The sequence below is a fragment of the Embleya sp. NPDC020630 genome, from assembly GCF_044334985.1.
In the GTDB taxonomy this organism is placed as follows: domain Bacteria; phylum Actinomycetota; class Actinomycetes; order Streptomycetales; family Streptomycetaceae; genus Embleya.
This window is the reverse complement of the sequence record NZ_JBIRUB010000003.1, coordinates 1-57478: the sequence shown is the minus strand read 5'-3', so window position 1 is coordinate 57478 and position 57478 is coordinate 1. Positions and strand designations below refer to the sequence as shown.

At 72.2% G+C, this 57478-nt stretch carries 49 protein-coding genes and 2 pseudogenes; 31 read left to right on the top strand and 20 right to left on the bottom strand.

The window, feature by feature from the left end:
• Nucleotides 1–72 precede the first annotated feature (72 nt).
• Nucleotides 73–1293: a hypothetical protein gene (locus ACH4XV_RS11705; protein ID WP_395788782.1), complete on the bottom strand. Its 1221-nt coding sequence runs from the start codon at nucleotides 1291–1293 to the stop codon at nucleotides 73–75.
• 135 nt (nucleotides 1294–1428) lie between these two features.
• Between ACH4XV_RS11705 and ACH4XV_RS11700 the strand changes: the two genes are divergently transcribed.
• The gene (locus ACH4XV_RS11700; RefSeq protein ID WP_395788780.1) at nucleotides 1429–1644 is read left to right on the top strand and encodes a hypothetical protein; all 216 of its coding nucleotides are present in this window, start codon (nucleotides 1429–1431) and stop codon (nucleotides 1642–1644) included.
• A 53-nt stretch (nucleotides 1645–1697) separates the two neighbouring features.
• Nucleotides 1698–2708, top strand: coding sequence for an exonuclease domain-containing protein (locus ACH4XV_RS11695; RefSeq protein ID WP_395788778.1), 1011 nt, complete (start codon nucleotides 1698–1700; stop codon nucleotides 2706–2708).
• Nucleotides 2709–2741: 33 nt separating this feature from the next.
• On the opposite strand, the gene ACH4XV_RS11690 is transcribed toward ACH4XV_RS11695, so the two are convergent.
• Both ACH4XV_RS11690 and ACH4XV_RS11685 read right to left on the bottom strand, forming a co-directional pair.
• A complete protein-coding gene (locus ACH4XV_RS11690) occupies nucleotides 2742–3434 on the bottom strand; it encodes an ABC transporter ATP-binding protein (RefSeq protein WP_395789960.1) in 693 nt (230 codons plus the stop codon).
• 127 nt (nucleotides 3435–3561) lie between these two features.
• Nucleotides 3562–4638 (bottom strand): ABC transporter permease, encoded by a 1077-nt coding sequence (locus ACH4XV_RS11685; protein WP_395788776.1) that lies wholly within the window; start codon nucleotides 4636–4638, stop codon nucleotides 3562–3564.
• Between the two features lie 165 nt (nucleotides 4639–4803).
• Here ACH4XV_RS11685 and ACH4XV_RS11680 point away from each other — a divergent pair, with 165 nt between their 5' ends.
• On the top strand, nucleotides 4804–6153 hold the full coding sequence (locus ACH4XV_RS11680) for a sensor histidine kinase (RefSeq protein WP_395789958.1): 1350 nt from the start codon (nucleotides 4804–4806) through the stop codon (nucleotides 6151–6153).
• Entirely contained in the window at nucleotides 6150–6779 is a 630-nt protein-coding gene (locus tag ACH4XV_RS11675; protein WP_395788774.1) for a response regulator, read from the top strand. Before ACH4XV_RS11680 ends, ACH4XV_RS11675 begins: the two co-directional genes overlap by 4 nt.
• A 46-nt stretch (nucleotides 6780–6825) precedes the next feature.
• Here ACH4XV_RS11675 and ACH4XV_RS11670 read toward each other — a convergent pair whose 3' ends face one another.
• Nucleotides 6826–8106 (bottom strand): hypothetical protein, encoded by a 1281-nt coding sequence (locus ACH4XV_RS11670; RefSeq protein WP_395788772.1) that lies wholly within the window; start codon nucleotides 8104–8106, stop codon nucleotides 6826–6828.
• Between the two features lie 125 nt (nucleotides 8107–8231).
• Between ACH4XV_RS11670 and ACH4XV_RS11665 the strand changes: the two genes are divergently transcribed.
• Both ACH4XV_RS11665 and ACH4XV_RS11660 read left to right on the top strand, forming a co-directional pair.
• Nucleotides 8232–9317, top strand: a complete 1086-nt coding sequence (locus ACH4XV_RS11665; protein ID WP_395788770.1) for an amidohydrolase family protein — start codon at nucleotides 8232–8234, stop codon at nucleotides 9315–9317.
• A gap of 431 nt (nucleotides 9318–9748) precedes the next feature.
• Nucleotides 9749–9931, top strand: coding sequence for a hypothetical protein (locus ACH4XV_RS11660; protein ID WP_395788768.1), 183 nt, complete (start codon nucleotides 9749–9751; stop codon nucleotides 9929–9931).
• A gap of 13 nt (nucleotides 9932–9944) precedes the next feature.
• On the opposite strand, the gene ACH4XV_RS11655 is transcribed toward ACH4XV_RS11660, so the two are convergent.
• Together ACH4XV_RS11655 and ACH4XV_RS11650 are read right to left on the bottom strand one after the other, a co-directional pair.
• Nucleotides 9945–11330 carry an ABC transporter substrate-binding protein gene (locus tag ACH4XV_RS11655; RefSeq protein ID WP_395788766.1) on the bottom strand — a complete coding sequence of 462 codons (1386 nt, stop codon included), beginning with the start codon at nucleotides 11328–11330 and terminating at the stop codon, nucleotides 9945–9947.
• 56 nt (nucleotides 11331–11386) lie between these two features.
• Nucleotides 11387–12043 (bottom strand): hypothetical protein, encoded by a 657-nt coding sequence (locus ACH4XV_RS11650; protein ID WP_395788764.1) that lies wholly within the window; start codon nucleotides 12041–12043, stop codon nucleotides 11387–11389.
• Nucleotides 12044–12345: 302 nt separating this feature from the next.
• Here ACH4XV_RS11650 and ACH4XV_RS11645 point away from each other — a divergent pair, with 302 nt between their 5' ends.
• Genes ACH4XV_RS11645 through ACH4XV_RS11630 form a run of 4 tightly spaced genes read left to right on the top strand, consistent with a single transcriptional unit; the run spans nucleotide 12346 to nucleotide 16296 of the window.
• Nucleotides 12346–12951, top strand: a complete 606-nt coding sequence (locus tag ACH4XV_RS11645) for a hypothetical protein (RefSeq protein WP_395788762.1) — start codon at nucleotides 12346–12348, stop codon at nucleotides 12949–12951.
• A gap of 5 nt (nucleotides 12952–12956) precedes the next feature.
• The gene (locus ACH4XV_RS11640; RefSeq protein WP_395788760.1) at nucleotides 12957–14879 is read left to right on the top strand and encodes an ABC transporter permease; all 1923 of its coding nucleotides are present in this window, start codon (nucleotides 12957–12959) and stop codon (nucleotides 14877–14879) included.
• Nucleotides 14876–15616, top strand: coding sequence for an ABC transporter ATP-binding protein (locus ACH4XV_RS11635; protein ID WP_395788758.1), 741 nt, complete (start codon nucleotides 14876–14878; stop codon nucleotides 15614–15616). Before ACH4XV_RS11640 ends, ACH4XV_RS11635 begins: the two co-directional genes overlap by 4 nt.
• Nucleotides 15616–16296: an ABC transporter ATP-binding protein gene (locus tag ACH4XV_RS11630; RefSeq protein WP_395788756.1), complete on the top strand. Its 681-nt coding sequence runs from the start codon at nucleotides 15616–15618 to the stop codon at nucleotides 16294–16296. Before ACH4XV_RS11635 ends, ACH4XV_RS11630 begins: the two co-directional genes overlap by 1 nt.
• A gap of 315 nt (nucleotides 16297–16611) precedes the next feature.
• Here ACH4XV_RS11630 and ACH4XV_RS11625 read toward each other — a convergent pair whose 3' ends face one another.
• On the bottom strand, nucleotides 16612–17583 hold the full coding sequence (locus ACH4XV_RS11625; RefSeq protein WP_395788754.1) for a D-alanyl-D-alanine carboxypeptidase family protein: 972 nt from the start codon (nucleotides 17581–17583) through the stop codon (nucleotides 16612–16614).
• A 206-nt stretch (nucleotides 17584–17789) separates the two neighbouring features.
• Here ACH4XV_RS11625 and moaA point away from each other — a divergent pair, with 206 nt between their 5' ends.
• Nucleotides 17790–18797, top strand: a complete 1008-nt coding sequence (gene moaA / locus ACH4XV_RS11620; protein ID WP_395788752.1) for a GTP 3',8-cyclase MoaA — start codon at nucleotides 17790–17792, stop codon at nucleotides 18795–18797.
• Between the two features lie 45 nt (nucleotides 18798–18842).
• Here moaA and ACH4XV_RS11615 read toward each other — a convergent pair whose 3' ends face one another.
• The 5 genes and pseudogenes from ACH4XV_RS11615 to ACH4XV_RS11595 form a co-directional block, all read right to left on the bottom strand.
• Nucleotides 18843–19100, bottom strand: coding sequence for a hypothetical protein (locus tag ACH4XV_RS11615; protein ID WP_395788750.1), 258 nt, complete (start codon nucleotides 19098–19100; stop codon nucleotides 18843–18845).
• Between the two features lie 519 nt (nucleotides 19101–19619).
• A pseudogene (locus ACH4XV_RS11610) lies at nucleotides 19620–19904 on the bottom strand (DUF3099 domain-containing protein); the annotation flags it as partial.
• Between the two features lie 156 nt (nucleotides 19905–20060).
• Nucleotides 20061–20600: an RNA 2'-phosphotransferase gene (locus ACH4XV_RS11605; protein ID WP_395788748.1), complete on the bottom strand. Its 540-nt coding sequence runs from the start codon at nucleotides 20598–20600 to the stop codon at nucleotides 20061–20063.
• Between the two features lie 221 nt (nucleotides 20601–20821).
• Nucleotides 20822–22231, bottom strand: a complete 1410-nt coding sequence (locus tag ACH4XV_RS11600) for a metallopeptidase TldD-related protein (RefSeq protein WP_395788746.1) — start codon at nucleotides 22229–22231, stop codon at nucleotides 20822–20824.
• Nucleotides 22228–23751: a TldD/PmbA family protein gene (locus tag ACH4XV_RS11595; RefSeq protein ID WP_395788744.1), complete on the bottom strand. Its 1524-nt coding sequence runs from the start codon at nucleotides 23749–23751 to the stop codon at nucleotides 22228–22230. The genes ACH4XV_RS11600 and ACH4XV_RS11595 overlap by 4 nt, the downstream gene beginning before the upstream one ends.
• 418 nt (nucleotides 23752–24169) lie before the next feature.
• On the opposite strand from ACH4XV_RS11595, the gene fabG reads away from it, so the two are divergent.
• Nucleotides 24170–24874 carry a 3-oxoacyl-[acyl-carrier-protein] reductase gene (gene fabG / locus ACH4XV_RS11590; protein ID WP_078977744.1) on the top strand — a complete coding sequence of 235 codons (705 nt, stop codon included), beginning with the start codon at nucleotides 24170–24172 and terminating at the stop codon, nucleotides 24872–24874.
• Nucleotides 24875–24878: 4 nt separating this feature from the next.
• Complete coding sequence (gene fabI, locus ACH4XV_RS11585) at nucleotides 24879–25658, top strand: enoyl-ACP reductase FabI (protein ID WP_380011066.1); 780 nt, start codon at nucleotides 24879–24881, stop codon at nucleotides 25656–25658.
• Nucleotides 25659–25793: 135 nt separating this feature from the next.
• Here fabI and ACH4XV_RS11580 read toward each other — a convergent pair whose 3' ends face one another.
• Entirely contained in the window at nucleotides 25794–26087 is a 294-nt protein-coding gene (locus ACH4XV_RS11580; protein WP_126641373.1) for a hypothetical protein, read from the bottom strand.
• Between the two features lie 442 nt (nucleotides 26088–26529).
• On the opposite strand from ACH4XV_RS11580, the gene ACH4XV_RS11575 reads away from it, so the two are divergent.
• Nucleotides 26530–28878: an MMPL family transporter gene (locus tag ACH4XV_RS11575; protein ID WP_395788742.1), complete on the top strand. Its 2349-nt coding sequence runs from the start codon at nucleotides 26530–26532 to the stop codon at nucleotides 28876–28878.
• A 175-nt stretch (nucleotides 28879–29053) separates the two neighbouring features.
• Nucleotides 29054–29569, top strand: a complete 516-nt coding sequence (locus tag ACH4XV_RS11570) for a histidine phosphatase family protein (protein WP_078977748.1) — start codon at nucleotides 29054–29056, stop codon at nucleotides 29567–29569.
• Nucleotides 29570–29799: 230 nt separating this feature from the next.
• Here ACH4XV_RS11570 and serB read toward each other — a convergent pair whose 3' ends face one another.
• Together serB and ACH4XV_RS11560 are read right to left on the bottom strand one after the other, a co-directional pair.
• A complete protein-coding gene (gene serB / locus ACH4XV_RS11565; RefSeq protein ID WP_395788740.1) occupies nucleotides 29800–30984 on the bottom strand; it encodes a phosphoserine phosphatase SerB in 1185 nt (394 codons plus the stop codon).
• 86 nt (nucleotides 30985–31070) lie between these two features.
• Nucleotides 31071–32594, bottom strand: a complete 1524-nt coding sequence (locus tag ACH4XV_RS11560) for a streptophobe family protein (RefSeq protein WP_395788738.1) — start codon at nucleotides 32592–32594, stop codon at nucleotides 31071–31073.
• Nucleotides 32595–32828: 234 nt separating this feature from the next.
• Here ACH4XV_RS11560 and ACH4XV_RS11555 point away from each other — a divergent pair, with 234 nt between their 5' ends.
• Complete coding sequence (locus tag ACH4XV_RS11555) at nucleotides 32829–35378, top strand: FHA domain-containing protein (RefSeq protein ID WP_395788736.1); 2550 nt, start codon at nucleotides 32829–32831, stop codon at nucleotides 35376–35378.
• A 147-nt stretch (nucleotides 35379–35525) separates the two neighbouring features.
• Here ACH4XV_RS11555 and ACH4XV_RS11550 read toward each other — a convergent pair whose 3' ends face one another.
• A complete protein-coding gene (locus tag ACH4XV_RS11550) occupies nucleotides 35526–35876 on the bottom strand; it encodes a TetR/AcrR family transcriptional regulator (RefSeq protein WP_395788734.1) in 351 nt (116 codons plus the stop codon).
• A 36-nt stretch (nucleotides 35877–35912) separates the two neighbouring features.
• Between ACH4XV_RS11550 and ACH4XV_RS11545 the strand changes: the two genes are divergently transcribed.
• Nucleotides 35913–36419 (top strand): hypothetical protein, encoded by a 507-nt coding sequence (locus ACH4XV_RS11545; RefSeq protein WP_395788732.1) that lies wholly within the window; start codon nucleotides 35913–35915, stop codon nucleotides 36417–36419.
• A 37-nt stretch (nucleotides 36420–36456) separates the two neighbouring features.
• Here the strand turns inward: ACH4XV_RS11545 and ACH4XV_RS11540 are convergent, their stop codons facing one another.
• A complete protein-coding gene (locus tag ACH4XV_RS11540) occupies nucleotides 36457–37233 on the bottom strand; it encodes a hypothetical protein (RefSeq protein WP_395788730.1) in 777 nt (258 codons plus the stop codon).
• 183 nt (nucleotides 37234–37416) lie between these two features.
• On the opposite strand from ACH4XV_RS11540, the gene ACH4XV_RS11535 reads away from it, so the two are divergent.
• From ACH4XV_RS11535 to ACH4XV_RS11485, 11 genes and pseudogenes are all read left to right on the top strand, one after another.
• Nucleotides 37417–38226 (top strand): ABC transporter ATP-binding protein, encoded by an 810-nt coding sequence (locus ACH4XV_RS11535; RefSeq protein ID WP_395788728.1) that lies wholly within the window; start codon nucleotides 37417–37419, stop codon nucleotides 38224–38226.
• 142 nt (nucleotides 38227–38368) lie between these two features.
• Nucleotides 38369–38776: an NfeD family protein gene (locus tag ACH4XV_RS11530; protein ID WP_395789956.1), complete on the top strand. Its 408-nt coding sequence runs from the start codon at nucleotides 38369–38371 to the stop codon at nucleotides 38774–38776.
• Between the two features lie 118 nt (nucleotides 38777–38894).
• Nucleotides 38895–39803, top strand: a pseudogene (locus tag ACH4XV_RS11525) (SPFH domain-containing protein); the annotation flags it as partial.
• A 366-nt stretch (nucleotides 39804–40169) separates the two neighbouring features.
• On the top strand, nucleotides 40170–40940 hold the full coding sequence (locus ACH4XV_RS11520) for a sulfite exporter TauE/SafE family protein (RefSeq protein ID WP_395788726.1): 771 nt from the start codon (nucleotides 40170–40172) through the stop codon (nucleotides 40938–40940).
• Nucleotides 40941–41060: 120 nt separating this feature from the next.
• Entirely contained in the window at nucleotides 41061–41444 is a 384-nt protein-coding gene (locus tag ACH4XV_RS11515) for a winged helix-turn-helix transcriptional regulator (RefSeq protein ID WP_395788724.1), read from the top strand.
• Nucleotides 41445–41514: 70 nt separating this feature from the next.
• On the top strand, nucleotides 41515–42507 hold the full coding sequence (locus ACH4XV_RS11510; protein ID WP_395788722.1) for a cobalamin biosynthesis protein: 993 nt from the start codon (nucleotides 41515–41517) through the stop codon (nucleotides 42505–42507).
• 64 nt (nucleotides 42508–42571) lie between these two features.
• Nucleotides 42572–44083 carry a cobyric acid synthase gene (locus ACH4XV_RS11505; RefSeq protein ID WP_395788720.1) on the top strand — a complete coding sequence of 504 codons (1512 nt, stop codon included), beginning with the start codon at nucleotides 42572–42574 and terminating at the stop codon, nucleotides 44081–44083.
• A 99-nt stretch (nucleotides 44084–44182) separates the two neighbouring features.
• Nucleotides 44183–45076: a metallophosphoesterase gene (locus ACH4XV_RS11500; RefSeq protein WP_395789954.1), complete on the top strand. Its 894-nt coding sequence runs from the start codon at nucleotides 44183–44185 to the stop codon at nucleotides 45074–45076.
• Nucleotides 45077–45232: 156 nt separating this feature from the next.
• Nucleotides 45233–46651, top strand: a complete 1419-nt coding sequence (locus tag ACH4XV_RS11495) for a hypothetical protein (protein WP_395788718.1) — start codon at nucleotides 45233–45235, stop codon at nucleotides 46649–46651.
• 448 nt (nucleotides 46652–47099) lie between these two features.
• On the top strand, nucleotides 47100–48905 hold the full coding sequence (locus ACH4XV_RS11490; RefSeq protein WP_395788716.1) for a hypothetical protein: 1806 nt from the start codon (nucleotides 47100–47102) through the stop codon (nucleotides 48903–48905).
• Nucleotide 48906: 1 nt separating this feature from the next.
• Complete coding sequence (locus tag ACH4XV_RS11485) at nucleotides 48907–50469, top strand: peptidase MA family metallohydrolase (protein WP_395788714.1); 1563 nt, start codon at nucleotides 48907–48909, stop codon at nucleotides 50467–50469.
• A 94-nt stretch (nucleotides 50470–50563) separates the two neighbouring features.
• Here ACH4XV_RS11485 and ACH4XV_RS11480 read toward each other — a convergent pair whose 3' ends face one another.
• Both ACH4XV_RS11480 and ACH4XV_RS11475 read right to left on the bottom strand, forming a co-directional pair.
• A complete protein-coding gene (locus ACH4XV_RS11480; protein ID WP_126641390.1) occupies nucleotides 50564–51091 on the bottom strand; it encodes an HNH endonuclease in 528 nt (175 codons plus the stop codon).
• A gap of 232 nt (nucleotides 51092–51323) precedes the next feature.
• Nucleotides 51324–51866, bottom strand: coding sequence for a YbhB/YbcL family Raf kinase inhibitor-like protein (locus ACH4XV_RS11475; RefSeq protein WP_395788711.1), 543 nt, complete (start codon nucleotides 51864–51866; stop codon nucleotides 51324–51326).
• Between the two features lie 293 nt (nucleotides 51867–52159).
• Here ACH4XV_RS11475 and ACH4XV_RS11470 point away from each other — a divergent pair, with 293 nt between their 5' ends.
• On the top strand, nucleotides 52160–53821 hold the full coding sequence (locus tag ACH4XV_RS11470; protein ID WP_395788709.1) for a hypothetical protein: 1662 nt from the start codon (nucleotides 52160–52162) through the stop codon (nucleotides 53819–53821).
• A 36-nt stretch (nucleotides 53822–53857) separates the two neighbouring features.
• On the opposite strand, the gene ACH4XV_RS11465 is transcribed toward ACH4XV_RS11470, so the two are convergent.
• Nucleotides 53858–54643 carry a sporulation protein gene (locus tag ACH4XV_RS11465; RefSeq protein WP_395788707.1) on the bottom strand — a complete coding sequence of 262 codons (786 nt, stop codon included), beginning with the start codon at nucleotides 54641–54643 and terminating at the stop codon, nucleotides 53858–53860.
• Nucleotides 54644–54736: 93 nt separating this feature from the next.
• Between ACH4XV_RS11465 and ACH4XV_RS11460 the strand changes: the two genes are divergently transcribed.
• Nucleotides 54737–55432: a DNA-3-methyladenine glycosylase gene (locus ACH4XV_RS11460; protein WP_395788705.1), complete on the top strand. Its 696-nt coding sequence runs from the start codon at nucleotides 54737–54739 to the stop codon at nucleotides 55430–55432.
• A 95-nt stretch (nucleotides 55433–55527) separates the two neighbouring features.
• Nucleotides 55528–56805: a tyrosine--tRNA ligase gene (gene tyrS / locus ACH4XV_RS11455; protein WP_395788703.1), complete on the top strand. Its 1278-nt coding sequence runs from the start codon at nucleotides 55528–55530 to the stop codon at nucleotides 56803–56805.
• Nucleotides 56806–57478 lie beyond the last annotated feature (673 nt).

Genomic DNA, 57478 nt, shown 5'->3' with positions numbered 1-57478 from the left:
GGGGTGGGGCTTCGGGGTGGCGCATCCGTTTGTAGTGCGCCGCCGACGTCCGGCGTTCCGCGTGGGTGAGGTTCAGCGTTCCGGGGTGGCTACCCGGGGTGGGGGTGGGCCGGCGAGGATTTGGCGCCAGGTGGTGGGGGTCAGCGTGGATTGGGATTCCTGGTGGGTGATGCGGGTGAGGGTGTGTGTGGGGAACGTGAGGGCGGTGGTGGCGGACCACAGGGCGCCGGGGATTCGGCGGGGTTCCTGGCGCAGGCTGAGGGATTCTTCCGTGGTGTTGCGGTAGGGCTCGAGGCGTAGGGCGATGCGGAGGATTTCCTGTGCGGCCCGGCGGCGGCCGGCTCGGGCGGCGGTCCATACGCCCGCGTGGGCCTGGCGGGTGCGGACGTCGGGGCGGCCCCACGGCATCGAGGGTGGCGTCTCGCCCCGGGAGACCGCGATCAGGGCGGCGACCAGGTCCGTGCCGCTCGCGGCGGCGTTGCCGGGCTCGGCCAGATGGGGGCGGACGTTCAGCCAGGCCGGGCCCGACGTGGTGCGCACGGCGTCCAGGGACAGGGCGCCGTGCCAGCCGAGGTGGCCGCCGAGCATGGCCACGTGTTCGCGGATGTCGGGCGCGACCACGCTGCGCCGCACCGCCGGGCCGTGCAGATGCTCGTACGCGTGCACCGCGACCAGTCGGCCGTGCTCGAACACCGCCTGGGCGGACAGGACCGGGCCCGTCGCGTGCTCCTGCACCAGCACCCCGGCGCCGTCCACGAACGCGCCGGCGCGGTCCAACTCGTCGGCCAGGCGCAGCAGTTGTTCGCGGCGCTCGACCCGATGCGAGCCGAGCAGGGTCTTGACGTAGAGCGGCGGGTCGGCGACCTGGCGCAGTTCCTCGGCGGTGTGCACCACCACCGTCCCGGCCGGCTGCGGCATGCCGATCTCGGTCAGCGTGCTTGCCGCCGAGGCGCGGTCCGCGACGCGGCGCAGCGCGGCGAACGACGGTACGGCCAGGGCCACTCCGTGCGCGGTGATCCGCTCCGGGGCCCGGGCCAGCACTGCGACGTGCTCGTCGGTGGGCAGCAGCACGTCGTACGGCTCGGCCCCGAGCACCGCTTCCGCCCGGGCCAGCCAGACCCACGGATCCGTGCCGAAGGCGGGCACCTCGTACACCCTCGCCACCGACCGGGGGCGACCCGGGATCGGCCGACCGGGCGGCGCCAACACCGCCGGCTCGTGCCCCGATCGCCCGACCGCCACCGCGATCTGACGTGACGTCACCCCGAAGCCGTCCCCTAGCAGCACGCGCACGGGGGTCATCCTGGCACACCCGCCCGCCGTCGGAGCGGGCGGAATTCGTCGGCTCGGGGCCGCGTGTGGGGCGGTCGGGCGGAATACGATGATGTGCATGTATCGCCAGGGTCGGATCACCGCGTCGACGTCGCGATGACCGTCGTCCTCGCGCCGGCCGGGGCCGCCGCGGCGCCGAACACCCCCGCCCTGCTTCGGTGGATGCCCTTCGCCACGGTCCTGACCGCCGCGTTCGTCCCGCTCGCGGTCGGCCTGTATCTGCTCACGAGCACCGCGTGGACCACCGCCGAGCGGCCGTTGTTGCGCCGACTGGCGACGGCTCGTGCGGATCGCGTCGTACCCGGGCACTAGCGTTTCCGGCAGTGACGACGTGAATCTGATCCGCGATCGGAAAAGGGCACCCCATGGCAACGAACAAGTTCGGCGCGACCTGTGCCACGTGCACGACCTATGTCAAAGCCGGCGACGGGCTGTTGGTCCGCCGGGACGGCAAGTGGGTTACGTACTGCGCCGATTGCGGCGAGCCGAAGCCCGCCGCGCCGCCGCGCGGCAATCACGACGGCTGGCACCGGGGGCCGATGGCCGCGTTCGACGTGGAGACCTCCGGAGTCGATCCGCTCACCGATTTCATCGTCACCGCCGCCCTGGTGGACTCGACCGGCACCCGGCGGTCGTGGCTGATCGACCCGGGCGAGCGGGAGATTCCCGCCGAGGCGACCGCGATCCACGGGATCGACACCGCGCGCGCCCGGGCCGAGGGACGGCAACCCGCCCTGTGCCTGGCCGAGATCGGCGAGGCGATGGCCGAATACCTGGCCGCCGAAACCCCGATCGCGATCTACAACGCGCCGTTCGACCTGACCATCCTGCAGGCCGAGCTGCATCGCCACAATCTGCCCCAACTCCCGTACACCGCACCGATCATCGACCCCCTGGTGATCGACAAGCAGCTCGACCGCTACCGCAAGGGCAAGCGCACCCTCGCGGCCACCAGCGCGTTCTACGAGGTGGTGCTCACCGACGCGCACACCGCCGACGGCGACGCGCTGGCCTGCCTGTTGCTCGCACAGGATCTGGGCGCGCGTTTCCCGGAGTTGGCCGCCGACTCGCTGCGCACGCTGCACGAGAAGCAGGTGCAGTGGTACGCGGAGCAGGCGGCCTCGCTGCAGAGCTACTTCGACCGGCGCAACCCGGACGGCGGCGGCGCGGTCGTCGACCCGAACTGGCCGGTGATTCCCGGCGGTCCGGACGGGCCGGGCTCGCCGAGCCTGCCGGGCACCACCGGCGGATCGAGCGCGTGGCGGACGGCGGACGTGGAGCCGAGCCTGTCCGGGTCGAGCGCGTGGCGACCGGATGCCGGGTCGGGAGGGTCGGCGTCGGGATCGAGCGCATGGCGGCCGGAGGCGGGGGAGTAGCGGGCGGCGCGCGAAGCCGCCCGGCACCGGGCGCTACGCGGTCGCGAGCGCGCGCAGCCGGCCGTCGATCAGTTCCACCGCCCGATCCGCGTGCGGAAGGTGGCTGCGGTCGTGCGTGACCAGGACGGTGGCCGCGCCGCTCGTGCGGGTCAGGTCGGCGAGCAATGCCACGATCGCCGCGCCGCGCTCGTGGTCCAGCGCGCCGGTGGGTTCGTCGACCAGGAGCACGCTCGGCTCGTGCATCAGCGCGCGGGCGATGTTCACCCGCTGCCGCTGGCCGCCCGAGAGCCGGTGCGGGCGATGCTCCGCCCGGTCCGCGAGGCCGACCCGGTCGAGCAGTTCCAGCGCCCGGGCGCGCGCCTTGCGCGCACTGCCGCCGGCCAGGTGCGCCATCACCTGAAGCTGCTCGACACACGTCAACGAGGCGAGCAGGTTCGGCTGTTGGAACACGATCCCGATGGTGCTCCGGCGCAACCGGGCCCGCTCGGCCGGCCGCAGGGCCACCGCGTCCAGGCCGGCGATCGACACGCGGCCCGCGTCCGGCGTGGTCAGCGTCGCGGCGACGGCGAGCAGGCTCGACTTGCCGGATCCCGACGGTCCGACCACGGCGGTCAGTGTTCCGGGCGGCACCGCCAGCGAGACCCGGTCCAGCGCGGTCAGCCGACTGTCGCCGTCGGGATAGGTGAGCGTCACGTCGGCGAGTTCCAGGCCGGGGGACGGGTGCATGGCGGGCCTCTCGGGCGTGGGGGTATCGGGCTGCGGGGCCATGGCCGTGCGGTTCGTCGCCGTGCGGTTCATCCGCGGGTGGTTCATCGCCGTACGGTTCATCGACGTGCGGTTCATCGGCTACACCTCACCGGGTCCCGCCGAGCGCCGTGTGCGGGTCGACCGAGGTCACCCGCCGCACCGCGAGCCCCGCGCCGACCATGCCGAGCAGGATCAACACCGCCCCCGGCAGGACCGTGGTCGAGGCGTCCACCACGTACGGCACCCCCGCCGGTGCGACCGCGCCGAACAGCGCGGCGACGCCGATGCCGACGGTGGTGCCCGCGAGCAGCACCAGGAATGCCTGGCCGAGCGCGTCGCGCAGCAGGTAGCCGGTGGGTGCGCCGAGCGCCTTGAGTACCGCCACGTCGCCCGCCCGCTGGATGGTCCAGACGGTGAAGAACGCGCCCACCACGAGTGCCGAGATGGCGAACAGGAACCCGCGCATCAGTTGCAGCGAGCCGTTCTCGGCGGTGTACGACCCGATCGCCTTCCGGGCGTCGCCGATCGAGGTGCTGCGCGTGCCGATCGCCCGGTCCGCCGCCCCGGTGTGCCCGCCGGCCAGGTCGAGCACGATCACCGTCGCGTGCGGGCCGCCGAGCCGCGGTCCCGGGCGCAGCGGTTGCCAGTCGGCGAGGGTGGTCCACGCGACCGGCGCGTGGCTGTACGAGGATCCCGACACCACGGCGGCGACGGTCAGCGGGGTGTCCGCGCCGACGGTCAGCCGGTCGCCGACGCGTACGCGCAGCTCGTCGGCCAGGTCCCGGGACAACACCACCGTCCCGGGGGCCAGCCCGGCGGGGGCCATCGGCCCGCCCGGCTCCACGCCGAACGCCGCCGCGGCGGTGGTCCGCGTACCGACCCCGAGCCGGGTCATCGCGATGCCGAGAGGCGCGGCCGAGCGCACCCCGGGCTGCTCGGCCCAGCGCTGCCACTGCGCCTGCTCCACGGTCGAGTCGGCGAACGAGACACCCTGTCCCGGGGCGGGCGCGGCGAACGCGAGCCGATCGGCCGGCAGCGCGTCGATCGCCGAGGTATTGGCCCGCCCCAGCCCCACGGTCAGCCCGGACACCAGCCCGACCAGCGCGGTGACCAGCACCACGGTGACGATCATCAGGGCGAACCGCCCCCGGGCGAAGACGAGGTCCCGCAACGCTACGAACACAATGCCAAGCCTGGTCGCCGGCGGCGTCCGCGTCATCGATCGGGTTGACCGGCCCCGGTCAACCTTTTGATCGATGGCTGCTCCACCCGCCCCGGTTAGCCTTGACCCGATATGTACGCCGGTATCCCGACCCCCGACTCCGTGCCCCGCACGCTCCGCGCCTGTATGCACGCGCTGGTCGCGCTGCTGCTCGCGATGGCCGCGCTGCGCGCCCTCGTCGGCACCGACGCCTCCGCCGTACGGACCGCGCTGATCCCGGTCGCCGCCGCGGTCACGGCCGCGGTGTACGCGGTGGGCAACCTGATCCCCTCGGTGGGGCCGTCGCGGCGGGCCTCGGCGTGGTGGCTGGGCGCGCTGACGCTGTCCTGGTGCGGGTTGTACGTGCTCACGGCGGAGGGGATCTGGTTCGCCTTCCCGCTGTTCTTCCTGGTTCCGCACCTGCTCCCGGTACGGGTCGCGCTGCCCGTGGTGGGCGGGCTCGCGGTGATCGCCGTCGGGGGCTACGCGGCCCATCGCGGCGCGGTGTCGTTGGGCATGGTGCTCGGTCCGCTGCTGGGCGCGGCGGTCGCGGTGGCCACCGTGCTCGGCTACCAGGCGCTGCACCGGGAGAGCGAGGCGCGGCGCCGCCTCGTGGAGGACGTGGTCGCGGCCCGGGCCTCACTCGCGGCGGCGGAGCGGCACGCGGGGGTATTGGCGGAGCGGGAGCGGCTGGCCCGGGAGATCCACGACACGCTCGCGCAGGGCTTCAGCAGCATCCAGTTGTTGCTGCGCGCGGCCGAGCGGGCGCTGCCGGCGGATCCGACGGCGGCCGATCGGCACGTCCGGCTGGCGCGGGTCACCGCGACCGACAGCCTGGCGGAGGCGCGGCGGTTCGTCCGGGCGCTGGCGCCGCCGGAGTTGGACGACTCCTCGCTGCCGGCGGCGCTGGAGCGGCTGTGCGCGCGGACGGCCGCCGAGGCGGACCTGGACGTGCGCTTCCACCGGACGGGGGAGGCGGCCGGGCTGCCGAGGGCCGTCGAGGTGGCGCTGCTGCGGATCGCCCAGTCGGCGCTCGGGAACACGGTGCGGCACGCGGGCGCGTCCCGGGCCGAGGTGACGCTCAGCCACATGGAGGCGTCGGTGACGCTCGACGTGGTGGACGACGGGCGCGGGTTCGATCCGGCGGCGCGCCCGGCCGGGGCGGATCGGGGCGGGACGGCCGGCACCGGGTTCGGGCTGGCGGCGATGCGGACTCGGGCGGCCGAACTGGGCGGAGTGCTGACGGTGGAGTCGGGTCCGGGCCAGGGGGCGGCGATCGCGGTGACGTTTCCGGTGCCGGCGGGCGAGCGGACGGGGGCTGTGCCGGCGCGTGCGGGGGAGGCCGGGGCCCTTGCGGTGCCTGAGACCGAGGGGTCCGGCACCGACGGGCCCGGGACCGTCCCGGCGCCGGCCAGGGATCGGCCGAGGACCTTGCCGGCGCCCGACCGGGAGCGGCCGGAGACTTTGCCGGCCCCCGCGGACGGGGCCGCGCGATGATCCGGTTGTTGCTGGCCGACGACCATCCCGTCGTGCGCGCCGGGCTGCGCGCCGTGCTGGCGGCGGAGCCGGACTTCGAGGTGGTGGGCGAGGCGGACACCGCCGAGCGCGCGGTCGAGTTGGCCGGCTCCCTCGTACCCGACGTGGTGCTGATGGACCTGCGCTTCGGCCCGGGCGCCATGCACGGCAACGCGGCCACGGCGGCCATCGCGGCGCTGCCCCGCGCCCCGCACGTCCTGGTGCTGACCACCTACGACACCGACGCGGACATCCTGGCCGCGGTCGAATCGGGCGCGCTGGGCTACCTGCTCAAGGACGCCCCGCCGGAGGAGCTGGCGGCGGCGGTACGAACGGCCGCCGCCGGCGAGTCGGCGCTCGCGCCCCGGATCGCGGGCCGCCTGCTGAGCCGACTGCGCCGGCCGCAACCGGTGTTGAGCCCGAGGGAGATCGAGGTGCTGGGGCTGGTCGCGGAGGGGTTGTCGAACCTGGCGATCAGCAAGGCACTGTTCCTGAGCCAGGCGACGGTCAAATCCCACCTGGTGCACATCTACGCGAAGCTGGAGGTCGACTCCCGAACGGCCGCCGTGGCCGCGGGAGTCCGGCGGGGACTGGTGAAGCGAGGGTGAAGCCCGCCCCCGGCACTCGCCGCCGACGCCCCCGGCCGGACAGGGCCTAAGCGAATCGCGAACTGCGCACCGGACCCGGCGAGTCGACCCGGTCCCGGGTGCCCGTCAGCCAGGTGTCGGCGACTGTTCGGGTGAATGCGCCGAGCGCCTCGTCGGGGTCGGCCGGTGTCTCGCCGTCGCCCTCGTCGTCGGATGGCCCGGCGCGTAGCACCTCGGCCGCGTGGTCCGCTTCGGGGCGGGTGTCGACCCCGTCCCTCCCGCCGTCGTCCGGCTGTACGAACAGCTGTTCCTCCCAGGGTGCGTTGCCGTACTGGCGCAGCAGTCCCGAGACGTCCGCGGAGACCGCGGGCGGCTGTGTCCAGCAGGTGGCGTGCTCGTACAGGACCTGACCGGGCGCACGTTCGCGGAGCGCCGCGCCCGTCTCGGGGGCGAGATCCTCCAGGCGATACGCGACGACGAGGGTGTCTGGGCGGGTGGGTGTGTAGGGCACGGTGGGCACGCCCAGCAGGTCCGCGGCGGCGAGGCCCATGATGCGGCTGCCCCGGTCGTCGAGGAGGGACACCGTGGTGGGCGCCACGCCGGCCGCTTCGAGGATGAGCACGAGGCGGCTCAGGCCGTGCAGGCAGGACGTGTAGTCGTCCTGGTGCATCGCGTAGCGGCCGGTCATGCCGGCGGCGAAACCGTACGGGGAGAGCGTGGCCAGTACGCCGCCGGTCAGCGCGAACTGCCAACCACGCAGGTCGAGATGGTCGAGGGAGCCGGCACGCGAGGCGGCGTCGGCGCGGGTCAGCATGCGGGTGACGCGGCCGTACGCCCAGGTCCACCTGTCCTCGTCGGGCGCGGGCAGGGTGGCCGCGTGTCGGCGGGCGCGGGCGAGGTCGCCGCTCAGGATCGTGTTGTAGACGAGCAGGTAGCGGTCGGGCCAGGGGCGCAGCGCGGCCTTGTCGGCTTCGAGCAGGGCGACGGCCTCGCCGTGGCGTGCCTCCGCCTCGTACGCCGCCACCAACTCGTTGCGTACGCCCGTCGAGTCGGGCACCCGGCGGACCGCCTCGACGAGCGGGGGGATGGCGGCGAACGCGATGCCGCGCTCGATGCACGCGTATCCGAGGTCGTAGAGGCGCCGAGGGTTCGACGGCTGTGCGGCGGCCTGCCCGGCCGCCTCGGCCAGGTCCTCGAAACCGGCCAGTCGCGCCGCCTTCTCCAGCGCCCGTGCCAGTTCGCCGAGGGGGACGCCGGCCGCGACACCGCGCAAACCGCGGATCGCGCCCGGGACGTCACCCGCCTCCAGGCACCGCCACACCCGGTCGAGATCGTTGTCGGTGCTCATGGGAGAGGAGCCTTCAACACGGGGCGGGACCCGCACAACCGGATTAGCTGTGCCTGGAGGTGGGGTATCGGCCTCGGGGCGTTCGCGGCGGCGGGTCGGGGGTCGGCAGGTCGTAGGGTCTCGGCATGACCGTGCTGCACGTGAAGGGCCGCGTTCTGGTCGGCCCCGAGGACGTCCGTGACGAGATGTGGGTGATCGGCGGGCGGATCACCTTCGAGCGGCCGACGTCGCTCGCCGTCGACGCCACGTTGGAAGGGTGGGTACTGCCCGGCCTGGTCGACGCGCACTGCCATGTCGGGATAGACGCGCACGGCGCGGTCGACGCGCCGACCGCCGAGCGCCAGGCGATCACCGACCGGGACGCGGGCGCGCTGTTGCTGCGCGACGCGGGCTCGGCCGCCGACACCCGCTGGATCGACGGCCGCGAGGACCTGCCCCGGCTGATCCGCGCGGGGCGGCATCTGGCCCGGCCCAAGCGCTACATCCGCAACTACGCGCACGAGATCGAGCCGGGTGACCTGACCGCGTTCGTGATCCAGGAGGCCCGGCGCGGCGACGGCTGGGTCAAACTGGTCGGCGACTGGATCGACCGGGACACCGGGGACCTGGCGCCGCTGTGGCCCAAGGACGCGCTTCAGGAGGCGATCGCCGCCGCGCACGCCGAGGGTGCCCGGGTCACCGCGCACTGCTTTGCCGAGAACTCGCTCCCGGACCTGGTGGAGGCGGGCATCGACTGCATCGAACACGCCACCGGATTGACCGAGGATCTGATCCCGCTGTTCGCCGAGCGGGGCGTGGCGATCGTGCCGACTCTGGTCAACATCGCCACCTTCCCCGGGATCGCCGACCAGGCGGGCGCCAAGTTCCCGACCTACGCCGCGCACATGCGCGCGCTGCACGCCAACCGCTACGCCACGGTGCGGGCCGCCTACGACGCGGGCATCCCGATCTTCGTGGGCACCGACGCGGGCGGCTCGCTGCCGCACGGCCTGGTCGCCGACGAGGTCGCGGAGTTGGTCGCGGCCGGCATCCCGGCCCGCGACGCGCTGTCGGCCGCGTGCTGGTCCGCCCGCCGCTGGCTCGGCCGGGACACGATCGCCGAGGGCGCGTCGGCCGACGTGGTGGTGTATTCGGCCGATCCACGAGCCGACGTCGGCGTGCTGGCCGACCCACGCGCGGTGGTGCTGCGGGGCACGGTGATGCCACGCTGACTCGCTTCGCGGCGGGATCGGTCCGCGAGGGGCCGTAAGACGCCGTCGGGCTCGGAGCGGGCGTGTTCGGCGTACTCCCGGAACGACAGGTTCGCGATAGGTTGCGACGACTCCGCGACCGTGGCGGCCCACGCCGCGTCGTCGGTGTAGTCCGTCCTGATCACCACGGCCGTGAACTCGCCGTGTTCCTCGATCGGGGGCAACACGCCGATCTCCTCTCGGTTGTCCACGCCCGACCGTGGCACTTGACGCCGACACCCCGCGGGCCCGCCGGCCGTGGCCGAAATCCGCCCCCGTGCGGGGCCGCCGGAGTGACCCGGCGACACTCCACCCCCGCCCGGTCGTTGAACGCCGTGTCCGTCGACGTGGTTCGACGGGCGCGGCGTCGGGGCATGGGACCTCGGGGCCGGCGCAGCGAAAGGCAGCCCCCCGTGCGAGGTTCGGCCCTGATCGCCCCCAACCCCGATCCGCACCACCGCCGCCCGTTCGGCATGGTGCCCCTGCCCTACCCGGTGACCGGTGTCCCCGGCCCCACCCCCGCCGCACCTCTCGGCCTCCCGCCGGTGACCAGGCTCGACAAGCCGGAGCCGTGGTATCGCGCCGAAGGGCGTTGACGGCGATCCGGGCTCACGGTTTGTACGGCAGGGACGGTACGTCGAAGCAGTTCGTGGTCATGTCCGGCACCTGGGCGATCCAGCCGCCCGGGGCGCCGTCCTGCCAGCGGGCCACGTCGAAGCAGGTGCGGGTGGGCGCGGCGACGCGGTCGACCGGTTCGGCCTTGAAGTCGACCGGGATCAGCAGGCCGTGCGCGTCGTAGCCCTCGGGGCGGTTGACGAAGCCCTCGACGCAGGTCCGGGTGACCTTCGCGCCGCACGAGGCGATCGCGTCGGTGAGCCACATCGCCGAGGCCCAGCCCTCCAGTTCCCACTGGGAGAGCTTGTCCTCCCGGTCGGGGAAGTACTTCTTCATCGCGGCCCGGAACTCGGCCACCGCGGGCTGCCCGGTGTCCGTGTAGCCGCGGCTGTTGCCGGTCGCGTAGATGCTGTTGCGGCAGGTCGGGGACGCCTTGAAGTCCTCGCCGACGCGCGCGTTCCAGTTCTGTACGTTGGTCACCTTGGCGGTCACCCGCAGGTCGCTGCCGTCCATCGCCTTGCACAGTTCGACGTTGCCGCGCGTGTCCACCGCGTCGAAGACGATGTCGACGCCCTTGCTGCGCATGTCCACCACCGCGGCGGCGAAGTTCGGCAGCGCGAAGTCGACCTGCTTTTCGACGACCGTGTAGCCCTCGGCGCGCAGCCCGTCGGCGACGGTCTGCGCGTAGCGCGCGGAGTCGGCCTGGTTGTACGACACCACGGCGGCGGTGCGGGCGCCGAGCTTCTCCTTGAAGTAGCGGTAGACCTCGGTGCTCGCGTACAGCCGGCCGTCCCAGCCCACCTTGCCGTCGCGCGGCGCGCGCGATCCGTAGATCGAGTACAGGTGCGGGTACGTCTCGTACGCGGTCCCGATCGGCTGCCCGCCGACGTCGGGCACGCCCTTGTCGCTGACGTACTGGGCGGCGTTGTAGCTGTAGACGCTGTTGCCCGCGAAGGCGAACACCTTGTCGTCCTCGACCAGTCGGCGGGCGCAGCGCTGGTTGGCCACGCCGTAGCCGTTGTCGTCGCAGGCGGACACCTTCACCCGGCGCCCGTTCACCCCACCGCGGTCGTTGAGCGCCTTGAAATAGGCCTGGGCGCCGTACATCGGCCCGGAGAAGGTCTCGTTGCCGAGCACCCCCTGGACGGTGTCGATCATGCCCACGGTGACCTCGGTGGGCGTGACGCCCACGTCGGACGCGGTGTTGGTGTTCGGCACCGCGCCGGCGGACGCGGGTGCCGGGCCACGCTCCTCGCGGAAGTCGCGCTCCGGCAGCCGCGAACCGCATCCGGTCAGTGCGGCGACCGCGCACAACACGCCGGACAGCACCAGGGCCACCGAGGCGCACGGCATGCGCCGTCCGTGGATACGACGATGCATGCGTGCTCCTCGGTGACCCGGGGCCGGCGGGGAACCCGCCCGTGCGGAGTGGGGCGTCAGGCCGTCGGGCAACCCGGGGCGACGGTGCCCGGCTTGAGCGCGCCGACCAGCGTGCAGACGGTACCCAGGCTGACCTTCCAGGTGCCGTCCTGCTTGACCGCCTTGCCGTTTTGGCCGGGCAGCGCCGGGGTGCCGGCGAGCAGGATGTCGAACGTGACCTCGGCGGTGTCCCCGTTGATCTTCACCGCGGTGGTCTTGGAGGTGACCGACTTGGCCAGCGGGTCGTTGGCGAGCGTCTCGACGAGCGCGCCCATCTTGTCCGCGTTTTCCAGGACCGCCTTGCGCGCGTCGAGCGGCTGGGTGTTGTCGAACAGCTTGTCCCAGTTGTCGGCGACCTTCTTCTCCTCGCCGGTCAACGTGGTCGAGCCGCCGCCGCCGGTCGCGGGGGCGCCGGTGCTGCCGCCCGAGGCGGCGGGCGAGGAGGGCGCAGTGGTTCCCGGCGCGGCGGGCGTGCTCGGCTGGCCGGCCGCCGGCGCGCTCGCCGACTGCGACGACTTGCTGTCCTTCTTGTCGTCCTTGTCGTCGCTGCTACACCCGGACATCACCAGCACCGCCACCAGCGGCAGGGCCAGCAGCGCACGGCGCGCGCCCTTGCGCCGACCCACACCGGTGCCGTTCTGCTTGGCCCGCTCGTTGATCAAGTCCACGCTCACGTGCGTTCACCACCCGTTCCGCCGGTCGCCCGGCGTCCTGTTGCTGTTGATGTAGCCAGGTAGTACCTGGGTTACCGGCAAGTCATGTTGCCATGCGCGACTCGGTATCCAATCGTGTTCCGGGCCGTATGACCAGATCCCGGCGAACTACGCTGAGGCACCGATACGCAATCGGGCGGATTCGACGGGTGGACCATATGGCAGGTTCGACGAACTCGGCAGGTTCCACGGGAAAGGCGAACCCCCTTGCCGAAAGACAGCGTACGGCCGCCGCGACCCCGGCCATCGAGGGTTTGCGGCGGTTGGCGCGCACGCACGGCGGCCGGCTCGTCGCGTTGTGCGGGGCGCTGCTGTGCGCGGTGGGGTGGTACGGCGTGTCGGGTGAACGGTACGAGGCGCGCCAACTTCCCTACCTGGCGTCGGCCACCATTCCGGGCGCGGCGCTGATCGTCGCCGGCGCGGTACTCATGGTGGGACCCCGGCGCGGGGCGGCGCAGGCCCCCGCCGAGACGAGCGTCGAGAACGCGGAGTTGCGGCGGATGATGGGCCGGCTGTACGAGCTGCTGGTCGAGCCGGAGCCGACCGAGGCGGCGGTGGAGCTGGATGTCGGGGCGGCGTGGGTGACGGTCCCGGGTGGGGCGCGCTATCACCGGAGCGGGTGCTCGCTGGTGCGGGGCAAGGACGGGGTGAGGCCGGTGGACGCGGCGGCGGTGCGGGACCGGGATCTGCGGCCGTGCCGGGTGTGCGATCCCGATGTGGCCGATGCGGCGGCGGGTTCGGGCCCTCGCGGTGCGGTCGGTGAGCGGCCGGGTGTGCGGGAGTCCGGTGCGGTCGGTGAGCGGTCGGGCGGGGCCTCCGGAGGCGATGTCGGGACCGACGGGCCGAGCGCGCACGGCGCCGACGGCTGAGCGCCGTGCTCACCGTCGAACTGGCGCTCGCCGGCCTGGGCGTGGGCGCGATCGCGGCGCTCGCGGCGGTCGGGATGATCACCTCCTACCGGGCCACCGGCGTGTTCAACCTGTCCTTCGGCGCGCTCGCGATGATCGTGGCCTACCTCGTCTGGCAGCAGGTGCGCGTGTGGGGCTGGCCGCTGTGGGCGGCGGTGCTGCTCGACGTGGGCGTGGTGGCGCCGGCGCTCGGCCTGGTCCTGGAGCGCTTCGTCTTTCGCGGGCTGCACCGCGAGGGGGCCGGTCCGGCCCGGATGCTGGTCGCCTCGCTGGGCGTGTTCGTGCTCCTGGTCGGCGTGGCCACGCTGGCCTGGGGTACGCAGGCCCGGCTCGACCCGCCCTCGATCGTGCCGACGGGCACGGTCGCCCTGCCCGGCGACACGTCGGTCGCGAAGGGGACGCTGGTCGAACTGGGCGTGGTGGCCGCGGTCGCCGTCCTGGTCGCCGTCGTCACCCGGTTCACCCGCTTCGGGGTGCGGCTGCGCGCGGTGGTGGATCGGCGGGCCCTGGCCGAGTTGTCCGGGGTGCCGGCCGACCGCGTCGCCGCGGCCGGGTGGGCCTTCGGGTCGATGCTGGCGGGGCTGACCGGCGTGTTGCTCGCGCCGCACCTGCGGCTGGATCCATACGGACTGACCCTGCTCGTCCTGGAGACGATCGGGGTCGCGGTGGTGGCCCGGCTGGCCAGTCTGCCGGTGGCGATCCTGGCGGCGCTGGCGATCGGGGTGGGGCAGAGCGAGTTGTCCCGGCTCGAACTCGACTCGTGGGGGCTGATCCAGGCGCTCCAGGCGAACCTGTTCGTGGTGGTGATGCTGGTCGCGCTCCTGGTACTGCCCCGCATGGTCGAGGTCGGCGGCCCCGACCCGCAACGCGCGGCCGGCGCCCGGATAGGGACCGGGCACGGGGAGAGCGCGCCGGTGGGCTGGTGGGTGCCGTTCGTCGCGGTCGCCGCGGCGCCGCTCGCGCTGGGCGCGGAACACCTGCGGGTCGCGCAGCAGGTGCCGGCGATGGCGATCGTGTTCGTGTCGCTGGTGATGCTCACCGGATACGCCGGCCAGATCTCTCTCGGCCAGGCCGGCTTCGCCGGACTCGGCGCGTTGTTCGCGGCGCAGCTGGCCGGCCGAGGTGTCCCGGCCCTGCTCGCGCTGTTCCTGGCCGCGCTGCTGGTGGTGCCGGTGGGCCTGCTGACCGGGTGGCCGGCGATCCGGCGGCGCGGGCTGACCCTGGCGCTGACCACGTTCGCGGTGGCCGCGGTGGTCAGCCGGTTCGTCTTCGCCCAGCCGCGCTTCACCACCGACCTCGCGCTCGACCACCCGTGGCCGTTCGACGGCGAACGTTCCTTCTACGCGCTGGAGTTGGCCTGCCTCGTACTGGTGCTCCTGGTGGTCCGCCGGCTGCACGTGAGCCGGCTCGGCCGGATGCTGGTCGCGGTGCGCGACCACGAGCGCGGCGCGGCGGCGGCCGGCGTGGACGTCTCCTCGGCCAAGGTCTTCGTCTTCGCGGTCAGCGCCGGCGTGGCCGGGCTCGGCGGCGCGCTGCTCGGGATGGGTGGGCGGGCCTTCGACGCGGCGGCCTTCGATCCGGTGCTCGGTCTGATCTGGTTCGCCGCGGTGGTGGTGTTCGGCGTGGACAGCGCGGCCGGCGCGGTGTTGGCCGCCGGCCTGGTGGTCGCCCTGGACGCGGCCACCACGGCGGGCATGTCCACGATCGTGATCGGCGGCCTGGCGGTGCTGCTGTCGCGGATGCCCGGCGGCGTCTCGGCGACGCTCCTGCGCCTGGCCGCGGGGCCGGCGCCGGTGCCCGCCGCGCCGCCCGCGCCGGTCCGGCTCAGCCCGCTGGGCCGCACCCTGCGCGAGCGGGTGCGGTCGGGCCGGGCGGAGGTGGGCGGGTGAGCGCGCTGCGAGCCGAGGGTGTGGTCCGCCGATTCGGGGGGCTGCGGGCCGTGGACGGGGTCGACCTGACCGTGCCGCCGGGTGTGGTGACGGCGGTGATCGGGCCGAACGGGGCGGGCAAGAGCACCCTGTTCGACTGCCTGGCGGGTGGGCGGGTCGACGCCGGACGGGTGTACATGGGCGCGCGCGACGTGACCCGGCTGCCCGCGCACCGCAGGGCCCGGCTCGGGCTGTCCCGGACGTTCCAGACGGTGTCGGTCTTCCCCAGTCTGACGGTGGTGGACAACCTGCGGGTGGCCGCGGAGAACCGGTCCGGATCCTCCGCCCCGGCCCGCCTGCTCGGCCTGCCGGATCCCGCCCGAGGACGGACCCGGGACGCGGTGGAGGCGGCGCTGGACCGGCTCGCGCTCACCGAACACGCGTACACCCCGGCCGGCGAACTCCCGGCCGGGTCACTGCGGATGGTCGAACTGGCCCGCGCGCTGGCGGCGTCCCCGTCGGTGCTGCTCCTGGACGAGCCGGCCAGCGGACTCGACGACGCGCAGGCCGAGCGGCTGTGCGTCGAACTGCGCGCGTTGGCCGCCGACGGCCTGGCGATCCTGCTGGTCGAACACGACATGGACCTGGTGTTCGGGGTGGCCGACACGGTGCACGTGATGGCCGCGGGTCGGATCGTCGCGGCCGGCACCCCGGACGAGATCCGCCGCGACGCGCGGGCCCGGGAGGTGTACCTCTGATGCCGATCACCCTGTCGGTCGCCGGACTTCGGGTCCGGCACGGCCCGATCGAGGCGCTGCACGGCGTCGACCTGGACGTCCCCGCCGGCGCCCTCACCGCCCTGGTCGGCCGCAACGGCTCGGGCCGCAGCACCCTCCTCGACACGCTGGCCGGACTGGTCCGGCCCACCGCCGGCACGATCACCTGGGACGGGGCGGACATCACCGCCTGGCCCGCCGACCGTCGCGCCCGCGCCGGCCTGACCCTGATCCCGGAGCGGGGCGGGGTGTTCGCCGGCCTGAGCGTGGCCGACAACCTGCGTCTATTCGCCGACGGCCGCGACGTGACGCCGGCCCTGACCGCGTTCCCGGTGCTGGCCGATCGGCTGAGGCAGCGGGCCGGCACGCTCTCCGGCGGCGAGCAGCAGATGCTCGCGGTGAGCCGGGCCCTGCTCACCCCCGCCAGGCTCCTGCTCCTGGACGAACTCAGCCAGGGCCTGGCCCCCCGGGTGGCGGCCCACCTGTACGACGTGGTGGCCGGCCTCGCCACGGCCGAGCGCACGGTGATCCTGGTCGAACAACACACGGGCGAGGCCCTGCGCCGCGCCGAGGTCGTCTACGCCCTCAGCCGAGGCACCATCACCTTCAGGGGCGACCCGACCGAATACGAGTCCCACCCGGACAGCGCCCACCGCGTGTAGGTCAACGCGCGTCGGCGCGATACCAGCGTTCCGGCGCGACAAGCGTGTTCACGGGCCGGTACAGATTCACCGCAACTCGGGTTCACGAGCGCACCACAGACACGTACAGCGCGGCCAAGACTGCCTCGTTCGTGCCGCCGGTGTGGCGGTGGTGCTGGTGTGTCGTACCGCCCTTGCCGCCGATCGCCGGGTCGTCGAGGTCAACGACATGGTGATGGACGCCGGATCGTACGTCCTGGAGTACGACTTCGACGCCTGAAACGCCACGCGCGCGGAAGCCGATCGGCTTCCGCGCGCGTGGGGTCGGGCGTGGGGTCAGTCGGCGTCCAGGGCGCTGGGGAGGCGGGGTGGGCAGCCGTTGGTGTATGAGGCGTTGTACTCGAAGTGCCATTCCTCGTTGTCGTACATCCGGCACCACCCGTACTTGCTGCCCTTGGCCTGGAGCCAGGCCTGGGCGTTGGCCGGGTAGATGTCCACCGCGACGCCCTGGACGTGCATCGACTTCTCCGGCGGCAGCACCCAGTGCAGTGCCGCCTCGCGCGAGCCGACCTCGGCGATCTTCTCGTCCAGGAGCCGCTGCTGGTGTGCCCAGCCGCGTTTGCCGGAGTTCAGGTTCAGCTTGATGCCCTCGGCCGCCATCGCCTGGTCGATCTTCTTCCACGCGGCGTACGCGGCCGGGGTGAGCGCCTTCGGGTCCTTCGGCGCGTCCTTGTCGTTGGCCGGCGCCTTGGCGGTGCTCGACGTGGTCGCTTTCGGCGGCTTGGTCGTCGCCGACGTGCTCGACGGGGGGCCGGAGGAGGGTGCGTTCGTGGGGGCTGCCTGGGTGTTCGGGGCCTGTTCGGGGTTGGACGTCACCTGCACGCCCACCGAGTCGGCCCGGTCCTTCTTGTCGTCGCCACCGCCGAGGAACAACGCCGCGCCGACCCCGGCCCCGCCGAGGATCAGCGCACCCGCCAGGCTCCAGGCCACCAGCTTGCCGCGTCGGCCCCGTGCCGGCTCCGGTTCGGCCGCGGGGGCCGGTCGGGGCGGCTCGGCGACGGGCGCGGCCGAGCCGACGGGCGGCTGCTCACGCGTGTACCAGTCGGCCGGGACCGGCGTGGTCTCCGCGTCGAACCTGCCGGGCGTACCGGGTATGCCGGGTGCGCCGGGCGGCTGCGATCCGGGTGGACCGGCCGCGTGCCCCGAGCCCGAGCTGTGCTGTTCCCACGAGGTGTCCAGAAAGTGCGCTCCGTCGGGTGTGCCCCCTTCGTCGGGCTGTGGTTCTCCGCTGCCCGCTGCGTGTCTCACTGGTGAAGCCTCCTCGTAGTGAGCCTGGATCCTCTCGCGATTCACGCGCGCCGAGCGAGCCACGGTTGTCCCGACGTGTGTGGGATACACCACTGCAACCGATCCGGCGTCCGGCTCGTAGCCTGGTGAGCACCGGTCGGAGCGACCCGCGTAACCTGGGAAGCTTGCCGCAAGGAGACTGGCCGCATGGAGAAGAGGAGTCGAAGGTGAGCACGCACCACCGCACCGGAGGACTCGTCGACGGTTTCGGTCGCGTGGCGACCGATCTGCGGGTGTCGCTGACCGACCGCTGCAACCTGCGGTGCACATACTGCATGCCCGAAGAGGGGCTGGACTGGCTGGCCAAACCCGAGCTGCTGACCGGCGAGGAGATCTCCCGCCTGGTACGGATCGCGGTGACCATCCTCGGTGTGCGCGAGGTCCGCTTCACCGGCGGCGAGCCGCTGCTGCGCCGCGAGCTGGTCGACATCGTCCGCGAGGCCGCCGCCTTGGAGCCGCGCCCGAAGTTGTCCGTCACCACCAACGGAATCGGCCTGGCCCGCCTGGCGCCCACGCTGCGCGAGGTCGGCCTGGACCGGGTCAACGTCTCGCTCGACACCCTCGACCCGGCCCGATTCAAGGCGATGACGCGCCGCGACCGGCACGCCGACGTGGTGGCCGGGCTGGCCGCCGCGGTGGACGCCGGGCTCGGTCCGGTCAAGGTCAACACCGTGCTGATGCGCGGAGTGAACGACGACGAGGCCGCCGCGCTGCTCGCGTGGTGCCTGGAGCGCGGCTACGAGCTGCGCTTCATCGAGCAGATGCCGCTGGACGCGCAGCACGGCTGGCAGCGCTCGGAGATGATCACCGCCGGGGAGATCCTGACCGCGCTGCGCGCGGTGTTCCGGCTCGACCCCGAGTCCGGGCGTGGCAGCGACCCCGCCGAGCGCTGGCTCGTGGATGGTGGCCCGGGCACGGTGGGCGTGATCGGCTCGGTCACCCGCCCGTTCTGCGAGGCGTGCGACCGGACCCGGCTGACCGCCGACGGGCAGATCCGCAATTGCCTGTTCGCGCGCGAGGAGTCCGATTTGCGCGCGGCATTGCGCGGCGGTGCGGACGACGCGGAGATCGCCGACCGCTGGCGCGCCGCGATGTGGACGAAGAAGGCCGGCGCCGGTATCGACGACCCGGAGTTCCTCCAGCCCGACCGACCGATGTCGGCGATCGGCGGCTGACCCACCGGCGTCGTCGGACGCCGACGCGCTCTCGCGCGGTGCCCCTCAGGACGGCTCGTGCGCCGATCCGCCCGGGGGCTCCGGCTCGTGCCAATCAGCGAACGCCACCGTGTCCTTGAGGAATCCGCGAATCCCCAGAAACTCGGCCAAATGCTCACGGTGCTCGTCGCACGCGAGCCACGTCTTGCGCCGTTCCGGGGTGTGCAGCTTGGGGTTGTTCCAAGCCAGAACCCACCGGGCGTCGGCGCGGCAACCCTTCGCCGAACAGATCGGTCGACCGGGATCGGCGGGGGTGGGAAACATGCCCACCAGTGTCGCAGACGAGGCCGTTCACCCCACCGCAGTGCCTGTCACCAGGAACTGACCCTGTGTCAGGCACCAACCGGAGCGCTGCTCTCAGTAAGCAACGGGCTGGTGCGGTATCGCCGTGCGGACCCACCTGCGGACCGGCGAAAGACCCCGGACACGGGCGATGCCGGGCAGCCACGGGGGGAGCCGCCCGGCATCGCGTCGGTCGCTCCGACGGGGGATACGGAGCACGTTTCGAAGTATGGCACGTCCGGCCGGCGGTTGAAGCACCAACCCGCGTAGCGCTTGCCGCTAATTTTTGACGCTGTGCGAAGGGGCACCCTTCGGGTCACCGATGTGGCCCCGATCGGCAGCCTCGGGGTCACCGTGTGTATCCGAATTCGTGTGCGACAAAAGGTCGGTCGGTTCCGCACCGGCCGCCGGCGGGGTCCCGACGGTCGTCGTCCACGAGTCCTCGGAGTGTGTGTGCAACGTCTCCCGCTCGGCGCTCGTGAGCACCGCGCCGGGCGGCGGCTCCAGCGCCTTGGGCGGCAGCGGGGGTACGAACTGCGCCTGCACCGGCGCGTTCGACGTGGGCTCGCGACCCGCGTTGGCCAGCACCACCGCGATGTAGGGCAGGAACAACGCGCCGGCGACCAATATCCACCGCCACGGCGACGGGGTGAACACCGCCGCCACGAAGCACACGGTGCGGATCGACATCGAGATCACGTACCGGCGTTGGCGCCCGGCCACGTCCTCGGTCAGCCCCTTGCGCGCGCCACTGATCTGGAACACCGCGCCCTTGGTGTTTTTCACGGTCCCACCGTCTCCGCTTATGTGACCACACACTCGTCCGCGTCTTCACGGTACGCCCGCGTGTGCCCCACACCGAGAGCGGGGGCGGGAGCTTTGCCGTCAGCTGACCCGAGTGGGGGATGCGGAGCGACCCGAGTGGGGGATGCGCCGGGCCGGTCAGTCGCGCGGGTCCAGATACTGCGGCGGCACCGCCGGGACCAGCCAGACGCCGTTGTCCGAGCGGCGGAACACATGCCCGTCGGCGACCATGCGCTCGGCCCGCACCGCGAACACCACCGGCCGGCCGCGCCGCGCGCCCACCCGGCGGGCCGTCTCCACGTCGACGGACAGGTGCACGTCGTGCCGATCCATCGGCCGCAGCCCCTCGGCCAGGATCGCGGCCACACTCCGAGGGCTCGTCCCGTGGAAGAGCACGGCGGGCGGCACCGCCTCGGCCAGCCCCAGGTCCACCGCGACGGTGTGCCCCTGACTGGCCCGGATCCGGGTCCCGTCCGCCGAGAACGCGAACCGCCGCTTGTCGTTCTCCGCGACCACCCGTTCGAGCTGCGCGCGCGACAACCCCACCCCGCGCGCGGCACAGGCCGCGAGCAACACATCCACCTCGACCCACCCGGCCTCGTCCAAGACGATCCCGAGCCGCTCGGGCTGATGCCGCAGATGCCGGGAGAGATACTTCGAAATCTTGACGACGTTCATGATGAACCCCAACAAAACCACGAAGCCCCACCCGAGCACACCGATTTTCCTTGGACAGGAAAACCGCGGCTGCCCCTGCGGCCCGAGCCGAATATCCAGCCCGTCCGGCGCTTGAGGACACCGGGCCGGAGGCCACCGGCAAACGGCGGCCTCCGGCGCCGGCGGCGCCGAAACCCCTCAGCCGTCCGGCGCTTGAGGACAGGCAGGGTCGTCCCGTCCGGCTACTGCGCCCGACTCGGCGACGACATGTTGAAGTCCCGCACGCGCAGCGCCGGCATCGCCGCCCGCGTGAACCAGTCACCCCACTCACGCGGATACGTGCGCTCGGTCCGCCCCGCCTCGACGGCCCGCCCCAACACGTCCACCGGCGACTCGTTGAAGCGGAAGTTGTTCACCGCCCCGACCACCTCGCCACCCTCCACCAGGTACACCCCGTCCCGGGTCAACCCCGTGAGCAGCAGCGTCTGCGGATCCACCTCGCGGATATACCAGAGGCACGTCAGCAGCAGCCCACGCTCCGTCGACGCGACCATCTCCGCCAACGTGCGCCCACCGGCCGGCGCGTCCAGGATCAGGTTGTCGATCTCCGGCGCGACCGCGAGCCCCGTCAGCTCGGCGGTGTGCCGATTGGTCCCCAGCGCGGTGAGCACGCCGTCGGTGACCCAGTTCGTGCGCTCCAGCGGCAGCCCGTTGTCGAACACCGACGCCGTGTCGCTCGACGCGTGCGCGATGGTGAACGGCGCGCTCTCCAGGCCCGGGTGGTTCGGGTCGCTGAACAGGGTCAGCGGCAAGTCGGTGAGCCGGTCGCCGACCCGCGTGCCGCCGCCCGGCTTGCTGAAGACCGTACGGCCCTCGTGCGCGTCCCGGGCGCCGCTCTGCCAGTACATGTAGACCATCAGGTCCGCGACCGCCGACGGTGGCAGCAGGGTCTCGTAGCGGCCCGCCGGCAGGTCGATCGTGCGGGTCGCCCAGGACAGCCGCTCGGTGAGGTCCGCGTCCAGCGCCGCCAGGTCCACGTCCCGGAAGTCGCGGGTCGGCGTGCCGCCCCACGCGGACCGGGTCAGGTCGCCCGACTTGGCGTTCAACTCGACGTGCCCGGTGGGCTGGTCGTGCCTGCGGCGCAGCCCGGCGGAGGTGCCCACGTAGCTGGAGGTCAGCTGGTGCGAGGCGAACCCGTACAGCAGCCGGTCCGCCTCCCGGGCCCGCCCGAACGCGGCGCCCAGCTCCGGCGCGAAGTCCGCGAACACGCCGATGGACGTCTGTGCCGGCGCCTCGGTGAAGCCGCCGTCCGGGCCGCCCGAGGCCCCCAGGAGCGGTCGCGCGTCCTCGGCCGGACCGGCATCCCGAGCCGCCGCCTCCGCGGCCCGTACCAGGTCCTCCAGCCGATCCACCGTCACGCCGCTGCGCGAGACCGTCCCGGACGCGGTGCCCTCGGTGCCCGCGACCGTGGCCACCACGGTCACCCGCCGACCCCGCGTCTCGCCGTTGGTGGTCAGCGCGTTGCCCGCCCAGCGCAGGTTCGCCGCCGAGGTCTCCTCGGCGATCACCACGCAGCCGTCCGCCTTCGACAGCGCCAGCGCCCGCTCGACCGTCTCGTCCGGCCGCGTCACCACGGTCTGCCCGCCGCTCATCGACCCGCCTCCTGAACCGTGTTGAGGACCTTCACGCCGCGGAACAGCGCCGACGGACACCCGTGGCTGACCGCCGCGACCTGCCCGGGCTGCGCCTTGCCGCAGTTGAAGGCGCCGCCGAGGACGTAGGTACCGGGACCGCCGACCGCCTCCATCGAGCCCCAGAAGTCGGTTGTCGTGGCCTGGTAGGCGAAGTCCTTGACCTGCCCGACGATCCGGCCGTCCTCGATCAGGTAGGCCCGCTGGCCGGTGAACTGGAAGTTGTACCGCTGCATGTCGATCGACCACGACTTGTCGCCCACGATGTACAGGCCGCGGTGCACCCGGCCGATCAGCTCGGCGGTGGACAGGTCGTCCGCGCCCGGCTGGAGCGAGACGTTGGCCATGCGCTGCACCGGGACGTGCCCGGGGGAGTCGGCGAAGGCGCAGCCGTTGGACCGGCCGAGCCCCTGCATCAGCGCCATCCGCCGGTCCAGCTGATAGCCGGTCAGCACGCCGTCGGTGACCAGGTCCCAGCTCTGCGTCGCCACGCCCTCGTCGTCGAAGCCGATGGTGGCCAGGCCGTGTTGCACGGTGCGGTCGCCGGTGACGTGCATCACCGGCGAGCCGTACTTGAGCTTGTTCAGCTGGTCGAAGGTGGCGAACGAGGTGCCCGCGTAGGCGGCCTCGTAGCCGAGCGCGCGGTCCAGCTCGGTGGCGTGCCCGATCGACTCGTGGATGGTCAGCCACAGGTTGCTCGGGTCGATCACCAGGTCGTATTCGCCGGCCTCGACGCTCGGCGCCTTGACCCGCTCGGCGAGCAGGCCCGGCAGCGACGCCAGCTCCTCGTCCCAGTCCCAGCCCACGCCCTTGACGTACTCCCAGCCCCTGCCGACCGGCGGTGCGATAGTGCGCATCGTCTCGTAGGCGCCCGACTCGCGGTCCACCGCGATCACGGTCAGCTGGGGGTGTATCCGCACCCGCTGCTGCGTGGTCGTGGTGCCGGCCGAGTCGGCGTAGAACTTGTTCTCCTGGACCACCATGCAGGTGGCGTCCACGTGGTCCACGCCGTCGGCGGCGAGCAGTTCGCGGCTCCACCTCGCCAACAGGCCGATCCGCTCGGCCTCGGGCACGTCGAACGGGTTGATCCGGTACGCCGAGATCCAGGTCTCGTCGGCGTGTACCGGCTCCTCCGCGAGCGCCACCGTCTCGCCCGCGCCGGCCGCCTCGCTCACCGAGCGGGACACGCGCGCGACCGCGACCGCCTGTTCGGCGACGTACGCCGCCGCCTCGGGGGTCAGATCCACCCCCGCCGCGAAGCCCCACGCCCCGTCGTGCACGACCCGGACCGCGAAGCCCACATCGGTGGTGTCCACGGACGAGTCGGTGCGTCCGTCGCGGAGCCGGAAGGACGCGTCTCGTACGCGCTCGAAGCGGAAGTCCGCGTGTTCGGCGCCCAGTTCCCCGGCTCGGGACAGGGCCGCGGCGGCCAGTTCCCGAAGGGGATAGGCGAGGAACGTCGGATCGATCTCGTTGGGCACCCATTCCTCCATACGTTCGGCCTGTCGGCTCGCGTCGTTCAGTCAACCAGACACGCCGCCGCCGGCATTCCGGTCTCCCGGAAGGACCGGTCGTGTGCTCGGACGGGTCTTGCGCCGGGGCAACCGGAACGAAACATGCCGGAGACGGGCCGGCCGGATTCCGTCGGTGCCCAGGCGATGGAGGAGATCGTTCCGTTTTCCGTCCGTCTTGTCGGGTTCCCACAACGATCCGTCCGGGGACGCTGTCCCGGACCGGATTCCCCTTACCCCGGGGTAGCCCGATAGCGTCATCGTGACGCGAGTCGAGGTATGCCCGGGCGCCACCCGGGGCGTGCGCGAGCACGGCCGAGGACGGTCGAGGAACAGTCGGCGATATTCGGGGATACCCCGGAACATCCCAGAACAGAGGAGTGATCCGTTGAGCCGGTCCGTACTGGTCACGGGAGGAAACCGGGGCATCGGCCTGGCCATCGCCCGGGCCTTCGCCGCCGACGGCGACAAGGTCGCGATCACGTATCGCTCCGGCGAGCCCCCGGAGGGGCTGCTCGGCGTGCGGTGCGACATCACCGACGGCGAGCAGGTCGAGCAGGCGTTCAAGGAGGTCGAGGCCGCGCACGGCCCGGTCGAGGTGCTGATCGCCAACGCCGGCATCACCCGGGACACACTCCTGCTCCGGATGAGCGAGGAGGACTTCACCAGCGTCGTCGACACCAACCTCACCGGCACCTTCCGCGTGGTCAAGCGGGCGAGCAAGGGCATGTTGCGGGCCCGCAAGGGACGCATCGTGCTGATCTCGTCGGTGGTCGGGCTGTCCGGTTCGCCGGGGCAGGCCAACTACGCGGCGTCCAAGGCCGGCCTGGTCGGCTTCGCCCGTTCGATCGCCCGCGAGTTGGGCTCGCGCAACATCACCGCGAACGTGGTGGCGCCGGGCTTCGTGGACACCGCGATGACCGAGGTGCTGGGCGAGGAGCGCAAGGCGCAGATCCTCAAGGAGATCCCGCTGGCGCGCTACGCCGACGTGGACGAGGTGGCCGGCGTGGTCAGGTTCCTCACCTCCGACGCCGCGTCGTACATCACCGGAGCCGTCATCCCTGTGGACGGCGGACTTGGAATGGGGCACTGAACTCATGGGCGACCTGCTTGCGGGCAAGCGCATTCTCGTCACCGGCGTCATCACCGACGCCTCTCTCGGCTTCCACGTCGCCAAGCGGGCCCAGGAGGAGGGTGCCGAGGTCGTACTGACCGGATTCGGCCGGCTCTCGCTGGTCAACCGCATCGCGAACCGGCTGCCGAAGCCGGCCCCGGTGATCGAGCTGGACGTGACGAACGCCGAACACCTCGCGGCGCTCGCGGACAACGTACGCGCGCACGTGCCGGCCCTGGACGGCGTCGTGCACTCGATCGCGTTCGGCCCGAAGGACGCCCTCGGCGGCAACTTCCTCAACACCGAGTGGCCCGACGTGGCCACCGCGGTGGAGGTCTCGGCGTACTCGCTGAAGTCGCTGACGATGGCCTGCCTGCCGCTCATGGAGGCGAACGAGGGGCGCGGCGGCTCGGTCGTCGGCCTCGACTTCGACGCGCAGGTGGCGTGGCCGGGCTACGACTGGATGGGTGTGGCCAAGGCCGCGCTCGAGTCGACCTCGCGCTACCTGGCCAAGTACCTGGGCGAGAAGAACATCAGGGTCAACCTGATCTCCTCGGGCCCGGTCAAGACGATGGCCGCGAACAGCATCCCGGGCTTCGAGAAGTTCGAGGGCGTCTGGAACGAGAAGGCCCCGCTGGGCTGGGACCTGCGCGACTCGGACCCGGCCGCGCGCGGCGTGTGCGCGCTGCTGTCCGACTGGTTCCCCAAGACCACGGGCGAGGTCATCCACGTCGACGGCGGCCTGCACGCAATCGGCGCGTAGCGCGCGATACGTCCGACGCAGCCCGATCGCCCGGCCGAACAGGTCGGGGGGTCGGGCTGCGTCGTTGTGGGCCGCGGGCCGCGGCGTTGTTCGCGGACGTCACGGCCGAGGGGGGCGAGTGGGCCAAAGCCTCGCTCAACCGGTCGCGGCGGCGATCGTCGCCGCGATGCCGATCAGGACCGTGATCAGCAGCATGATGCCCAGGATGCCGCCGAGTTGTCTGGCGGAGGACTTGTTCGGGTCCGGCGGCGCCAGCACCGTCTGCCGGATCCCGTCGTCGCCGGACTCGGCGGCCTTGCGGGCCAGGATCTCGTTGCGCGCGTCGGACCGCGCGACTTCCTCCGCGTGTGTGCGCTCCTCGCGGGCCTTGCGGGCCGCCATCGCCCGCTCGTACCGCGCCTTCGAGGATTCGCCGGATGTAGCAGCCATGCGGACGAGTTTCGCAGACCGGCACCACCGGTCCGGCGGAGGGTGAGCCCGACACCCGACCCGCCACCCGTTCGCTGTGGGTACGCCTCGGTGCCGGGTGGCCCGTGCGTTCGAATCCCCGCCCCGGGAACTCCGGCCGTCCGTCCGGGCGTTGTGCACACGTGTAGGTCCCTCACACGAGTGACACCCTCTCGGAAGATCGTTTTGGTATCGCCGCAGGTCACGGCGGTGTTCGGAGAGCGTTCCCCTTACACGTATCCCGGTATGCCCCGAGTGATCACCATGGCCCTCCTTCTCAGGGGTGGGGCCAGCCCTACTACGCAGGTGTGTCTGCCCCCCGGACCAAGACACCGGTCCGCAGGATGTGGGGCCCGGTCGCCCGCCAATAGCGTTTCCGTGTCGAGGAAAACCTTCGGCAGCGGAGAACATAGGAGCGGGGACCATGGCATCCAGGCGCAATTTGGCCGCCTCGATCGGTGGCTGGAGTGCACAGCATCGGAAAACGGCGGTATTCGGGTGGCTGCTGTTCGTGGTCCTCGCCGTGGTGATCGGCGGTATGAGCGGGACGGACAAGATCACCAAGGCCGAGCGCGGCGTGGGGGAGTCGGGTCGCGCGGCACGCATCATCGACGACGCGGGCATCAGTGAGCCCGCCGGCGAGATGATCCTGGTCCGCAGCGACAAGCTCGTCGCGCAGGACCCGAAGTTCCGCGCCGCCGTGGACGACGTGATCAACCGCGTCAACGCCACGCAGATCAAGGACAAGGGCCCCGCCACCCAGCACCTGCGTTCTCCGTACGCCGGACAGGGCGGCATCTCCTCCGACAAGCACTCGGCGCTGATCCAGTTCGACATGGCCGGGGACAGCGAGAAGGCCGTCGACAACATCCAGCCGGTCCTGGACGCGGTGGCAGCGGCCCGCGGCGCGCACTCGGACGTGGTCATCGAGCAGTTCGGTGACGCCAGCGGCGACAAGTGGTTCAAGGACACCATCGCCAAGGACTTCACCCGCGCCGAATGGACCGCCGTCCCGCTCGCGCTCGGCATCCTGCTCGTCGCGTTCGGCGCCGTGGTCGCCGCGCTGCTGCCGGTGGCCCTCGCACTCACCGCGTTCATCGCCGCGGGCGGCCTGCTCGCGCTGAGCAGCCACCTGATGCCGGTGGGCGACAACGCGCAGTCGGTGATGTTGCTGATCGGCCTGGCCGTCGGTGTCGACTACTGCATGTTCTACCTGCGCCGGGAGCGGGAGGAGCGGGCCAAGGGCCGCGACCCCGAGACCGCGCTGCGGATCGCCGCCGCCACCTCCGGCCGGTCGGTGCTCATCTCCGGCATCACCGTGATCGTCGCGATGGCCGGCATGTTGCTCTCCGGTCTGAGCGAGTTCGAGTCGATGGCCTCCGCGACCATCCTGGTCGTGCTCACCGCGGTGCTCGGTTCGCTCACCGTGCTGCCTGCGCTGCTGTCGATGCTCGGCGACAAGGTGGACTTCGGCAAGATCCCCGGGCTGGCCAAGATGCGTCGTCCCACCGGCGGCAGCAAGGTCTGGGGCAAGATCCTGGGCGTGGTGCTCACCCGGCCCAGGGCCACCGCGGTGCTCGCCGGCGGTCTGCTGATCGCGCTGACCATCCCGGTGGTGGGCATGAAGACCGCCCAGCTGCCGCTCGACAAGGAACTGCCCACCGACCTGTCCATCGTGCAGACCTACCAGCACATCGAGAAGGCCTTCCCCGGCGGCCCGGCGCCCGCCCAGGTCGTGGTCAAGACCAAGAACCCCGACGACCCGAAGCTGGCCGCCGCCTGGGACAACTTCCGCCGCGCCGCGATCGCCACCGGCAAGATGCACGAGCCGATCGAGGTCGAGCGCCAGGGCACCACCAACATCTTCAAGATCTCCGTGCCGCTCGCCGGCGGTGGGCTGGACAAGACCAGCAACGACGCCCTGGCGACACTGCGGGACAAGGTCGTCCCGGAGACCCTGAACAAGGTCGACGGCATCCAGGACGCCCCGGTCACCGGCAACACCGCGGGCAACAAGGACTTCAACGACAAGCTCGGCGCGGCCCGCCTGCCGATCTTCGCCTTCGTGCTCGGCTTCGCGTTCCTGCTCATGCTGGTGTCGTTCCGCTCGATCGCCATCGCGGCCACCGCCATCGTGCTCAACCTGCTGTCGGTGGGCGCCGCGTACGGTGTGATGACGCTGGTCTTCCAGCACGGCTACGGCGACTTCCTGGTCGGCACCGACGCACCGGGGGCCGTCGTCTCCTGGATCCCGATGTTCCTGTTCGTGATCCTGTTCGGCCTGTCGATGGACTACCACGTGTTCGTGGTCTCCCGGATCCGTGAGGCCTACGACAAGGGCATGGACACCAAGGAGGCCGTGTCGCACGGGATCCGCACCACCGCCGGTGTGGTGACCAGCGCGGCGACGATCATGGTCGCGGTGTTCGCGGTCTTCGGCACCCTGTCGATGCAGTCGATGAAGCAGTTCGGTGTCGGCCTGGCGGTCGCGGTTCTGCTCGACGCCACGATCATCCGCGGTCTGCTGCTGCCGGCCGTGATGAGCCTGCTCGGCGACCACAACTGGTACCTGCCGCGCTGGCTGAACTGGCTGCCGCAGATGGACCACGGCGACGAGGCGGTCGACGTGCCGGCCCCGGCCGCCGAGCCGGCTCCGGCCTACGCCGGGGCGAACGGTTACCAGGCGCCCGGCTACGAGCCGGCGTACCCGGGGACCGGATACGACGAGAACGTGTCCTCCTCGCGGCGGATCCCCCGGCCGCCGGCCGGCTGATCGAAGGTCGGGTCACCACCGGCACCACGCCGGTGGTGACCCGACCACCCGCCACCTCCGCCGAAAGCACGGGTCGGGACCGGATACTCGGTCCCGACCCGTCGTGCGTGTCGGCGCGGAAAACGGAAGCACCGACCCGCAGTGCACAACGGCCGATGTCTGAGAGGCTGAACCCATGGCATCCCACCGACAGCGCAATCTTGTGGTGATGAGGCACGCGAAGGCCGAGTGGCCCGACGGGCCGGACCACGAGCGACCCCTCGCCGAACGCGGCCGCAAGGACGCCGCCGAGACCGGGCACCGGCTGCTCGCCGGCGGCATCACCCCGGATCTGGTGGTGTGCTCCCCGGCGGTGCGCACCCGCGAGACCTGGCGGCTGGTCGGCAAGGTCTACGACCACAAGCCGCACACCGTCTACGACGAGCGGGTCTACGAGGCGAGCGCGCAGGCGCTCCTGTACCTCGTGCAGGAGACCCCCGACGAGGTCGACACGCTGCTGCTGATCGGGCACAACCCGGGAGTGGCCACGCTGGTCAACGCGTTGGCCGGCAGCGGTGAGGACGACACGCTCGTGCGGCTGCGGGAGAAGTACCCGACCTCGGCGGTGGCCGTACTCAGCCTGCACACCCCCTGGTCCGACCTCCAGGAACGCTCGGCCCACCTGACCAGATTCACCACCCCGGCCGGCTGAGCACCGAACCACACCCGAACCGCCGGACCGGCCCCCAAAGCCGGTTCGGCGCTTGGGCTGTCGGAGCGGCACGAGGCCGACGGCTCGGCCGGGGTCCGGCATATCCAGCCCGTCCGGCGTTTGAGGACAAGCTTTTCAGCCCGTCCGGCGCTTGAGGACGGCCCACCCCGGCTCGGGAGGACCCGGGCACGCGGTCGCCCCGACCCGCTCGGCCGCTCGGCCGCACGGCGCTATGCGTCGGCCGCGTCGGCCGCCTCGATCTCGTCCCGCGTGACCCCGAGCAGGAACAACACGGTGTCCAGAAACGGCACATTGACCGCCGTGTCCGCGGCCTCCCGAACCACCGGCTTCGCGTTGAACGCCACCCCGAGCCCCGCGGCATTGAGCATGTCCAGGTCGTTCGCCCCGTCACCGATCGCGACGGTCGCCGTCAACGGCACCCCCGCGTCCGCCGCGAAGCCGCGCAACAACCGCGCCTTGCCCGCCCGGTCGACGATTTCGCCCACCACCCGCCCGGTGAGCTTGCCGTCGACCACCTCCAGGGTGTTCGCCGCGCTGTAGTCCAGCCCCAGCTTCTCCACCAGCACGTCGGTGACCTGGGTGAATCCGCCCGAGACGATGCCGACCTTGTAGCCGAGCCGCTTCAGCGTCCGCACCAGCGTGCGTGCCCCCCGGGTGAGGACGACCTGCTCGCGCACCCGGTCGATGGCGCTCTCGTCCAGCCCCGCCAGCAGCGCCACCCGGGCCCGCAGCGACTCGGCGAAGTCCAGTTCGCCGCGCATCGCGGCGGAGGTGACCTCGGCCACCTCGTCCAGACAGCCCGCATGCTCGGCGAGCAGTTCGATCACCTCGCCCTGGATCAGGGTCGAGTCGACGTCCATCACGATCAGCCGCTTGGCCCGGCGCCGCAGCCCGGACGGCTGGACCGCGATGTCCACTCCGCGCTCGGCGGCCTCGATGGCCAATTCGAGCCGCAGCTTGTCGGTCTCCACGCCGGAGACCTGGAGCTCGATGGCGGTCACCGGATACTTGGCGAGTCGGAAGATCCGGTCGATGTTGGCGCCGGCGTTCGCGATCCGGTGCGCTATCCCGGCGAACGCGTCCGGCTCCAGCGGGTGGCCGAGCACGGTGACGTGCGAGCGGCCCTCGCCGCGCGGGCGGTTGTCGCCGACGCCGGACAGGATCTCCGCCTCCAGGCGCTCACCGTCCGCCCAGCGGTGTACGCCGGCCCGCAGTCGGCCCTCGTCGGTCGGCGTGGTGATCAGGACGCACAGCGTGAGCCGGCCCCGGGTGACGGTCTGCTCGACGTCGACGACCTCGACGGTGTGGCCGGCCAGGACATCGAAAAGGCTCGCCGTCACCCCCGGTCGGTCCTTGCCGAAGATCTTGACGAGAAGAGTGCGCGGCGCATTCATGATGCTTCACGGTACCGGCCGTTCGAGATCGACCGCCGCACCGGTCCACACTGCGAACAGCCGACGAATCGCCCGGCGGGCCGGATTCACCCAGGCCAGGGGCCCGACCGGGTCGGTCCCTGCGGCTCGGGCGGGGGCGGCGGGCGGTGCGTGGGGTCGGGTCTGTTCGAGTACGGCGGCGGTCCCGGTGGGGCGGGTGGCGCCGTGTGGAGGGGGCGCGGCGGGCCGGCGGCGAGCGGTGCGGCGTCCGTCCTCCGGTAGCGCACCCAGTCCGCGAGCGCGCCGCCGACGAAGCCGGCACACGCGCCCCACAGCAGCCCCAGCAGCACCGTCCACAGATAGTCGGCGTGCAGCGACACCGACGCGCCGGGGGAGACCACCCCGCCGAACACCGACACCGCGACCTTGAGCTGAAGCTGCATCAGATAGGCGATCACCAGCAGCCCGCCGGCCAGCGCCATCGCGAACCGCCACGCGTGCTGATGCGGGCGCACCGACGCGGGCGCGCGCAGCGCCATCAGGGTCCCGCCGAGCAGCAGGAGCAGCGCGGAGAACAGCGGTACGAACCACGCCCGCGAGTCCAATTCGGCCAACCGGTCGATCCGGATCGGCAGACCGTCCCCCGCGGAGGCCTTGACCAGCTTGCCCAGCGGCCCGGGCAGACCGAACGAGAAGCCGCCGCCGGTGGGGTCGGTCGTGGTTGCCTTCCACGGGATGCCCAGGCCGAGCGAGGCGAGCAGCCAGACCGCGTTGGGCAGCGCGAAGAACATGCCGCCGATCATGCGCTTCGGCGCGGGCGCGGAGGCGGCCACGAACGGCGTACCCACCACCCCCGCGACCACCGCGGCGATCAGCACCGCGAGCACCCCGGCCACCGGCGGACGCAGCACCGCCCGATGCCGCAACCACTTCACCGGCAGCGGACCGCGCACGGACACCCCGACGGCGACGGCCAGGGTGATCAACAGCCACAACGCGCCGAACGCGAGCGTGCCGGTCACGTCGGTCTCGAACCGGGCCGCGGCGCCCAGGCTGAAGATGTTCATCAGGTCCTGCGCCTTGGCGCCGCCGACCCGGGAGACGAACTGCTCGATGGGCAGCGTGTGTTTGCCCGTCGTCGCCACCACGCCGAGCGCGGCCATGGTGAACACCAGCACCCGCACGCCGTGTACGACCAGGTCCAACGCGCCGATCACCAACCGGTGTCGCAGCGGACGCAGGAACAACCAGCCGAGGACCAGCGCGCCGATCAGGCCGATGCCGAGCAGCATGATGTCGACCTTGCCGCTGCCCTGCGCGAGCGATATGTCACCGGTGAGTCGGCTGAGAATATCGTCGCCCGTACCGCTCTTCTCGGCGCCCTTCAGGTCTACCGTGCCGCCCACCGCGAGCGCGACCACCGCCGCCACCAGCGCCGGCATCGTGCCCGAGCCCAGATCGTCGGCGCCGAGCAGCCACAACCCGAGCCACGCGGCGGCGGCCATCGCGCCGAACGCCGCGAGCACCGCGCCGAACGCGTGCAGCCACGGCGCGACGCCGCCCCAGGAGGCGGGACCGGCCGATGGTCGGGCCGGAGGCGGTGCGTTGTGCTGCTGCTGGTTCCAGGCCACGACCGCTCCTGTCACGTGCGACCCGACCGCCGGTCGAGCGGGACAAACTCGACTATCGAGCCGCCCCGAGTCACACGTCAACGGATTCCCCCGGAAGTGGAAGGCGAAGTTGATGTCGGAATCGGCCTTCGGAGTGGTTCACGGTGCTTCCGGACGAGAAAGCCTGCCCGTGAGGCCCCCGCGTCCCTACACTCTCGAAGGGTGGGGGACAGCTATACGCCAGAAGGACCGGCAGTGCCGCACCTGACCGTCGGCACCAGCGCCGGCGCGCCCGTGATCCTCGATCCCGGGCGCGAACACGTCGTCGGTCGCGATCCGTCCTGCGCGATCGTGCTCGACGACCGCCGGGTGAGCCGGCGCCACGCGATCCTGCGAGTCGGTCCCGACGGCTGGGAGTTCGTCGACGGGAACAGCGTCAACGGCTCGTGGATGCGCGGCAATCGGGTGCACCGGGTGGTCGTCGGCCGAGGGTGCGAGGTGCTGCTCGGCGACCCCGACGACGGTGATCCGCTGCGCCTCGCGCCGGAGGCGACCGCCACCGAGGTGGTGCCGCCGCGCATGGCGCGACAGGAGCACGTACAGATCCCCGAACCGCCCGGCCGCGGCGAACCACCCCCGCACCGCGCCGAATCGCCGTACACCCCCGAGCCGCCGTCGATCCCCGAGCCGCCCTCCGTCCCCGAGCCGCCGCGCCGAGTCCCGGACCGGCCCAACCCGTTGGAGCGCGCGCACATCGGCGCCGGGCCCGCCGTCGACCCGCGCCCGAGCGTGGACCGGCAGCCGAGTATGGTCATCCCGCTCCCGGTCCGCACCCTGCGCATCGGCCGCGCGCTGGACAACGACCTGGTCCTCACCGACCTGATGGTCTCCCGCCACCACGCCGAGTTGCGCACCACCCCCGGCGGCCGGCGCGAAATCGTCGACCTGGGCAGCCACAACGGCACGTTCCTCAACGGCCAACCGATCGAGCGGGCGCTGCTCGGCGAAGCCGACCTGGTCGGCATCGGGCACGCCACCTTCCGCCTCGACGGCCAGGAACTACGCGAGTTCATCGACACCGGCGAGGTCTCCCTCGAGGTGCAGAACCTCACCGTCAAGGCCGGCAAGCGGGTCCTGCTCGACAACGTCTCCTTCCCGCTCGCCGAGCGCAACCTGCTCGCCATCGTCGGCGGTTCCGGCGCGGGCAAGTCCACCCTGCTCGGCGCGCTCACCGGCAGCCGGCGTGCGGCCAGCGGCAAGATCCTCTACGACGGTCGCGACCTGTACGCGAACAACGCCGAACTGCGCCAGCGCATCGGCCTGGTGCCGCAGGACGACATCCTGCACGCGCAACTCACCGCGCGCACCGCGCTGCGCTACGCCGCGCAACTGCGCTTCCCCGAGGACACCGACGCGGCCGAGCGCGAGCGCCGCGTCGAGGAGGTGATCGGCGAGCTGAGCCTGGACAAGGTGCCGCGCGGCGCCGCCTCGCCGTACGCCGACACCAAGGTCAGCAGCCTCTCCGGCGGCCAGCGCAAGCGGGTCAGCGTCGCCGTCGAACTGCTCACCAAACCGTCGGTGTTGTTCCTCGACGAGCCCACCTCTGGGCTGGACGAGGGCCTGGAACGTTCGGTGATGGAGAAGCTGCGCGAACTCGCCGACGACGGCCGCACCGTCATCGTGGTCACCCACAGCACCCGCAGCCTGAACGTGTGCGACCGCGTGCTCGTGCTCGCGCCCGGCGGCCGGATCGCCTTCTTCGGCCCGCCCGACGAGGCGTTGCCGTTCTTCGGCAAGGGCGACTGGCCCGAAGTTTTCACCATGTTCGACGACGAGCCCGACCGCGACTACGAGGGCCCGTTCCGTCGCTCGGAGTTGTACGGCAAGTACATAGAGGTCGGCCGGGACCGCGCGCACGCCGAACAGGGCGAGCGGGCGCAGACGAAGCCGCCCAAGCCGCAGGGCTGGTTCTCCCAACTGGCCACGCTGTCCCGGCGCTACCTCGCGGTGATCGCCTCCGACCGCAAATACCTGGCGCTGTTGGCCATAGCGCCGCTGTTCCTGGGCATGTTGTGCCGAGTCATCCCGGGCAAACTGGTCAGTCCGCCGGGGTCGCCGCCGGGGTCGAACCAGGAGGCGACCACCAAGCTGCTCGTGCTGTTCGTGATCAGCGGCCTGATGGGCACCGCGACGGCGGTCAACGAGTTGATCAAGGAACGCGCGATCTACCGTCGCGAGCGCAGCGCCGGCCTCTCGGTCTCCGCCTATCTCGGCTCGAAGATCCTGGTGCTCGGCATGATCTCGGCGATCCAGGGCGCGGTACTCACCGCCGTCGCGCTGGTCGGCGTGAAGTTGCCCGCCAAGGGCGTCGTGATCGGCCCGGCGATCGTCGAGATCGGCATCGCGGTGGTGTTGTCGGCGATCGCGGCGATGGCGGTGGGGCTGGTGGTCTCCGCGTCGATCGGCAGTGCCGAGTTGGCGATGCCGCTGCTCGTGGTGATCGCGATCGTGCAGGTGGTGCTGTGCGGCGGCCTGTTCCCGCTCAACGGCAAGGCCGGCATCGAGCAGATCTCCTGGCTGGCCCCGGCCCGCTGGGCCTTCGCCGCGTCGGGTAGCACGATAGACCTCGCCACCCAACTGCCGCTCAAACCGGGGGAGTCCCCGGACCCGCTGTGGAAGCACGAGCCGGCCGTCTGGTACCGCAACGTCGGCATCCTGACCGGCCAGATCGCGATATACGGGACGATCGCCCTGCTCATGCTGCGCCGGCTCGACCCGAAGACGCGGCGTCGGCGCGGCAAGTAGCGCGCTCCGGCCGCGGCCGGGTTCTCACGGCCGTACCGCGGCCAGGATCGTGCTCGTCAACACCTCGGGCGCGGCCTCGGCGGTGAGCCGGCCCGCCTGTACCTCGGCCGCCGCCGCGTGGACCAGGCTGTAGAGCACGGTCACCAGTCAGTCGACGGGCAGGTCCGCCCGGATCGTGCCGGCCGCCTGCCCGTCGAGCAACAATCGCCGGATCGGGCCGAGGATGCGCTCGTGCTGCTCGCGCATGCGGTCCGGGGTCAGCGTCGACGACACGGCGGCGAACAGCGCCGAGTGCCGGTCGAGGACGCGCCACGAGGAGCGGATCAGCCGGGCCGGCGCGACATCGGCCGGCGCGGCGTCGGCGGCTTCCTCGGCGAAGACCTGTACCGCCTCGCCGACCGACCGGTCCAGGGCCGCCTCGATCAGGCTCTCGCGCGAGGCGAAGTGCGCGTAGAGGGTGACCCGGCTGACCCCGGCGGCCCGGGCGATCGCCGACATGCTCGCCTGCGGATCGGCGGCCAGGCAGTCCGCGCGTTGCGCACCGGGCTCGTCTTCCTGCCGGTGGCCGCGACCGTCACGGTCGGCGCGCATCTCGGCGGGCAGGCGCTCGGGCGATTCGGATGGCGTCCGGTCGGGGTCGGTGCGTTCGGCCTCGCGGCGGCCGGCGCGGGGCTGCTCACCCGACTGTCCGCCGCCGGCAACGTCTGGATGGATCTGGTTCCCGGGTTCGCCCTGCTCTCGCTCGGCCTCGGGGCCGCGTTCGTCTGCGCCACCACCGCCGCCATGCACGGCCTGCCGCATCGTGACACCGGCCTGGCTTCGGGCCTGATCGGCACCGCGCACGAACTCGGCGCGGCCCTCGGCGTCGCGGTGCTCGCCGCCATCGCGGGCGCGGCCCTGGACGGCGCCGGCGGCGTCACCGGCTTCCGACACGCCTTCCTCGCCTGCGCGGCGATCGCCGTGGCGGCGGCCGCGGCGTCGGCCGTACTGCTGCCGCGCGATCGACCGGACCCGGATCAGGCACGGGCGATGGCGCACTGACGCGGGGCGTTCGCTGCGCCGCGAGCGGTTCGGGGCCTCAGGCGCGGTCCGGCTCCAGCGCCGCGCTGTACGCGGCCACCATCGCCCGTCGGCACGCCCGCTCCAAAGGGGCCAACGCGAGCAGCCGCGCGGATATCTCCGCCGCGCTGACCGCCCCGCCGTCCTCGCCGCTCGCCACCCGGATCACGGTGTGGATCCGGCGCGCCTGGTCCAGCACCCGCCCGGCCCGACCGGGGTGGCCCGGTGCGATCCGGGTGTCCGAATCCTTGCGGTACAGCCCGGCGAGCGCGCGCTGCGCGGCCGGTCCGCTGCCGGCCACGTCCAGCCGGGCCAGGTCCTCGATCGTGTCCCGCATCGCCTCGGCCAACTCGCGTTCGGCCTCGGCCAGGAATGGGCCGGGCGCGGGCCGGTCGGCCACCTCGAACATGGTCCAGGCCACCCGTACCGTCGCGTCGTCGGCCGTGCCGTGCCGGGTCACCGAGGGCACCAGACCGTAGGCCACACCCGGCGCGCCGACGGTGATCGCCGCCTCGCCGGCGTCGAGCGCGAGGTCGTTGAAGGCGGGCGGCCCGGGCAGCGCGAGCGGATCGCCGGCCACCGGCAGCGCCAGCCGCAGCCCGCGCACTCCCGACGCGCGCAACCGCCCCAGCGCGAGCGACAGACCGACCGCCCCGGACTCGCCGGGCACGCCCGTCACCCGATGCGGCTCGTCCGTACCGACGATCTCGGTCACCGCGTCGTCCGGCGGAACGTGCCCGGCCAGCAGGGCATTGCCCCATGCGACGAGAAGTCCGGAGCGGGGTTCGGCATGCATGCGGACAAGCGTAAGGGTGCTCACACGGGTGCTCGCAATGCTCCCGGACACGACCGGAGGTGGTTCGGTGTCATAGGTTTCTCCCGGACCGGGTGCAACAACGCGGGACCACGGAGCGAGGCGGTGATCCCACACAAGGGGATGCCGTCCGGCGGCGTAGCGCACGATGGGGAGCTGGCAGGGATGAGCGACGTTCTCGAACTGGTTGACGTATCGGTGGTGCGCGACGGTCGCCCTCTGGTGGACCAGGTGACCTGGTCGGTCGCGGAAGGCGAGCGCTGGATCGTCGTCGGACCCAACGGCGCGGGCAAGACCACGCTGCTGCAACTGGCGTCCACCTACCTGTTCCCCACCTCCGGCACGGTCGCCGTCCTGGGCGAGAAGCTGGGCTCGGTGGACGTGTTCGAGCTGCGTCCGCGCGTGGGCATGGCGTCCGCCGCGCTGACCGACAAGCTGCCGCGGCGCGAGCGGGTGCTGGACATCGTGCTGACCGCCGCCTACGGGATGACCGCCAAGTGGCACGAGCGCTACGACGCCGAGGACGAGCGGCGCGCCCGGCGGCTGCTCGACCAGCTCGGCATGGCCGAATACGTGGACCGCACGTTCGGCACGCTGTCCGAGGGCGAGCGCAAGCGGGTACAGATCGCCCGCGCGCTGATGACCGACCCCGAACTGCTGCTGCTCGACGAGCCGGCCGCCGGGCTCGACCTGGGCGGACGCGAGGACCTGGTGCGCCGGCTCGGCGCGTTGGCGGCCGACCCGTACGCGCCCTCGATGATCCTCGTGAGCCATCATGTCGAGGAGATTCCGCCGGGCTTCACCCACATTCTGATGATCCGTCAGGGGCAGGTGCTCGCGGCGGGTCCGATCGCCGAGACGCTGAACTCGCGCAACCTGTCGCACTGTTTCGGTCTGCCGCTGATCGTCGAGCAGCAGTACGGGCGTTGGTCGGCGCGCGGGCTGCCGATGCCGGAGGCCCCGGAGGCGCGCTGACCCGGCGCGGGGCGGTCGTCCGCGGGGCGGCGGTCGTTCGTACGGCGGGGGGCGTCGGGCGTTCGTCCGCGCCGGTCATTGGTCCGAGAACACTCTCCTGATCCGTGCGCCCACGATCTACGATGAAGTCGTGGACGCATGGATGTGGTGGCTCATCGCGGTCGGGGCGTTCGGCATCTTCGGGGTGCTCACCTCCTTCGTGGAGATGGGCATGCTCGCGGTGGCCGCGCTCGCGGCCACGATCGCGGCGGGAGCCGGTGGCAACTTCCTGGTCCAAGTGGTGGTGTTCATGGTCGTCGCGATCGTGCTGCTCGCTTTCGTGCGACCGGTCGTGGTCCGGCACAACAACACGCCCGGGACCCGGACCGGGATCGACGCACTCAAGGGCGCCAGCGCCGTGGTGCTGGAGCGGGTGGACGAACACGGCGGCCGGATCAAGCTCAACGGCGAGGTCTGGTCGGCCCGCACGCTGGACAGCACGGCCGTGTTCGAGCCCGGTGCCCAGGTGGACGTCGCGGACATCGTGGGCGCCACCGCCGTGGTGATGTGACGATCGGATCGGTTGCGCCGACCGTGTTGACGTCCCACGCCGGCCCGCGAACCCCTAGGCTCGAACCAGCCTCGAAATTCGCAGGCAGCCGCAGGCACGCAGGACCTCGGGAGAGATCGTGAAGGCCACCGCCGTCATCGTTCTGGTCGTACTCGTACTGCTGGTGGTCGTCGCCCTGGTCAAGACGGTCAAGGTGATCCCCCAGGCGAGCGCGGCCATCGTGGAGCGTTTCGGGCGCTACACCCGCACTCTGCACGCCGGACTCAACATCCTCGTGCCGTTCATCGACCGGATCCGGCAGATGATCGACCTGCGCGAACAGGTCGTTCCGTTCCCGCCGCAACCGGTGATCACCGAGGACAACCTCGTCGTCCAGATCGACACCGTCATCTACTTCCAGGTCACCGACCCGCGCGCGGCCACCTACGAGATCGCCAACTACATCCAGGCGATCGAGCAGCTGACCATCACCACGCTGCGCAACATCATCGGTGGCATGGACCTCGAACAGACGCTCACCTCGCGCGAGGAGATCAACGCGGGCCTGCGCGGTGTGCTCGACGAGGCGACCGGACGCTGGGGCATCCGGGTCAACCGGGTCGAGCTCAAGGCGATCGAGCCGCCGCCCTCCATCCAGGACTCGATGGAGAAGCAGATGCGCGCCGAGCGGGACAAGCGCGCGGCGATCCTGACCGCCGAGGGACACCAGCGCTCGCAGGTGCTCACCGCCGAGGGTGACAAGGAAGCCGCCGTGCTGCGCGCCGAGGGTGAGCGGCAGGCCGCGGTGATCCGGGCCGAGGGTGAGGCGCGCGCGATCGAGACCGTCTTCGAGGCGATCCACGCGGGCGAGGTCGACAACAAGCTGCTGGCCTACCAATACCTCCAGATGTTGCCGAAGATCGCCGAGGGCAGCTCGAACAAGTTGTGGATCCTGCCCAGCGAGGTCACCCGCGCGCTGGAGGGCATCGGCGACGCGGTCGGCAACCTGTCGCCGAACGGATCCGGCCCGGCGCACCGCGTGCCGCAGTTGGCGCTGGAGGAGGAGCCGGCCTGGCCCGGCACGTCCGCACCCCCCGCCGGCCCGCCGGCCGCGGGCGGCCCGGCCGCCGGCCCGCCCGGGTCGGTGCGCAAGCAGCCGGCCGGGAACGGCGCCTCGTCGGTGCCGCGCCCGCCCGCCGAGCCGCCGACCGTCCCGGCCCCGCCGATCGACCCGCCGCGTCGTGGCGGCGCGCCCGCCGGCGACGTGGAGCCGCCGCACATCGAGCGTGGCCACCGCCCACCGCGCTGAGGCCACACCGCCTGCTGCGATGATCGTCGCGTCACGGCCACGGGGGACCGGCACAGTCCTCCCGGCGCCACGGTCATCGCGGCGAAGCGGGTGGGCACGATGGGCATGAGCTGGTGGGAAGCACTGGCGATCTTCGCCGCGGGCATCGCGGCCGGCGGGATCAACGCCGTGGTCGGATCCGGCACCCTGATCACCTTCCCCGTGCTGCTCGGCTTCGGCTACTCGCCGGTGACCGCGAACGTGTCGAACACCATCGGCCTGGTCCCCGGCTCGATCAGCGGCGCCATCGGCTACCGCCGCGAACTCGCCGGCCAACGCCCGCGCCTGCTCCGCCTGGGCCTGGCCTCCCTGCTGGGCGGCATCACCGGCGCGATACTGCTGCTCACGCTGCCGGCGGGGGCGTTCAAGGCGATCGTCCCGGTCCTGATCGTGATCGCCCTGGTGCTCGTGGTCCTGCAACCCCGCCTGGCCCGGAGCCTGGCCGCGCGCCGTGCCGGCAACGGCACACCCGAGGAGGGGCCGCGGCACGGCGGTGCGCTGCTGTGGGTGGCCGTCTTCGGCACCGGCGTCTACGGCGGTTACTTCGGCGCCGCCCAGGGGGTGCTGCTGCTCGCCCTGTTCGGCGTGTTCATCGCCGAGAACCTCCAGCGGATGAACGCGGTCAAGAACGTACTCGCCGCCGTCGTCAACGGTGTCGCGGCCATCCTGTTCATGATCGTCGCCGACGTCGCGTGGTGGGTGGTGCTGCTGATCGCCCTGGGGTCCGTGATCGGCGGCCAGATCGGCGCGAAGGTCGGTCGCAAGCTGCCGCCGACGGTCCTGCGGGCGGTGATCGTGGTGGTCGGCTCGATCGCGGTGATCCGGCTGCTGCTGTAGGGGTCGGCCGGGCGTGCCGCGTGTGGGTTCCTTCGGTGTGCTCTCTTGTGGTTACCCGGGAACTGTCGGAGAGTGAACGCCGACCTGGAAGAACGCACTCTTCGGCGACTGGGGAACCGGATGGGGACCAAGCAGCAACTCGCGGGCCTGCCCGAGGACGCGGACCTGAGGCGCGCGGACTCCCTGGCGCGGGAGATCTTCTCCGACGTCGCCAACAAGTGGGCCCTGCTGATCATCGAGGCGCTGGGCGAGCGCACGCTGCGCTTCAGCGAGCTGCGTACGGAGGTCGAGGGCATCAGCCACAAGATGCTCACCCAGAACCTCCGCATGCTGGAACGCAACGGGCTGCTCGACCGGAAGGTGTATCCGACCGTGCCGCCGCGCGTCGAGTACACCCTCACCGAGCCGGGCCGCGGCCTACGCGCCACGGTCGACGCGATGTGCGGCTGGACGCACCGGAACCTGAGCCACATCGAGAGCGCACGCCGCCGCTTCGACGCGTGAGGGCTACGGCCCCGCCGGCCGGCCCCGGGTCGGCGCGTGTGTGGGCGAAGGGCCGTGAAACGATGCGCGGATGCCCGCGACCGCACATCCGACCCACACCGCCCTCGGCCTGGCCCTGGGCGTTGTCCTCGACGCCGCGTTCGGTGATCCGCGGCGCGGCCATCCCGTGGCCGGCTTCGGGATCCTGGCCGGGCGCGCGGAGCGGGCCATGCACGGCGACAGTCGGGCGCGCGGCGTCGCGTACAGCGCCCTGTGCGTCGGGGCGACCACCGCGCTTGCGCTGGGGGTGCGTCGGGCCGTCGCGGGCCGCCCCGCGGCCACCGTCCTGGCCACCGCCGGCTGCACCTGGGCCGTGCTCGGCGGTACCACCCTGCGCCGCGAGGCCCGGGCGATCGCCGCGCCGCTGGTGGCCGGGGACCTGCCCGCCGCCAGGGACGCGCTGCCGCGCCTGGTGGGGCGCGACCCGAGCCGGCTGGACGACAAGGGCATCGCTCGGGCCGTGGTCGAGTCGGTGGCGGAGAACACGTCCGACGCGGTGGTGGCGCCGTTGTTCTGGGGCGCGGTCGCGGGCATCCCCGGGCTGCTCGGCTACCGCGCGATCAACACCCTGGACGCGATGGTCGGCCATCACACCCCGCGCCACGAGCACTTCGGCTGGGCCTCGGCCCGGCTGGACGACGTCGCCAATTGGCCGGCCGCGCGACTCACCGGGCTGCTCACCGTCGCGGCGGCCCCCGTGGTCGGCGGCGATCGGGGCCGGGCGTGGGCGGTGTTGAGGCGGGACGGCGGCAGTCACCCCAGCCCCAACGCGGGCCGCTGCGAGGCGTCCGCCGCCGGCGCGCTGGATGTCACGCTCGGCGGCCGGAACGTCTATGCCGGCCGTACCGAGGATCGGCCGCGGCTCGGTGACGGGCCGCCCCCCGCCCCCGCCGACATAGCGCGCGCCAACCGCCTCTCGGCGACGGTCGGCTTGGCCGCCGCCGCGCTTGCCGTGGGCGCGCCGGCCGCCCGCGCCGCCATCGCCGCCCGCGCGGCGCGCCGCACCGGCAAGGCGGTCCGATGAGCGCGCGGGTTGGTGAGCGGATGGCAACCGGGCGTCGTGGACGCCGTGTTCGGGAGGAGGAGCGGTGAACGGTGCGCTTTTGGTGGCCGGGACCACCTCCGATGCCGGGAAGAGCGTCGTGGTGGCCGGGCTGTGCCGGCGGTTGGCCCGCGAAGGGGTCAAGGTCGCGCCGTTCAAGGCGCAGAACATGTCGCTCAACTCGATGGTCACCGCCGACGGGGCGGAGATCGGCCGCGCCCAGGCGATGCAGGCGGCGGCGGCGCGGATCGAGCCGGAGGCGGTGATGAATCCGGTGCTGCTCAAGCCCGGTGGCCTGATGAGCAGTCAGGTGGTGCTCCTCGGCAAGCCGATCGCCGAGGTCGGGGCGCTGAACTACCGTGATCTGAAGCCGCGTCTGTTCGAGGCGGTACTGGACTCGCTGGCCGACCTGCGGGCGCGCTACGACGTCGTGGTGTGCGAGGGCGCGGGCAGCCCGACCGAGATCAACCTGCGCGATCGCGACATCACCAACATGGGGCTGGCCCGGGCCGCCCGCCTGCCGGTGCTCGTGGTCGGCGACATCGATCGGGGCGGGATCTTCGCGTCGTTCTTCGGCACCCTCGCCCTGCTCTCCCGCGAAGACCAGGAACTGGTCTGCGGGTTCGTGATCAACAAGTTTCGCGGCGACGCGCGCCTGCTGGATCCGGCGCTGACCCGGATGCGCGAACTCACCGGACGTCCGGTCATGGGCGTGCTGCCCTTCCTCGGCGGCCTGTGGCTGGACGTCGAGGACTCGCTCGCCCTGGACGCCGACCGGGGTACGGCCGAACCGCCGCTCGGCGCGGACGTCCTGCGCGTCGCGGTGGTGCGCCTGCCCCGGATCAGCAACTTCACCGACATCGACGCGCTGTCCGTCGAGCCCGGTGTGGTGGTGCGCTTCGTGAGTACGCCCGGCGAGATCGCCGACGCCGACCTGGTGGTGCTGCCCGGCTCCCGGGCGACCGTCGCCGACCTCGGTTGGCTGCGCGAACGCGGCCTCGACACCGCGCTGGCCCGGCGGGCCGCCGAGGGGCGGCCGATCCTGGGCATCTGCGGCGGCTACCAGATGCTCGGGCGCGAGATCGACGACGACGTGGAGAGCCGCGCGGGGACGGTGCCGGGCCTGGGCCTGCTGCCGGTCCGGGTACGCTTCGCCGCCGACAAGACCCTGGCCCGACCGCGTGGTTACGCCGACGGGTCGCCGGTGACCGCGTACGAGATCCACCACGGCGTGGTCGACGTCGAGGCGGGTGAGCCGCTGTTCACCGACGCCGACGGCGGCGCCCTGGACGGCTGCCGAGTCGGCGCGATCACCGGCACGTTGTGGCACGGCGCCCTGGAGAACGACGACTTCCGCCGTACGTTCCTGTCCCGAACCGCCGCGTCCTCCGGCCGCCGCTTCACCGTCTCCCCGAACACCTCCTTCGAAGCCGCCCGCCAATCCCGCCTCGACGCCCTGGGCGACCTGATCGCCGACCACCTCGACAACGCCGCGGTCGACCACCTGATCACCCGAGGCCCCACCCCGGGGCTGCCGTTCGTTCCCCCGGGCGCCTGAGCGCGCGGCATCCGCCGACCGTGGGGAAATACCCCGGACGGGACTTCGGTCGATCGTCGATGATGGGTTCGGGGGTCGGCGGAGAGGCGGGGGGTCGTGATGCGGGTTTTGTTGGCCGGGGACACACACGGGAACACCGGGCACGTGCGTCGTGTGCTCGATGTCGCCGCCGAACTCGACGTGGACGCGGTGTTCCAGCTGGGCGACTTCGGCTACTGGGAGCACGAGCCGTCCGGCGTCCGGTATCTGGACGCGGTCAATCGTTCGGCCCGCTCGCGGGGTGTCGACGTGTACTTCCTGGACGGAAACCACGACAAGTCCTCGCTGCTGATGGAGTCCTACGGCGACGACCGGGACGAGCAGGGGTTCGTGATCGTGCGGCCCCGGGTGCGCTACGCGCCGCGCGGGCACCGGTGGTCCTGGCGGGGGACGAACTTCCTCGCCTTCGGCGGCGCGTTGTCGCTGGATCGGGAGCGGCGGTTGGCCGAGGAGCGGCGGCGGTACGAGAAGGCGCTGCGCAAGGAGGACTTTCGGGTCGGCGCGGGTCGCCCGCCCGCCGAGGTGCCGACCTACGCCGGCAGCCTGTGGTTCCCGGAGGAGGAGGGTACGGACACCGACGTGGACACGATCCTGACCGACCCCTCGCCGGTGGACGTCCTGCTCACCCACGACAAACCGCTGCGGGCCGCACCCGAGTTCAACCGCAAGGGCGAACCGCGCTGCCTGCCGAACCAGGCCCGGATCCAGCGCCTGGTGGACGCCTACCGGCCCGCCGTCGCCGCGCACGGCCACCTGCACTTCCGCTACACGGAGGAACTGGCCCACCCCGACGGCTCGGTGACGCGCGTCGAGGGTCTGGCCGCCGACCCGATGGCGTCCTACGACGTCCCCGGCTACCGGGTCGCCGATTCGTGGCTGCTCCTCGACCCGGCCGCGTCGACCTCGGCGGCCGACGCCGATCCCGGCACGCTGGAGGCGGCCACCGGCTCCTGACGAGCCGCCGGCGCGAAGCGTATTCGCCTCGACGAAGCGGGGGAGGGTGGATAGCCTCGGCGCGCACACACGATCGAATCACCGAGCCGAATCGAGCCGGTCCGACGCGGGCCGATGCGGGCGGCCTCCGGACGGGTGATGCACGAGAGGGACCACGTGTCCGACACACCCACCGCCGACGCGCCCACCGAGGCCGCGCCCCGGCGTCGCCGCACCCCGCTTCTGGTGGTCGGCGGAATCGTTACGGCAGCCCTCGTGGTCGGCGCCCTGACGATCGGCGGCGCCTTCGACGGCGACGGCGACTCCACCGCCCCGACCGCGCGGGAACGCCCCGCCGAGAGCACCCCGCCGCCGGCGACCTCCGGATCCCCGGAACCGCCCTCCACCGTCACCCGCATCACCCACGCCGACGTCAAGGCCCTCACCGACGCCCGCACCCGGGCGCTCCGGGACGGCGACGCGACCGCGTTCGTATCCGGGATCGACCCGGCCAACGCGGAACTCATGGCCGCACAGCACCGGTTGTTGGCGAACCTGCGGCTGTTCCCGTTCGCCAGGGCCGAGTTCCTGCCGCCGACGGGCCTGGACGCGGTGCGGGCGGAGGACGCGGGCGCGTACTCGTACGACATGGTGATCGTGTTCTCCCACCAACTCGACGGAATCGACAGCGAGCCGGCCGCCGAGACCTACACCTGGACGCTGAGCCGGGCCTCGATCGACGCACCCGTACAGATCACCAAGATCGTCGGAAGCAACCCGACGTCGGCTCCGACCCGGCCGGTCACGTATCCGGCCGCGTGGGACGGCGACGAACTCGCCGTGGTCGAACGCGAACACATTCTGCTCGCGGTCGCCGCGACGGACCGGGACCGCGCCGCGGCGTGGGCCGATCGCGCCGAACTCGCCGCGAAGCGCAACGCCGAGGCATGGCACGGGCCGGCGATCACCCCTCGGCGCTTCGCGGTCTTCGTACCGACGAAGCGGGAGACCGTCCGCCGGGTGCTCGGCGACAAGGCGGGCTTTTGCGAACTCGTCACGCCGGCCCGGCCCGGCGGCGGAAGCATGTCGCCCGTCGGCGCGCGGGTCACCTTCGACGGCGCCGATACGGCGTTCGCGTCCTCGACGAACCCGGACACCGGCATCGGGCTTCTCCGCCGGGAACTGGCCGAGGCCATGGTGGGGCAGTTCGCGCAATCGTCGTTGATCGGCGGCGGCGGCCGTTCCCGCTGGGTCTCCGAGGGCTTCGCCTACTACCTCGCCGGCGACAACAGCTACCGGGGCGCGGCCCGGGCCGAGCTGCGGGCCGGGCGGTTCAGCGGCAAACTCCCCGTCGACACCGACCTGTTGCCGATGGTGAAGGGTGATCAGGGCGCCGGAGCGGGCTTCCACGTCAGCATGCTGACGATCCGTTACCTCGCCGAGAAGTACGGCGCGGCCAAGGCGGACGAGTTCGTGGTCGCGATGTACGCGAACCCCGCCTCGCTCGACGCGGCGATCAAGGCGGCGAGCGGGCTGGAACGTGATGAGTTCGAGGCCGGATGGGCAGGCTACGTACGGGCCGAGATCGGCGGTTGACCCGCGGCGGCTACCGCGCGTGACCGTACCCGGGCCCCACTGCCGAGGTTGTCCGGGGACATGGATAACCTCGGCGAACACATGATCGGATCGCCGATTCGGGGCCGGGGGCGGAATCACCGGGCCGGCGATCCAGGGGAGGACTGGCATGTCCGACATGCCCAACACCGCCGACGGCGTGACACACCCGCCGAGCGGCACCACGACAGCAGACCACGAACAGCCGTGCACGGGGTGGGACATGGGCACGAACGAGGACGCACGGGAAAACACGGACGGCCCGACGGAGGAAAACCCACCCAAACCTCCCCGCGCACCGGCGCCCGGATCCACGGGCACACCAGCGACCGCACCGGTGCCCGCGCCCGTCGCGGAGGCAACCATCGGGCGGGCGCCCGAAAACGCGGCTCCGGCACCCGACAGCGCGGCCGGTACGCCTCCGGTACCCGTGACTTCGCCCGACCCGGATCCGACCACGACCACCTCCGCACCCGCCGGCGAGCCTGTAGCCGCGCCGGCGACCGCGCCCGACGCGCCGGCGACCGCGCCCGCCGGCGCGCTTGCGCCCACATCCGCCGACGGACCCGCGCCCGCGACCGTCGAGGAGATAGCCGGGCGGCCGGCCGAAGACGCGGTGCCGGTGCCCGACGACGCGGAGGGTTCGCGCTCGGCGCCCGTCACCTCGGTCGAGCCGGCCCCGCCGATGACCGCGCCCGCGCCCGCCGGCGGCGTTGCGATACCCGCCGGCCCCCCGTCCCTCGACCCCGACGCCGTCACCGGCAACGACTCGGGAGCGATACCGCCCACCCCCGAGGCGCCCCCCTTTCCGGCGCCCGTCGGGCCGTACGGGCCGCTCCCGTTCGTTCCCGCCCCCGACCAGCAGCGGCGCAACGCTCGCCGGCACCTGCTGGCCGCCGCCGGGGGAGTGCTCGCGATCCTCGCCCTGCTCGGCTCTCTCGCCGTCGGCGGCGTGTTCGACCCCACCACCACCCCGACCGCCGCGTCGTCGGCCGAGGACGAGACCGTCGGCGGCTCGGCCAAGGCCGGGGACAAGCCCCAGGTCACCCGGATCGCCGCCGCGGACCTGTCCGGCCTGGCCGACAGCCGTACCCAGGCCCTGAAGTCGGGGAACGTGGACGGCTTCGTCGCCGGAATCGACCCGGCCGCCCCCGAACTCGCCACCGCCCAGCGCCGGTTGTTCGCGAACCTGCGGCTGTTCCCGTTCACCAGCGTCGAGTTCCGGCCCTCCACCGCGACCGTCGAGCCCGCGAACGACGCCGGCCCGCTCACCCGCGACGTGAACGTCGTCTTCGCCCACCAGATCACCGGCGTCGACAGCGAGCCGATCGCCGAGCGCTACACCTGGACCGTCTCGCGCGCGTCCGTCGGCGCCCCGCTGCTGATCACCAAGATCGTCGGCGGCTCGACCCGCGGCGGCGGCAACGCCTTCCCCGCCCCCTGGGACGAGGACGAACTCGCGGTGATCGAACGCCCGCACGTCCTGCTCGCCGTCCCGGCCAAGAACAAGACCAAGGCCGCCGCCTGGGCCGACCGGGCCGAGAGCGCGCTGAAGAAGAACCTGGCGGTGTGGAAGGGCCCGGCGATCACGCCGCAGCGCTACGTCATCTACGTCACGCCCGACCACGAGACCTTCATCCGCGCACTGTCCGGCAACGATCTGCCCAACGTCACCGGCGTGTGCCGCACCATGCCGCCCGCGCGCCCCACGATGGGCCGCGACCAACCGATGGCCGGCAGCCGAATCACCCTCGACGGCTCGGACGAGATGTTCGCCAAGAACGACGGCGAGCAGCAGACGCACCTGATCCGGCACGAACTCGGTCACGCGATGGTCGCCGAGTTCGAGCGCGGCGGCGAGGGCCCGCCGCTGTGGGTCTCGGAGGGCTTCGCCGAATACCTCGCCTGGACCGACCTCTCGCTGTCCGAATGGTTCCAGCCGACCGCGCGTGAGCAGGTCCGCGCGGGCAAGTTCACCGGCAAACTGCCCACCGACGCCGACGTCAACTCGCCCGACGCCAAGACCTCGACGGTCAGTTACCACTACAGCATGCTGACGATCCGCTACATGGCGGAGAAGTACGGCGTCGCCAAGGCCGACGACTTCGTCGTCGCGGTGTACAAGGACCCGTCCCCGGCCGCGATCGACGCCGCGCTCAAGGAGGCCACCGGCCTGGACCGGGACACCTTCGAGAGCAACTGGGCCAAGTACGTCAAGGCCAAGGTGGGCAACTGACGTGCACCCCCAGGACTTCCCGGAGCCCCAAGACGCCCAGGCCCCCCAGGCCCCCCAGGCCCCCCACGACCCGCACGGCCCGCACGGCCCGTGGCCGAACGCCGTCGAACCCCGCCGCTCCCGACCGTGGGCGATCTGCGTCACCCTGCTGGGCGCGCTGCTCTCCCTGGCCTTCCTGATCGGCACGACGGCGGTCGCCGGCCGCCCCGCGGGCCTGGACAGCGCCGACCGCCTGCTCGACGCCGAAGACCCGACCCACGCCCCGCCCCCGGCGCGCCCCGCGGGGGCCGACTCCGCGCGCGGCCCCGGCTCCGGCGCCCCGACGGAGGAGGGCACCTGGCCCTCGGACCGGATCGACACCCGCGTGTTCTTCCGCGTCCAGGCACTCGCCGACACCCGCACGGCCGCCTTCGAACAAGGCGACGAGGCGGCCTTCCTCGCCCCCGTCGACCAGCAGGACCGGGCCCTCGTCGACGGACAGCGGCGGCTCTTCGACAACCTGCGCAAGATCCCGTTCGACGCCGCCCGCTGGGTCGCCCGCGGCGGCGACAAGAAGGTGGTCACCGCCGACGGCTCCGCCCCGAGCCGGGCCGGCACCCCCGCCGCCTGGCCGGTGACGATCAGCCTGAACGTGGTCTTCGAGCACACGATCACCGGCGTCGACGTGGCCCGCGTCCCGGAGACCTACACCTGGAAGGTCCGCTGCGCCGACCCCACCGACCGCTGCACGCTGATCGGCCTGGACGGCGCCGCCGACGCGGACGCCAAAGGCGGATTCGCCGGCTACCCGGCCGCCTGGGACCTGTGGGACCTCCAGGTCGAACGCCGCCCACACGTCGTGGTGATGGGCCCGAAGCAGAACGCGAGCTCGCTGCGCCGGAACGCGGACCTGGCCGAGCAGGCCGCCGTGTACACGCTCGGCGCCTGGAAGGGCGGCGCCGGCACCTCGCCCGGCTTCGCCCTCGTGCTGACCTCGTCCCGAACCTCCTTCGGCAAGCTGTACAGCAGCAGCGAGATCCGCGACTGGGCGGCGGGATACGCGCTGTCCATGCCCGGCACCGACCGATTCGTCGGCGGGGTCCGCATGGTCGTGGACGACGAACAACTCGCCGGCGACGCGACGTTCGCGCCGATCCTGCTGCGGCACGAGATGACCCACGCCCTGATCGCCCCGCTGGCCCGGCCGGGCGTCGCCGGCACCATGCCCACCTGGCTGGCCGAGGGCTTCGCCGACTGGCAGGCCGAGGCCGACCGGCCGCTCGCGCGCGAGATCACCACGAACATCCGCACGATGATCGACCGGGGCCGATTCACCGGCGCGCCGCCCGCCGACGAGGACTTCGACACCGCCGACGAGGACCGGGTCGAGAACGCCTACAACCTGGCCCACCTGATGGTCCGATACCTTGTCCGGACGTACGGCGCGGAGCGCGTCTGCGCCTTCTTCACCGACGCCCTGACCGGCCGCCACGCCGACATCGACGAAACACTGACCGCGAGCTTCGGCCTGTCCCCGGACCGCCTGCGCGCCGACTGGGCGGCCTGGGTCCGCAAAACGGTCTGACGGGGCCGCGGCGCGGGCCGGGCCCGAACGCCGGAAGCCGTCGGGGGCCAATCCCCGACGGCTTCCGCACACTCGTCCCGACCCGCGCGCCCGGTCAGGCCCCCATCGCCAGCGCCGGCGGCCGCACCGGCTCGGCCAGCCACTGCGCGCCCTCGACGCTCGCCACGCCGAACGCGAGCACCAGGGCCCGGGTCGCCGATGGCTCGTACGGCTGGAACAACAGCCGCATCCCCGCCTCCGCCGGCGTCCGCGCCGCCTTGCGCTGGTTGTCGCTTCCGCACGCGGCGACGGTATTCAGCCACGAGTCGGCCCCACCGCGAGAACGCGGCAGCACGTGGTCCACCGTGGTCGCGCGCCCACCGCAGTACGCGCAGCGCCGGTTGTCCCGAAGCAACACACCCCGGCGCGACCACGCGGCCTGTTGTCGGAACGGCACCCGGACGAACTTGAGCAACCTGATCACCCGGGGCAGCGGGATCTCCACGGTCGCGGCCCGTACCACCCGGCCGGGATCGACATGCTCGACGACCGCCTTCTCCTGCAACACCAACACGAGCGCGCGCTTGAACGACACCGTCGCCAGCGGCTGATACGTCGCGTTCAGCACCAACGTCTCCCGCATGCGACCTCCCCTCACCTGGTCGACGAGGGGACGAGCGAGCACATTCGAACGCGCACCGAACCGACCGGGCGCGATCACGCGCTCAGCTTTGGGGCGGTGCTGCGACGCTCATGCGCACCCTTCGACTCGACGAACCGTCAGTACGGACAACTCGACCACTGTGCCGTTCGGGCGATCATCGGGACAACGCAATTACCGGACGAGATTCCGCTTTCGCGCGGTCGGACGCGGCTCAGCGGGCGTACGTGGACACCAGCACGGCGCGCGCGAGGGTGTGCGCGAACAGGTTGAAGCCCACGAACGCCGGCGTCGCCGTCTCGTCCACGCCCAACTCGGCCACATCCAGCGCGTGCACCGTGAAGACGTACCGGTGCGGGTAGTGGCCCTCCGGCGGCGCCGCGCCCACGTAGCCCGGACCACCGGTGTCGTTGCGCACGTGGAACGCGCCGGCCGGCAGCGACTTGCCGTCACTCGCGCCCGCGCCGCTCGCCAGTTCGGTCACCGTCGCCGGGACGTCGACCACGACCCAGTGCCAGAACCCGCTGTGGGTGGGCGCGTCCGGATCGAAGCAGGTCACGGCGAAGCTCTTGGTGCCGGCCGGGAAGCCGGACCAGGACAACTGCGGCGAGAGGTCTTCGCCGCCCGCGCCCATGACGCCGCTGACCTGTGCGGTCGGCAGGACCCCGCCGTCCGTCAGATCCGCACTCGTGAGCGTGAAGGCGGGCTTCGCGGGCAGGTACTCGTACGGCAACGGGGGCTTGGTGGACTCGGACACGCGAGACTCCGAAATCGTGGACACCGGCGCCCGGCCGGCTGCCGAACGCCTCGTTCGGACGAGCCTATTCTCACCGTCCGCGAAACCGGCGAAGATCGCGTAGGTATCCTCGCGCCAACAGGGGGCCAAGAGGGGGGAGGGCATCCGGCGTGACCGAGCCGACGCACGAAAGCGGCAACGCCACCGACGACGCCTCATCCGCCACACCCACCGACCCGCCCGTCGGGGCAGGGCCGGCCGCGGGCGCAGAGCCGGCCATTTCCGCGGAGCCGGGGGGCAGGACGGCGGAAGGCGTGCGCACGGATCATCCGAGCACGGACGATCCCGCCGAAGGCGGCGCGCCCACGGACGGTGTCACCGCGGAGGACGACGCGAGCGCCGCCTTCGCCGCGATACCCGGCAGCCGAATATCGAGCACGGGGTCCCCGGCCGAGACACACTCGCCCGCCGGCCCTCCCGCCGCCGCGCCGGACGCCCCCGAGTCGGCCTCCGCCGTACCCGCCGCCACCGAACCCCCGAGCTCCGCGCCGCTCCACCCCGCGCATCCGGCCCCCGCCCGTCCCCGCTCCGTCGCCCGTCGCCTCGCCGCCCCCCTGCTCGCGCTCGCGCTGGCCCTCGCCGCGCTGATCGCCTTCGGCGTCACCCTCAGCGGACCGGGCAGCGCCAGGCCCCACGACGCCGACGGCGCGCTCGGCGCCCCGCGTCCCGGCACCGCCACGCCGATGGCCCCCGCGCACGGGCCGACCATCGCCACGGCGGACATCCAGGCCATCGCCGACCGGCGCACCGCGGCGATCCTGGCCCGGGACGAAGCCGCGTTCACCGTCGACCTCGACCCGGACGTCCCCGACCTGGTCGGCGGCCAACAGCAGCTGTTCCGCAACCTGGCCCGAGTGACCTTCGACCGGCTCGCATACCGCGTCGAGACCGTGCAGACCATGCCCGCGAACGACGACCGGATCACCGCCTACGTGGACGTCTCCTTCGACCACCGCATCTCCCACGCCGACACCGCCACCGTCGGCGAGGGCTACCGCTGGACCGTCGTCCGGGACGCCCCCGGCGCGCCGCTGCGGATCACGGGCGTGGACGGCACCCCCTACGACGGGGCCGGCTACGCCTACGCCCGCGACTACCCCGCCCCCTGGGACCACGCCGACCTGACCGTGGTCCGCCGCGAACACGTGGTCGTGCTCGCCGACCCGGCCACCGCCCGGGGCGCCGACCGCCTCGCCGACGCCGCCGAGGCGGCGGCGCGCGCCGACATCGACACGTGGTCCGACGGCGGGCCGCCCGGCACCGCCCCCGGGTTCGTGATCGTCCCGGTCGCCGACCGCGACACGTTCTATCGGCTCTACGGCGGCCGCACCGGCGACCACGGCGAGGAATCCGGCCTCACCTACGCCCTGCGTACCATCGGCCCGGACGGCAAGGGCCACTTCGGCGGCTCGCGGATAGTCCTGGACACCACCTCGGGCTGGTTCACCTCCACCAACCCGCGCCGACTCGGCGAACTGCTGCGACACGAGATGGCCCACGCCCTGGTCACCCCGCTGCGCAACGAGGTTCCGAACCAGGACCAACCCGTCTGGGTCGTCGAGGGTTTCGCCGACTGGCTGTCCCTGCGCGGACACACCCTGCTCGGCACCGACGAGCTGTACGAGGCCAGGACCTACATCGCCGGCAACCGCTTCACCGGCAAGCTGCCCACGGACAACGAGCTCTACCAGGCCGACACCGTCGGCAACGCCGCCGCGTACGAGCTGGCGCACCTGGCCATCCGCCGGATCGAGGAAATCGGCGGCACCCAGGCCGTGTACGGCTTCGTCACCGCCGTCTACGCCGACCCCGCCCCCGCGGCCGTGGACGCCGCGCTCGACCGGGCCACCGGCCTGGCCCGAGCGGAGTTCGAGGCGGACTGGGCGGCCCGGGTACACGCCCTCCTGGACGCCTGACCCGGACCGGCCCCGCCAAGATCCGCCGGACAGGGCCTAGAACCAGCCCCGCTGCTGCCCCAGTTCCTGGAACCAGCCGTGCAGGTAGGCGTTCCAGTCGGTCTGGTGCGCGCCCGCGTGCTCCACGGTGAAGCGCCGGATCGCGTCGCTCCCACCGGAGAACGCGCCGCCCTTCTTGTCGATCTCCAGGATCACTTCGGTCCGGTGCTCACCGGACACGAAGGTCAGCTCCACCTCGTTGATCCCGCGCGCGTACGCCTGCGGCGGGGTGAACTCGATCTCCTGATAGAACGGCAGCCGCTGATCCGTGCCCCGGATGTGCCCCAGTTCGAGGTCCGCGGCCCGGAAGTGGAAGCCCAGGTTCCCGAACGCGTCCAGGATCAACGCCTGCGCCGGAAACGCGCCCACCGCGACCGGGTCCAGGTCGCCCTTGTCGATCGCGCGATCGATGGCCAGCTCGGTGCGTACCCCGACCGTGGTACCGCGCAGGGGCACGCCCCGGAACGTGGTCAGCGGCGCCTCCCACGGCACCGGCAGCCGGAAGTCCAGGTCGTGCGTGGCGCCCTCGCGCAGCGTGAACGCGCCGCCGACCTGCTGCCGACCGAACTCCACGTTGCGCCGCTGCTCGCCGTCCTGGGTCTCCACCTCGACCACGGCCTGGAAGCCGACGAACACCCCCTCGATCTCCTGGTCGACCTTGCCGCCCTGGATCCGGATCCGACCCTCGACCACACCGCCGGGCGTGGTCTCGGCCGCGTGCAACTCGGTCTCCACCGAGGCACCGCCCGCGCCCATGCTCGCCATCAGCTTCTTGAAAACCACGAGGTCTCCTCCCCTTTCCACACGGCGTGCGCCGTGCGGAATCGTTACGCCGGGCCATTCCATCACGCACGACCGGCCGTAAGCTGGCTCCCCATGCGTGCTCCCACCGCCGGCGCGGGCCCCACCGCTCCGCTGCCCCGCTCGTTCTTCGACCGCCCGGTCCTCGCCGTCGCCGCCGACCTGCTCGGCCGCACCGTGGTCCACGAGACCGAGGCGGGCCCGGTCGAGCTGCGGCTGACCGAGGTCGAGGCGTACGACGGCGCCAACGACCCCGGCTCCCACGCCTTCCGCGGCCGAACCGCCCGCAACGCGACGATGTTCGGCCCGCCGGGACACCTGTACGTGTACTTCACCTACGGCATGCACTACTGCGCGAACCTGGTCTGCGGTCCACCCGACCGCGCCTCCGGAGTACTGCTGCGCGCCGGCGAGATCATCACCGGCCTCGCGCCGGCCCGCGCCCGCCGCCCGACCACCCGCAAGGACACCGACCTCGCCAGGGGCCCGGCCCGCCTGGCCACGGCGCTGGCCCTCGACCGCGCCCAGGACGGCGTCGACGTCTGCGACCCGACCGGCCCGATCCGCGTCCTGTACGGCACCCCGCCCCCGCGCACCGCGATCCGCACCGGCCCGCGCACCGGCGTCGGCGGCGGCGGAGCGACCCAGCCCTGGCGCTTCCACATCGCCGGCGACCCGACGGTCAGCCCCTACCGGGCCCACCAGCCCCGCAAGCGCACCACGAAGCCGGGCGAGCCACCCGCCGCCGGTGCCCCGGTGCAAAGCGGTTAGCGTCGAGGGCCGAGCGTCGGGCACCCTTGCACCACCGGTCGTACCACCGACCCGCACCACCCCACCTGTCGAACCTACCGAGGAGACCAGGCACTGTGACGGACATCGTCGACGAGCTGCGGTGGCGGGGCCTGCTGGCCCAGACCACCGACGAGGACGCGCTCAAGAAGGCGTTCGCGGACGGTCCCGTCACGGCCTATTGCGGGTTCGACCCGACCGCGGCCAGCCTGCACGTCGGCCACCTCACCCAGGTGCTCACGCTGCGCCGGCTCCAGCTCTTCGGGCACCGCCCGATCGCCCTGGTCGGCGGCGCCACCGGCCTGATCGGCGACCCGAAGCCCTCGGCCGAGCGCGCGATGAACGAGGTAACCACCGTCGCGGGCTGGACCGACCGGATCCGCGGCCAGCTCTCCGCGTTCCTCGACTTCGAGGGCGGCGAGCCGAACACCGCGGTGATGGCGAACAACCACGACTGGATCTCGCGGCTGAGCATCGTCGAGTACCTGCGCGACGTCGGCAAGCACTTCAGCGTCAACCAGATGCTCGCGCGCGAGACGGTGAAGTCCCGGCTCGCCGGCGAGGGGATGAGCTACACCGAGTTCAGCTACGTGCTGCTCCAGTCCTACGACTTCGTCGAGCTGTACCGACGGCACGGCTGCACGCTGCAGATCGGCGGCAGCGACCAGTGGGGCAACATCACCGCAGGCCTTGACCTGATCCGCCGGATCACCGCCAACGAACCGCACGGCCAGGCACACGCGCTGACCACCAACCTGCTGACCAAGGCCGACGGCACCAAGTTCGGCAAGACCGAGCGCGGCACGGTCTGGCTCGACCCAGAGCTGACCACGCCGTACGCCTTCTACCAGTTCTGGCTCGGCGCGGACGACCGCGACGTCTCGCGCTACCTGCGTACGTTCAGCTTCCGCTCGCGCGAGGAGATCGAGGCCCTGGAGCGGGACAGCGAGGAACGCCCCGCCGCCCGCATCGGCCAGCGCGCCCTCGCCGAGGAGTTGACCACGCTGGTACACGGCGTCGAACAGTGCGTCGCGGTCGTCGAGGCGAGCAAGGCCCTGTTCGGCCAGGGCGACCTGACCGCGCTCGACGAGCCCACGCTCCGCTCGGCCGTGGCGGAACTCCCCGGCGCACGGCTCTCGGAGGGCCCGACCGTGGTGGACGCCCTGGTGGCCACCGGCCTCGCTCCGAGCAAGGGCGGCGCGCGGCGCACCATCAAGGAGGGCGGCGCCTACCTCAACAACGTGAAGGTGGCCGACGAGGACGCGGTGATCGGCACGGCCGACCTGCTGCATGGTCGCTGGGCCCTGCTGCGCCGCGGCAAGCGCAACCTCGCGGCGGCGGAGATCACCGCCTGACACAAGGCAGTTGATGGTTCACCAGCTGTTCGCGCGGAAGACGCGTCAAGCCGGTTCCCGACCCGTTCCACTGGGTATAGGGGACCGGCTTGACCCGTCCAAGAGGGTGGTTTAAACTCGTACGAGTCGCAACTCCGGGAGATCCGGACAGGCGTGCCCTCAACACCGGCGCGATGGCCGATCCCACCGCGACTCATACCCCAACGATAGATCCGGCCACGGACAGCCTTCGGCTGCGCCGTGCCTGTGGTGTCTCCATGGGTGTGAACCAGTAGAACCAGTGATCGAGACAGTCTTATGAAGCACGCGGAATTTGATCATCCAAATTCCGGGGTTTTATTTGTGCTGCCATTTATTACTGGGAATCACATTCCGTGAATGTGGTTCGGAAATACCGCCGAAACCTGCTACGGTTGAGGCATCGAGCACCGGAGAGATCCGGAGCAGGACGCGCGGCTCGCAAGCCGCCGGCACCGCAGGATTGATCAAGCGGGGTCGGTGGAGGCGGGAAAACGGGTCTGCTAGGCTCGCCGGGCCGGACGCAGAGAAGCGAAAGTTTCGAAAGCAGAAGGCAGCGGAAACGGACGAAAAGCGGGTCGGAAGATCTGCTAGAGTCTGAAAGGCGGAAAGCGCGGGAACGCGCCGGACGCCGAAAGCGAGGAAAGCGAAGCGG

Bases quoted from the DNA above. Each gene is read 5' to 3' on its own strand.
- ACH4XV_RS11700 (WP_395788780.1), top strand. From the start codon at position 1,429: ATGACCGTCGTCCTCGCGCCGGCCGGGGCCGCCGCGGCGCCGAACACC.
- ACH4XV_RS11695 (WP_395788778.1), top strand. From the start codon at position 1,698: ATGGCAACGAACAAGTTCGGCGCGACCTGTGCCACGTGCACGACCTAT.
- ACH4XV_RS11690 (WP_395789960.1), bottom strand. From the start codon at position 3,434: ATGCACCCGTCCCCCGGCCTGGAACTCGCCGACGTGACGCTCACCTAT.
- ACH4XV_RS11680 (WP_395789958.1), top strand. From the start codon at position 4,804: ATGCACGCGCTGGTCGCGCTGCTGCTCGCGATGGCCGCGCTGCGCGCC.
- ACH4XV_RS11675 (WP_395788774.1), top strand. From the start codon at position 6,150: ATGATCCGGTTGTTGCTGGCCGACGACCATCCCGTCGTGCGCGCCGGG.
- ACH4XV_RS11670 (WP_395788772.1), bottom strand. From the start codon at position 8,106: ATGAGCACCGACAACGATCTCGACCGGGTGTGGCGGTGCCTGGAGGCG.
- ACH4XV_RS11665 (WP_395788770.1), top strand. From the start codon at position 8,232: ATGACCGTGCTGCACGTGAAGGGCCGCGTTCTGGTCGGCCCCGAGGAC.
- ACH4XV_RS11655 (WP_395788766.1), bottom strand. From the start codon at position 11,330: ATGCATCGTCGTATCCACGGACGGCGCATGCCGTGCGCCTCGGTGGCC.
- ACH4XV_RS11630 (WP_395788756.1), top strand. From the start codon at position 15,616: ATGCCGATCACCCTGTCGGTCGCCGGACTTCGGGTCCGGCACGGCCCG.
- ACH4XV_RS11615 (WP_395788750.1), bottom strand. From the start codon at position 19,100: ATGTTTCCCACCCCCGCCGATCCCGGTCGACCGATCTGTTCGGCGAAG.
- ACH4XV_RS11605 (WP_395788748.1), bottom strand. From the start codon at position 20,600: ATGAACGTCGTCAAGATTTCGAAGTATCTCTCCCGGCATCTGCGGCAT.
- ACH4XV_RS11600 (WP_395788746.1), bottom strand. From the start codon at position 22,231: ATGAGCGGCGGGCAGACCGTGGTGACGCGGCCGGACGAGACGGTCGAG.
- fabI (WP_380011066.1), top strand. From the start codon at position 24,879: ATGGGCGACCTGCTTGCGGGCAAGCGCATTCTCGTCACCGGCGTCATC.
- ACH4XV_RS11580 (WP_126641373.1), bottom strand. From the start codon at position 26,087: ATGGCTGCTACATCCGGCGAATCCTCGAAGGCGCGGTACGAGCGGGCG.
- ACH4XV_RS11575 (WP_395788742.1), top strand. From the start codon at position 26,530: ATGGCATCCAGGCGCAATTTGGCCGCCTCGATCGGTGGCTGGAGTGCA.
- ACH4XV_RS11570 (WP_078977748.1), top strand. From the start codon at position 29,054: ATGGCATCCCACCGACAGCGCAATCTTGTGGTGATGAGGCACGCGAAG.
- serB (WP_395788740.1), bottom strand. From the start codon at position 30,984: ATGAATGCGCCGCGCACTCTTCTCGTCAAGATCTTCGGCAAGGACCGA.
- ACH4XV_RS11550 (WP_395788734.1), bottom strand. From the start codon at position 35,876: ATGTCGGCGATCGCCCGGGCCGCCGGGGTCAGCCGGGTCACCCTCTAC.
- ACH4XV_RS11540 (WP_395788730.1), bottom strand. From the start codon at position 37,233: ATGCATGCCGAACCCCGCTCCGGACTTCTCGTCGCATGGGGCAATGCC.
- ACH4XV_RS11535 (WP_395788728.1), top strand. From the start codon at position 37,417: ATGAGCGACGTTCTCGAACTGGTTGACGTATCGGTGGTGCGCGACGGT.
- ACH4XV_RS11530 (WP_395789956.1), top strand. From the start codon at position 38,369: ATGTGGTGGCTCATCGCGGTCGGGGCGTTCGGCATCTTCGGGGTGCTC.
- ACH4XV_RS11520 (WP_395788726.1), top strand. From the start codon at position 40,170: ATGAGCTGGTGGGAAGCACTGGCGATCTTCGCCGCGGGCATCGCGGCC.
- ACH4XV_RS11515 (WP_395788724.1), top strand. From the start codon at position 41,061: ATGGGGACCAAGCAGCAACTCGCGGGCCTGCCCGAGGACGCGGACCTG.
- ACH4XV_RS11510 (WP_395788722.1), top strand. From the start codon at position 41,515: ATGCCCGCGACCGCACATCCGACCCACACCGCCCTCGGCCTGGCCCTG.
- ACH4XV_RS11500 (WP_395789954.1), top strand. From the start codon at position 44,183: ATGCGGGTTTTGTTGGCCGGGGACACACACGGGAACACCGGGCACGTG.
- ACH4XV_RS11480 (WP_126641390.1), bottom strand. From the start codon at position 51,091: ATGCGGGAGACGTTGGTGCTGAACGCGACGTATCAGCCGCTGGCGACG.
- ACH4XV_RS11460 (WP_395788705.1), top strand. From the start codon at position 54,737: ATGCGTGCTCCCACCGCCGGCGCGGGCCCCACCGCTCCGCTGCCCCGC.